Source organism: Bhargavaea ginsengi (genome assembly GCF_900109165.1).
In the GTDB taxonomy this organism is placed as follows: Bacteria; Bacillota; Bacilli; order Bacillales_A; family Planococcaceae; genus Bhargavaea; species Bhargavaea ginsengi.
Genome location: NZ_FNZF01000004.1, coordinates 57,332 through 115,002, shown reverse-complemented (window position 1 = coordinate 115,002; position 57,671 = coordinate 57,332). Strand labels below are relative to the sequence as shown.

Annotated in this window: 47 protein-coding genes (2 of these 47 running past the window's edge); 38 read left to right on the top strand and 9 right to left on the bottom strand. The window is 51.1% G+C overall.

What is annotated here, in order from left to right; genetic code table 11:
- The 9 genes from BMX91_RS11625 to BMX91_RS11585 form a co-directional block, all read left to right on the top strand.
- On the top strand, window positions 1-944 hold the end of the coding sequence (locus BMX91_RS11625) for an S-layer homology domain-containing protein (protein WP_092054383.1). Its footprint begins 1,381 nt before the window's first position; 944 of the gene's 2,325 nt are visible here — the last part of the coding sequence; the start codon falls outside the window, past its left edge; its stop codon occupies window positions 942-944.
- A 112-nt stretch (window positions 945-1,056) separates the two neighbouring features.
- Window positions 1,057-1,767, top strand: a complete 711-nt coding sequence (locus tag BMX91_RS11620) for an S-layer homology domain-containing protein (protein WP_092054380.1) — start codon at window positions 1,057-1,059, stop codon at window positions 1,765-1,767.
- A gap of 189 nt (window positions 1,768-1,956) precedes the next feature.
- Complete coding sequence (locus BMX91_RS11615; RefSeq protein ID WP_177168370.1) at window positions 1,957-3,045, top strand: S-layer homology domain-containing protein; 1,089 nt, start codon at window positions 1,957-1,959, stop codon at window positions 3,043-3,045.
- A gap of 139 nt (window positions 3,046-3,184) precedes the next feature.
- The gene (locus tag BMX91_RS11610; RefSeq protein WP_177168369.1) at window positions 3,185-5,143 is read left to right on the top strand and encodes an S-layer homology domain-containing protein; all 1,959 of its coding nucleotides are present in this window, start codon (window positions 3,185-3,187) and stop codon (window positions 5,141-5,143) included.
- Between the two features lie 297 nt (window positions 5,144-5,440).
- Entirely contained in the window at window positions 5,441-6,172 is a 732-nt protein-coding gene (locus BMX91_RS11605) for a glycosyltransferase family 2 protein (RefSeq protein ID WP_092054368.1), read from the top strand.
- A gap of 1 nt (window position 6,173) precedes the next feature.
- Window positions 6,174-6,518 carry a DUF2304 domain-containing protein gene (locus tag BMX91_RS11600; RefSeq protein WP_092054364.1) on the top strand — a complete coding sequence of 115 codons (345 nt, stop codon included), beginning with the start codon at window positions 6,174-6,176 and terminating at the stop codon, window positions 6,516-6,518.
- The gene (locus BMX91_RS11595; protein WP_092054361.1) at window positions 6,518-6,859 is read left to right on the top strand and encodes an EamA family transporter; all 342 of its coding nucleotides are present in this window, start codon (window positions 6,518-6,520) and stop codon (window positions 6,857-6,859) included. The genes BMX91_RS11600 and BMX91_RS11595 overlap by 1 nt, the downstream gene beginning before the upstream one ends.
- A 9-nt stretch (window positions 6,860-6,868) precedes the next feature.
- Window positions 6,869-8,173 carry a phospholipid carrier-dependent glycosyltransferase gene (locus BMX91_RS11590; protein WP_092054359.1) on the top strand — a complete coding sequence of 435 codons (1,305 nt, stop codon included), beginning with the start codon at window positions 6,869-6,871 and terminating at the stop codon, window positions 8,171-8,173.
- Between the two features lie 91 nt (window positions 8,174-8,264).
- A complete protein-coding gene (locus BMX91_RS11585; protein ID WP_177168368.1) occupies window positions 8,265-10,136 on the top strand; it encodes an LTA synthase family protein in 1,872 nt (623 codons plus the stop codon).
- Window positions 10,137-10,180: 44 nt separating this feature from the next.
- Here BMX91_RS11585 and BMX91_RS11580 read toward each other — a convergent pair whose 3' ends face one another.
- Window positions 10,181-11,272, bottom strand: coding sequence for a C40 family peptidase (locus BMX91_RS11580; protein WP_245744421.1), 1,092 nt, complete (start codon window positions 11,270-11,272; stop codon window positions 10,181-10,183).
- A 273-nt stretch (window positions 11,273-11,545) separates the two neighbouring features.
- On the opposite strand from BMX91_RS11580, the gene BMX91_RS11575 reads away from it, so the two are divergent.
- Entirely contained in the window at window positions 11,546-13,708 is a 2,163-nt protein-coding gene (locus BMX91_RS11575; protein WP_092054347.1) for a 5'-nucleotidase C-terminal domain-containing protein, read from the top strand.
- Between the two features lie 105 nt (window positions 13,709-13,813).
- On the opposite strand, the gene BMX91_RS11570 is transcribed toward BMX91_RS11575, so the two are convergent.
- Entirely contained in the window at window positions 13,814-15,688 is a 1,875-nt protein-coding gene (locus BMX91_RS11570; protein WP_177168367.1) for an N-acetylmuramoyl-L-alanine amidase, read from the bottom strand.
- 148 nt (window positions 15,689-15,836) lie between these two features.
- Window positions 15,837-16,787: a C40 family peptidase gene (locus tag BMX91_RS11565; RefSeq protein WP_092054341.1), complete on the bottom strand. Its 951-nt coding sequence runs from the start codon at window positions 16,785-16,787 to the stop codon at window positions 15,837-15,839.
- A gap of 317 nt (window positions 16,788-17,104) precedes the next feature.
- Here BMX91_RS11565 and BMX91_RS11560 point away from each other — a divergent pair, with 317 nt between their 5' ends.
- The 10 genes from BMX91_RS11560 (at window position 17,105) to BMX91_RS11515 (ending at window position 33,107) form a co-directional block, all read left to right on the top strand.
- Window positions 17,105-19,597: a phosphodiester glycosidase family protein gene (locus tag BMX91_RS11560; RefSeq protein ID WP_092054339.1), complete on the top strand. Its 2,493-nt coding sequence runs from the start codon at window positions 17,105-17,107 to the stop codon at window positions 19,595-19,597.
- A gap of 117 nt (window positions 19,598-19,714) precedes the next feature.
- Window positions 19,715-20,800, top strand: a complete 1,086-nt coding sequence (locus BMX91_RS11555; RefSeq protein ID WP_177168366.1) for an acyltransferase — start codon at window positions 19,715-19,717, stop codon at window positions 20,798-20,800.
- A 251-nt stretch (window positions 20,801-21,051) separates the two neighbouring features.
- Window positions 21,052-22,209 carry a polysaccharide pyruvyl transferase family protein gene (locus BMX91_RS11550; RefSeq protein ID WP_092054335.1) on the top strand — a complete coding sequence of 386 codons (1,158 nt, stop codon included), beginning with the start codon at window positions 21,052-21,054 and terminating at the stop codon, window positions 22,207-22,209.
- A complete protein-coding gene (locus BMX91_RS11545; RefSeq protein ID WP_092054333.1) occupies window positions 22,206-23,294 on the top strand; it encodes a glycosyltransferase in 1,089 nt (362 codons plus the stop codon). The genes BMX91_RS11550 and BMX91_RS11545 overlap by 4 nt, the downstream gene beginning before the upstream one ends.
- Window positions 23,291-24,796 (top strand): murein biosynthesis integral membrane protein MurJ, encoded by a 1,506-nt coding sequence (murJ, locus tag BMX91_RS11540; RefSeq protein WP_092054329.1) that lies wholly within the window; start codon window positions 23,291-23,293, stop codon window positions 24,794-24,796. The genes BMX91_RS11545 and murJ overlap by 4 nt, the downstream gene beginning before the upstream one ends.
- A 201-nt stretch (window positions 24,797-24,997) precedes the next feature.
- Window positions 24,998-28,789, top strand: a complete 3,792-nt coding sequence (locus BMX91_RS11535; protein ID WP_245744436.1) for a S8 family serine peptidase — start codon at window positions 24,998-25,000, stop codon at window positions 28,787-28,789.
- 205 nt (window positions 28,790-28,994) lie between these two features.
- Complete coding sequence (locus tag BMX91_RS11530; RefSeq protein WP_092054322.1) at window positions 28,995-30,026, top strand: SEC-C domain-containing protein; 1,032 nt, start codon at window positions 28,995-28,997, stop codon at window positions 30,024-30,026.
- A gap of 113 nt (window positions 30,027-30,139) precedes the next feature.
- Complete coding sequence (locus tag BMX91_RS11525; RefSeq protein WP_092054319.1) at window positions 30,140-30,820, top strand: hypothetical protein; 681 nt, start codon at window positions 30,140-30,142, stop codon at window positions 30,818-30,820.
- Between the two features lie 215 nt (window positions 30,821-31,035).
- A complete protein-coding gene (locus tag BMX91_RS11520) occupies window positions 31,036-32,355 on the top strand; it encodes an NAD-dependent malic enzyme (protein ID WP_092054315.1) in 1,320 nt (439 codons plus the stop codon).
- 41 nt (window positions 32,356-32,396) lie between these two features.
- Window positions 32,397-33,107 carry a glucosamine-6-phosphate deaminase gene (locus BMX91_RS11515; protein ID WP_092054311.1) on the top strand — a complete coding sequence of 237 codons (711 nt, stop codon included), beginning with the start codon at window positions 32,397-32,399 and terminating at the stop codon, window positions 33,105-33,107.
- Window positions 33,108-33,159: 52 nt separating this feature from the next.
- On the opposite strand, the gene BMX91_RS11510 is transcribed toward BMX91_RS11515, so the two are convergent.
- From BMX91_RS11510 to secA2, 3 genes are all read right to left on the bottom strand, one after another.
- Window positions 33,160-33,714, bottom strand: coding sequence for a hypothetical protein (locus tag BMX91_RS11510; protein ID WP_092054306.1), 555 nt, complete (start codon window positions 33,712-33,714; stop codon window positions 33,160-33,162).
- Between the two features lie 119 nt (window positions 33,715-33,833).
- Complete coding sequence (locus BMX91_RS11505; RefSeq protein WP_092054303.1) at window positions 33,834-34,727, bottom strand: accessory Sec system S-layer assembly protein; 894 nt, start codon at window positions 34,725-34,727, stop codon at window positions 33,834-33,836.
- A complete protein-coding gene (gene secA2 / locus BMX91_RS11500; RefSeq protein WP_092054298.1) occupies window positions 34,724-37,081 on the bottom strand; it encodes an accessory Sec system translocase SecA2 in 2,358 nt (785 codons plus the stop codon). Before secA2 ends, BMX91_RS11505 begins: the two co-directional genes overlap by 4 nt.
- Window positions 37,082-37,334: 253 nt before the next feature.
- On the opposite strand from secA2, the gene BMX91_RS11495 reads away from it, so the two are divergent.
- Window positions 37,335-38,378 carry a glycosyltransferase family 4 protein gene (locus tag BMX91_RS11495; RefSeq protein WP_092054294.1) on the top strand — a complete coding sequence of 348 codons (1,044 nt, stop codon included), beginning with the start codon at window positions 37,335-37,337 and terminating at the stop codon, window positions 38,376-38,378.
- Window positions 38,379-38,683: 305 nt separating this feature from the next.
- Here BMX91_RS11495 and BMX91_RS11490 read toward each other — a convergent pair whose 3' ends face one another.
- The 3 genes from BMX91_RS11490 to BMX91_RS11480 form a co-directional block, all read right to left on the bottom strand.
- Window positions 38,684-39,724 carry an LCP family protein gene (locus tag BMX91_RS11490; protein WP_092054290.1) on the bottom strand — a complete coding sequence of 347 codons (1,041 nt, stop codon included), beginning with the start codon at window positions 39,722-39,724 and terminating at the stop codon, window positions 38,684-38,686.
- Window positions 39,721-40,743: an LCP family protein gene (locus BMX91_RS11485; RefSeq protein ID WP_092054285.1), complete on the bottom strand. Its 1,023-nt coding sequence runs from the start codon at window positions 40,741-40,743 to the stop codon at window positions 39,721-39,723. The genes BMX91_RS11490 and BMX91_RS11485 overlap by 4 nt, the downstream gene beginning before the upstream one ends.
- A 148-nt stretch (window positions 40,744-40,891) precedes the next feature.
- Window positions 40,892-41,524 carry a YigZ family protein gene (locus tag BMX91_RS11480; protein ID WP_092054281.1) on the bottom strand — a complete coding sequence of 211 codons (633 nt, stop codon included), beginning with the start codon at window positions 41,522-41,524 and terminating at the stop codon, window positions 40,892-40,894.
- Between the two features lie 123 nt (window positions 41,525-41,647).
- Here BMX91_RS11480 and BMX91_RS11475 point away from each other — a divergent pair, with 123 nt between their 5' ends.
- From BMX91_RS11475 to BMX91_RS11395, 17 genes are all read left to right on the top strand, one after another.
- Window positions 41,648-42,067 (top strand): hypothetical protein, encoded by a 420-nt coding sequence (locus BMX91_RS11475; protein WP_092054277.1) that lies wholly within the window; start codon window positions 41,648-41,650, stop codon window positions 42,065-42,067.
- A 28-nt stretch (window positions 42,068-42,095) separates the two neighbouring features.
- On the top strand, window positions 42,096-42,887 hold the full coding sequence (locus BMX91_RS11470) for a sensor histidine kinase (protein ID WP_092054273.1): 792 nt from the start codon (window positions 42,096-42,098) through the stop codon (window positions 42,885-42,887).
- Window positions 42,884-43,558, top strand: a complete 675-nt coding sequence (locus tag BMX91_RS11465; protein WP_092054269.1) for a response regulator — start codon at window positions 42,884-42,886, stop codon at window positions 43,556-43,558. The genes BMX91_RS11470 and BMX91_RS11465 overlap by 4 nt, the downstream gene beginning before the upstream one ends.
- Window positions 43,559-43,735: 177 nt before the next feature.
- Window positions 43,736-44,317: a YybH family protein gene (locus BMX91_RS11460; protein WP_177168365.1), complete on the top strand. Its 582-nt coding sequence runs from the start codon at window positions 43,736-43,738 to the stop codon at window positions 44,315-44,317.
- 95 nt (window positions 44,318-44,412) lie between these two features.
- Window positions 44,413-45,252: a DegV family protein gene (locus tag BMX91_RS11455; protein ID WP_092054263.1), complete on the top strand. Its 840-nt coding sequence runs from the start codon at window positions 44,413-44,415 to the stop codon at window positions 45,250-45,252.
- 84 nt (window positions 45,253-45,336) lie between these two features.
- Window positions 45,337-46,710 carry a DEAD/DEAH box helicase gene (locus BMX91_RS11450; protein ID WP_245744419.1) on the top strand — a complete coding sequence of 458 codons (1,374 nt, stop codon included), beginning with the start codon at window positions 45,337-45,339 and terminating at the stop codon, window positions 46,708-46,710.
- A 145-nt stretch (window positions 46,711-46,855) separates the two neighbouring features.
- Complete coding sequence (locus BMX91_RS11445) at window positions 46,856-47,320, top strand: ComF family protein (RefSeq protein ID WP_092054256.1); 465 nt, start codon at window positions 46,856-46,858, stop codon at window positions 47,318-47,320.
- A gap of 97 nt (window positions 47,321-47,417) precedes the next feature.
- Window positions 47,418-47,987: a ribosome hibernation-promoting factor, HPF/YfiA family gene (gene hpf / locus BMX91_RS11440; protein ID WP_092054252.1), complete on the top strand. Its 570-nt coding sequence runs from the start codon at window positions 47,418-47,420 to the stop codon at window positions 47,985-47,987.
- Window positions 47,988-48,189: 202 nt separating this feature from the next.
- A complete protein-coding gene (gene secA, locus BMX91_RS11435; RefSeq protein ID WP_092054249.1) occupies window positions 48,190-50,700 on the top strand; it encodes a preprotein translocase subunit SecA in 2,511 nt (836 codons plus the stop codon).
- Window positions 50,701-50,769: 69 nt separating this feature from the next.
- A protein-coding gene (gene prfB / locus BMX91_RS11430) for a peptide chain release factor 2 (protein ID WP_143059383.1) occupies window positions 50,770-51,871 on the top strand; the annotation gives its coding sequence in 2 pieces (ribosomal slippage) (window positions 50,770-50,841 and window positions 50,843-51,871; 1,101 coding nt in all).
- A 254-nt stretch (window positions 51,872-52,125) separates the two neighbouring features.
- Complete coding sequence (gene cccB, locus BMX91_RS11425) at window positions 52,126-52,491, top strand: cytochrome c551 (RefSeq protein ID WP_092054245.1); 366 nt, start codon at window positions 52,126-52,128, stop codon at window positions 52,489-52,491.
- A gap of 276 nt (window positions 52,492-52,767) precedes the next feature.
- Window positions 52,768-53,457 (top strand): cell division ATP-binding protein FtsE, encoded by a 690-nt coding sequence (gene ftsE / locus BMX91_RS11420; RefSeq protein ID WP_092054242.1) that lies wholly within the window; start codon window positions 52,768-52,770, stop codon window positions 53,455-53,457.
- Window positions 53,447-54,331 carry a permease-like cell division protein FtsX gene (gene ftsX, locus BMX91_RS11415; RefSeq protein ID WP_092054239.1) on the top strand — a complete coding sequence of 295 codons (885 nt, stop codon included), beginning with the start codon at window positions 53,447-53,449 and terminating at the stop codon, window positions 54,329-54,331. Before ftsE ends, ftsX begins: the two co-directional genes overlap by 11 nt.
- Window positions 54,332-54,393: 62 nt before the next feature.
- Window positions 54,394-55,740 (top strand): murein hydrolase activator EnvC family protein, encoded by a 1,347-nt coding sequence (locus BMX91_RS11410; RefSeq protein ID WP_092054236.1) that lies wholly within the window; start codon window positions 54,394-54,396, stop codon window positions 55,738-55,740.
- 158 nt (window positions 55,741-55,898) lie between these two features.
- Window positions 55,899-56,516 carry a hypothetical protein gene (locus BMX91_RS11405; RefSeq protein WP_092054232.1) on the top strand — a complete coding sequence of 206 codons (618 nt, stop codon included), beginning with the start codon at window positions 55,899-55,901 and terminating at the stop codon, window positions 56,514-56,516.
- A complete protein-coding gene (locus BMX91_RS11400) occupies window positions 56,509-57,135 on the top strand; it encodes a redoxin domain-containing protein (protein ID WP_092054228.1) in 627 nt (208 codons plus the stop codon). The genes BMX91_RS11405 and BMX91_RS11400 overlap by 8 nt, the downstream gene beginning before the upstream one ends.
- Before the next feature lie 96 nt (window positions 57,136-57,231).
- Window positions 57,232-57,671 carry the 5' portion of a S41 family peptidase gene (locus BMX91_RS11395; RefSeq protein WP_245744432.1) on the top strand. Its footprint extends 988 nt past the window's final position, so only the first 440 of its 1,428 coding nucleotides appear in the window; it begins with the start codon at window positions 57,232-57,234; the stop codon falls past the right edge of the window.

Sequence of the window (57,671 nt, the reverse complement as noted above, 5' to 3'; positions counted from 1 at the left end):
TGCCATACGAGTCCTACGAGCCAGGAGAAATCACTGTTACTAATGGGGAAGAAGAAACCATTGCTACCGTTAATGTAACAGGTGGAGACAAGGGCGAATATATTGCAACCGTAACTGCATCTGCAGTCGAAGAGGATGCAGAGGGAGATATCATCCTATTGGATGACGATACAGAACTCCTCAGCATCCCACTGGAAGTAGGAGCCGACACGGAAGCAGCTTCACATCGACTCGAACTCGCGAACGGTGTAGCAGATTCTACACTCGATCTCAACCCGCTTGAAGGAGATCAGACACTGGAACTGATTGTCAGTGCCTACAACAAGGATGGGCATTACATTGGAGCAACGGAACAGGATAACTTCACCGTTCAATCAAATAATGAAAATGTCTCAGCAGAGGCTAATGGAGATGGAACTTTCACAGTTACCGCGAACAGTGCTGGTGATTCAACTCTTACATTAAAAGAAGGAACTATCAGCCGTAATAGTGTGGATGTAACTGTTCAGGACACGACACCAACGATTTCTTCTGTTACCTACTCAAATAAAGAAGTGGAAGGATTCCCGGTCGCATTGACCGACCTGGTGACCATCAATCTCACTTCCAATGACAATATTCAATTTGAGGTTCCTGCAACAGAAGAAAACTCGAAATCTAAAGTGGTGGCCTATGTCGAAGGGACCGTTGCAAATTCAGATGGTTCAGATGAAACGGTTAGAATCAATCTCGCAACCCTTGATACGGTCTCTACAAATATTCTTGGACTGAAATTTGAAGATGCTGTTACCGGGGAAGGGACAGATGAAGAAACAACGGTTCAATTGAATACTACAGATACAATTCAAGCTGGAGACTCCTTTAACCTTCGTGTAGCGGAAGAAGGTGAGGAAGGAGCCATTACCTCTTCTGTCTTTAAAGTAAAACCAGCTACAGCTGAGTAAACATATGATGTTTACGGGAGTGGCCGACAGGCCCTCCTTTTATTTTGCATTCGTTTCAATCGGTATGATTTAAAGCTATAATAATAGAAAAGGTACTGAAGGGAGCAGCGGGATGAGAAAGAGATGGATTTACACTGGACTGGCAGCTTTCATTCTCGCTGGATCAATTGCTCTATTCACTAACGAACAGGCACTGGGGGACGAGCAGACCAATCAGAGCCTGTATGCTGATGTTCCGATCGAAAGCAGCCATTTCCAGAACATCACGGAAGCCAGGACACTCGGGCTCATGACCGGCTATCCGGACAATACATTTAAGCCGAATGTGAAGCTGAACCGTGCAAACGTGGTGAAGGCGTTCGGTAAGTATATTGAACAGACGAGAGGCAAGTCTGTGGACGAGTTTGATCTTTCCGGAACTGAACCGTTTGCTGACGTGCAGCCGGATGCCCGGGATCAGGAGTTGTACAAGTATTCTCTTCTCGTAAAGCAGGAAGGCGTCTTCAAAGGCAGTAATAACCGTCTGTTGCCATCTGGAGAGATGACAAGACGCCAGATGGCGATGGTTATTGCAAGGGCGTTTGATCTTCAAGATCTGCCTGGCGTTGAATCAAAAGTAACTGATATAGACCCCGCATTTGGAGAGGAAGACAAAAAGGCAATCCGTTTACTTTCCGAGCACAATATCACGACTGTTACGGAGTTCCGGCCACGGGAAACTACCAGCCGCGGACAGTTCGCCTCATTTTTAGTCGCTTCCTATCATGCGGTACATGATGAATTTTCGCCGCCTGAAGTAGAAAATATCGAAATCGGGGAGTAGGCCTTAATCCCTGCTGTGTGGCTATCTTTATGCGGTCAATCTTAGGCTTTTCGTACGATTGAACCGAATCTATCAAATATCGACAATATCAGTTGAGTTAGTTGTAGCGGAATGCTACAATATCTATGAATTTCAAATTATTTCTACATCATGAGAAGCTTAACTATTTTAATGGATGGAGGGAATGTAATGCGTAAACAAACGAAGAAAAAAATGATTGGTGCCGCTTTGACAGTTTCTTTGGCGGCGGGTACATTCTTTGCCGGTCCGGTTCCGATGGCGACCTATGCGGCAGAACAGAAAGCACCGGTATTCAGTGACCTGGATCCAACTGGTGATGACTACGCACATATCCTTGCACTGGCTGCAGAAGGAATTGTAAAAGGCTTCCCGGACGGTACATACAAGCCGGGCAAGGACATTACTCGCCAGCAGGCGGCCAAGATCATCGCAGGCACGCTTAATCTTGACACAAAGAATGCTCCAGACCCGGGATACACAGATGTCAATAAAAACAGTGAGTACTACGGTTACATTGCTGCATTGACTAACGCTGGTGTGGTCAGCGGTTCCGTAGTAAATGGCAAGAAAGTCTTTAAGCCGGCTGAGACCTTGTCCCGTGCTCAAATGTCCAAAATTATTGCAGAGGCTTATGAACTTCCTACTAACAAGGCATACACAGCTCCATTCAGCGATGTAACAGCTGATGAGTGGCATGCCAAGTACGTTCAGGCTATCTATGATGCTGATGTAACAAAAGGCCAAGGTAACGGTCTCTTCGGAGAAAACAATGCTGTTAAACGCGGTCAGATGGCATCGTTCATTCATCGTGCACAAGAGCAGGACGAGGGCCGCCGTGAAGCAATTACTCAAGCACGCGACCGGATCTTCACAGAACTTGAGAACGACAAGTTCCATGACACTAACGGTTCAGCTAGCGTAAGCACCAGCTTTAACCGTGAAACGGGTGCGTTTAACGTGACAGTCTACAACCCTGAAGGAGCAGTTACTGATATCCAGAACACAGGCTTCTTCTCCAACAAGATGCCGGAACTGGGTGTGACAGCGATCAAGATTGCTGACAATGCGGCTGTTGATATCACTGAAAACCCAGCTGAAGCTAAAGCAACACTGATCGAGCAGGCATTTGCTGAGATGGAAGTTTCCGGAACTGCATTCCGTGCAAGCGACCTGCCTATCACACTGACAGTTGAAAATGGCGGATACGAGTTTGAGCAGCCGTTCAAACTGAATGTTTCCACTCACTCTCCAAAATAATATGAACAGATAAAAAGGGTGGTCTGGCAAAGCCGATTTTTGGCATGCCGGTTCACCCTTTTTGTTATTTCTTACTCTATTAATCTTCAATTAAGATATGGTACGATGAATTTATTCAATTGACGAAGGAGTTGGAATGGTGGGGAAACGACTCAAATTTTCGGCTGCTTGGCTGCTTGTCCTTTCTATTCTATTTACTTCAGGACAATCCGTCTCTGCAACGGATGACATAACCGGCCATTGGGCGGAAGAAGATATGCGCTTTTTGATTGATCGGGGTATTTTGAAAGGGGATGCCAACGGTTACCATCCGAACGATGTCATCACTCGCGGCCAATTCGCCGTACTGCTGGCCCGCGCTCTTGAGCTTGAACCGTCTTCAGGCGGCATTGCGTTCACTGATGTGGACAACCGGAGCGGTTATCTCGCAGAGCTGCTGGCTGCGGCTGACGCAGGGATTATCACAGGTTATCCGGACGGTACCTTTCGGCCGAGTGTTCAGATTAAACGGCAGCATATGGCCGTCATGATGAAGCGCACGCTGGATTACCTGAAGATCGAGGGTAAGGACCCAGGCTATCGTTTTGCGGACGAACAGGAGATTCTGGCATCCTATCGTGCAGATCTTTATGAATTAGCGGGTGCAGGCATTTTTAAAGGCTCAAAGCAACCGGATGGCAGTTATCTGTTCCGTCCGATGAACCAGGCACACCGCTGGGAAGCGGCGACTGTTATTACGCGTCTGATTAAGCTGGCAGAAGAAGTCGAATCAGAAGTACCAAGTCCTGAGCCGGAAATGTTCTATGCTACGGCAAATGTCAATGCCGACGGGACTACAAAAGTTGTTAAAAAATACAATACCTTTGAAGAAGCTGCGGCAGCCATGGGTAACGAGCAGGTCGTCGTATACGGAGACACAGTGGTGAAGATGCAGTACGGTGTTGTCATTACAAAGCCGACTCTCTCAGGATCCTCGCTGACAAACGTCTACGAAAAGCCGGACATGAAAACAGCGTTTACGTATGTGACGAGAGATAGTGAACTGGAGTATCTGGAGTCAACTGCAGACTATGTAAAAGTGAAAATAGCCGGTAAAACTGGCTACATCAAACATGAGAATGCGGTATTGAAAACATGGAGCATGCTGAATGGACGTTCATATTACACGGTAAACAGTGCCGAGGAACTCATTCACAATGTCTATTCCAACCAGACTGGGAAGTATCAGAGCTACACCACTGGCAAAGCGCCTGACAGTCTTCAGGTAGGGCAGAAGTATCTGTCATGGAACCAGATAAACTTTACGGATTGGAACGGCAAAGCGGTCCAGACATTCTATAACTACTTCCAGTTCCTCCCGGCACGGACCGAAACCATTTATACCGCCGCAGAACTGGATCGTTATATCATGGATGAATTAAAGCGCTTGGAAGCAACCGGTAGTGCCACTTACAAGGATGCTACTACAAAAAGTAAGCTGATTGGAATCGGAAGTACATTGAAGAAAATCGAAAAGGACAAGAATATCAATGCCCTCATGGTTCTTGCGCTTGCTCAACATGAGAGTGCCTATGGGATGAGTACGAAAGCCCAGCAATACAACAACCTATTCGGACTGGCCATCTATGATGATGCCGCAGCGGATCATCCATTCCATAAATACGAGACGGTTGAAGAGAACATCTATACACTTGCTGATCAGTACTGGAACAAAAACTATATTCCGCCCAATGCAAGTTATGCAAATGGAGCCGCATTTGGTACTAAAGCAGTCGGATTTAATATGAAATACGCCTCTGATCCTTATTGGGGGGCAAAAGCTGCTGGTCATGCATACCGGATCGATAAGGCTCTCGGCAAACGTGATTTTGGCCGGTATAAAATTGGAATTACAAAGAACAGCATGAATGCAAGAACATCGCCGAGGGTTGGAGATAATCTCGCATTCAGGTATGAAAAAACGGGACTGCCTGTTGCGGTAATCGGTTCAGAATACAACGCCGCCGAAAAACGCACCTGGTACCAGGTTCTCTCAGACGACCCGGAACATGAAACCGTGTGGCTTGCCGGAGAGTACCTGCAAATCGTATTTGAATAAGAAATCAGAGAAGATAGTTTCTTGGCTCGGAGTATAACGAGTCCGACAATCAGGTGTGGTATCAGGTTTTGTCTGATGATCCGAACCATGAAACCGTATGGACCAACGCGGAATACCTGCAGACTGTATCTGAATAATCAAAGGAGAAGACACCGCTTCGGACGGTGTCTTCTCCTTTTAGAGTTAAAAAACTGCTCTCTTCCTGAGTATAGAACCCGGTCTGCATTTCCGATGTTTGTTGTCCGCTGCCTGACATTCATGTATGATTACAGTAGGGATTTTTGGAGGTTACTGTTAATGAAACATACACAATTATCGGATCCTTCCGTCCTGATAATCGTTCCTGCTTATAATGAAGAGGAAGCGATCAGCGGAACGATCATGAAACTGACTCAGTTTAAGAAGCAAATGCCTAATCTGGATATCTGCGTTATCAATGATGGCTCGAAGGACAACACCGCGGAAATCGTCCGTGGCTTTCCTGAAGTCATCCTGTTGGATCTGCCGAATAACTTGGGAATCGGTGGTGCAGTTCAGACAGGTTATAAGTATGCGGATCAGGCCGGTTATGATATCGCGGTTCAGTTTGATGCTGACGGTCAGCATAACGTCGATGATTTGCATACTATCATTGGCCCGGTAGCCGCAGGGGAATGCGATATGTGCATCGGCTCCCGGTTCGTCGAAAAGACGGAGTACTCGGGAAGTCCATTCCGCAGAGCCGGTATTTTCTATTTTGAGCGTTTGATCCATCTGCTTTCCGGACAGAAGGTCACGGATCCGACCTCCGGTTTCCGTGCAGTGAACCGGGATGTCATCGAACTGTTTTCCATCAACTATCCAAGTGACTATCCGGAACCGGAAGTGATTATCTATCTCCGGAGAAAGAAAAAGCGTATCGAAGAGCGGACAGTACTCATGCACTCGAGGCAGGGTGGAGAATCCTCGATTACACCGTTTAAGTCGGTATACTATATGGCGAAGGTGACTCTATCTATCGTCATGCAGCGCCTTGTCGGAGGTGCCTGAATTGGAAGTCACGTATTTTTCATTTATCCTGGTCGTCATTTTGTTTATCGTAGTTATCGAATCGGTCAGACGGGGGATTCTGGAAACGAAGTATTCTCTTCTCTGGATCATCGTCTGTCTGTTCATGGGCTTTTTCAGTATCAGCGAGCGGTTCATCAATAAACTTGGTGAATTTCTCGGCGTATTTTATCCGCCGTCGCTTCTGTTCCTTTTCGGGCTCCTGTTCATTATCGTGCTTGTCTTTGACCTCACGAGACGCATTTCGAAACTGAACAAGGCATTGACCAACCTGACCCAGGAGTACGCCATCATGAAGAAAAAATTCGAAGAGAAGGATACTGATTAATGGTTTATCTGGTTTTGATCGCCAACATTTTGCTGTTGGTCACCGGACAGGTGCTCTGGAAAATGGCCGTGTCCAATATTGATGCGTGGAGCCTTCAGGCTGCATTGCGCCTAGTCCTGTCTCCTCTATTTATAGGTGGAGCGGCACTATATGTCGTAGCGACTGGCCTTTGGCTATATGTGCTCAGCAAACTGCCTCTCAGTGTCGCTTATCCGAGCCAGAGTATGAGCTACATCCTCGCAGCCGTACTGGCACTGGTGTTGTTCAGAGAAACTGTCCAGCCGATGCAGTGGGTAGGGATGCTGGTCATCATGTTCGGCGTTTATCTCGTCGCAAAATAGGAGTTCATCATGTCCAAGATTGTAACAATGTTAAAAAAACATCTGATTTTTATTGTGTTCCTGTCAGTGTACGCAATCGTCAACCTCTTTTTCCTAAATATACACCCGGGTTCGATCTACAATGAACCGGAACGGTTCGGGGAAGGGATTTCGACCTATGGTTCACGTGATGCAGCGCTCTATTCAAAGATGGCTTGGCAGCTTATCAATGAAGGCGTCTATGGATACGAACACGGTCCGGATGCACAGGGGTCGAACGCTTACGTTACATACGGCCAACCGTTTTATCTGACTGCGATTTTCAAAACAGCAGAACTGTTTAATACGAATCATCTTATGCTTTACAGACTGGCTAACATGTTCTTGAGTCTTGGAATCGCAATTCTGATTTACACAATTTCTTATAAGCTGTTTTCTAATCGATGGATCTCGAATATTGCAGCAATCCTTTATATGTCTCATATTGCACCGTTACATTATTTTCGTGCAGCGCTCACAGAAATTCCAAGTATGTTCCTTCTGCTTTTGTCTATTTTGTTCTTCATCGTTGCCTTGCGCAGAAAAGATTGGAAGTGGCATGTCGCGTTCGGAATCATCGCATCACTCATGCTGATGTTCCGTGCGACACCGGCACCGATGCTGCTATTCGGCTGGTTTATTGTCGTCGCACGTTACGGTTGGAAAGACGGCATTAAAACCGGATTCATCTGGTGCATTGGGCCGTTGCTCGTCATGGCTCCATGGGTTGCGCGTAATCTGATCCAATTCGGTGAGGCCTATCTGTTTTCATCCCATGCGGGAGGGCCTCTCCTGGCAGGAGCCAACCCGTTTAATTTCCAGCCGCATTCAGAACTGATGGCAGGGGCCAGCGAAGCCGGTATGACTCAGGAAGAGTATGCGCAACATCTGATTGCCGAGGGGTTCAGCACCAACTTCCCTCTTTGGTTCAGCTGGTTCACGGTCGGCAAGACATTTTGGCTGTTCTTCGACCAGAATATGAATCCGGACGGACTCGGACCTTATGCACAGACCTTCACTGATTTCTGGAAAGGTTTCTTCAAGTGGCAGAATATTTTGCTGGTCTTTACGGGTCTCATTTCCGCATTTCTTTGTCGGAAACATAAGCCGGTCTTATTTCTCAGTGTTCTGATACTAATTTATATTGTTTCGTCCAATATCTTTTTGGCGATTCCGAGATATGGACTGCTGGTCATGCCGATCCTGACGATAATTGCAGCCTACGGACTGGTTACGTTCGTCGGTTTCCTGACAGGGAAATGGCGGACAAGAAAGATGAATGAAACAATAAGTTAAACTTTTGGATGACCGAGCCTGGCCGGCTCGGTTTTTCTCTACCTCAAGGTAGGGTAGAATGGAGATACCTTTTTGGAATGAGGGTTATGCGATGAATCGTACTGTCAAAAATTCCTTGGTGTTGATCGCCACGGTTATATATTTAGCTTTCATACTTTTTTTTATCGAAGCCAGGCTTCATGAAGGCATAGAGGAAAGGCTGGAATGGATTAGGACGACCGGGACGACAGCGTTCATTTTAAATGTTCTGGTTGTCTTTATGCTCTTCTTGATCCTTCTCGGTATTACGAACAGGTATATGGTTAGCTTTGTCACAACAAATCTCGTGATCTTGTTCCTGGCAATTATGTCGTATTATAAATTCGAATTTCTTGCGGAGTACCTATATCCATGGGATTTGTTCCTGTACAACAATGTGATTAATCTCCTGCCGAACTTATATGAAGAGATCGATGTCACCAGACTGATTGTACTGTCAGGGATTATTCTTGCCATCCTTGTTGCAGTGATTGTTTTTATCCGACTGAGAAAGCCGCCACGGCTTGTAAGGTTTTCTAAATGGTCAAGAGCCGGAATGGTGGTTGCCGGACTTCTCGTCCTTTCCGCATTTGTCTTCTATCGGAGTTTCCCGGTAATTGATGAGGCATTTGAGAAGAGGTTCGGAGTATTTAACCAGCCATGGAATCAGAACAATAACTATAAAGTCAACGGATTCTTCGTAACTTTTCTCTTTAATACGCAAAGTGCGATTGTCATCCCGCCTCAAGGTTACGGAGAAAAGAAAATCAACAGGATTGCAGATGAGATTATGGGAGCTCAGACAGCAGAAGAGTCTGGAGACAATTCACAAACAGAACAGCCGAATATCATTATGATCATGAATGAGGCGTTCTGGGATCCGACGTTACTCAGTGAGGACATCACTTTCTCACAAGACCCGATGCCAGCTGTACGGAAAGAACAAAGTGGCTGGTTATTATCTCCTGAATTTGGGGGAGGGACGGCAAACGTCGAGTTTGAGGTGCTGACCGGCTTCACCAATACTTTCATCCCATCTGGTTCAGTTCCATATCAGCAATACATTACTCAAGATCTCCCGGCCCTTCCGGCCTATCTGAAGGGTATCGGTTATAAAACACTCGCTGTCCATCCTTATCCGAAGTGGTTCTGGAACCGTGAATTGGTTTACGGGCACTTAGGTTTCGATGATTTCATTGATATTGACCGTTTCGACAATCCAGAGTACACAGGGCCATACGTATCTGACGCGGAAGTTACGCAGGAGATCATCCGAAACATCGAATCGACAGATGAGCCGCTCTTCACTTATGCTATTACGATGCAGAATCATACTTCTTATAATGCAGGACGCTATGAGGAAGAGAAGATTAGCTCACAAGGCGGCAACTTATCAGATAGAATGAGAAATATTCTGGATGTATATACACAGGGGGTTCTTGATGCAGACGCTGCATTTGCCGAACTTACAGCTTATCTGGAAAATTCGGAGGAGCCTACAATAGTTGTCTTTTTCGGTGATCATATGCCCACACTTGGTTTAGACTATCAGGTCTATAAAGAAGCTGGTTACGTGCCAAGTGGTAGTGGGGAAGCCGGATGGGAACTTGAGGACACCTTCAACATGAGGCGAACACCGCTCGTCTTCTGGAATAACTTCGGCGCAGCCCAACCCGAGATTGAGACACTTAGTGCATCATTTGTTGCACATCATGCGCTGGATATGGCTGGCATTAAGAAGCCACCTTTCTACTCATTCCTTAAACAGATGGAAGGCGTTATGCCTGGATTTACGTCTGACGTCAAGTCCGCACCGGATGGTAGCCTCTACCTCGTCACACCGGACGACGTCGATCCGCTACGTGAACAATATATGCAAATCCAATATGATATCCTGTTTGGTGATCAATACTCAAGAGAGAAGTTGTTTGGAGTCACCAAATAGGAAAAAGCCGGAGAGCGAGTGCTCCCGGCTTTTGCACTTTAAATTTAATAAAAACGCTTAAAGCTATCGAATTTCGTCTTCCAGTATGAGTCGTTGACATTAGAAATGACAACCCCCTGTGAAGAGCTAGCGTGGATGAAGTTGCCGTTCCCCAGGTAAATACCTAGATGTGAGATTCCGGACTTGTATGTGTTCTTAAAGAATACAAGATCGCCCGGCTGTGGGTTGTCCACATAATACGAACGGTTAAAGTAGCCGTCCGCATTGGTCCTCGCAACATCTTGACCAGCCGTTTTGAATGCATACCAGATGAAACCGCTGCAGTCGAATCCGGAAGGGGTAGTACCGGCCCACTTATACGGTGTGCCGATTACAGACTTGGCAACGTCAATCACTGAACCTGAGCTTTTAGCCTGTTCCTTTGGCAGGACGGCTGTTTCCTTCTTTGGAGAAGAGGCCTGGACAATGGTTCCTTTAGTTTGACTGCCATTCACAGTCAACTTTTGCCCTACATAAATCAGATGCGAAGTGAGCCCATTCAATTTCATCAAGTGGTCGACAGAAGTGCCGTATTTCACACTGATCGCTCCGAGTGTATCGCCGCTCTTTACTATATATGTCCCGGAAGCAACAGGGGTTGCCGATTGCTTTTGTGAATTGTTCGGTTTGGCCTCTGTTTGAGTTTTTTGCGGTTGTACAGCGGTACCGTTGATATTAAGATTTTGTCCGACGAGGATCAGATCCCCTGACAAGTTATTCAGCTCTTTCAAACGGTTTACGGTTGTTTTATGTATAGCTGCGATTTTGCTCAGGCTGTCTCCGCTTTTGACCGTGTAGATGCCATTTCCTGATGGTGCAACTGAAGGGGCTGGAGTTGCAGAGGCTGGCTGTTTCTGGCTCTGTCCCGTTTCGGGCAACCCGATCGATAGCTTTTGTCCCGGATAGATAACATCGGTTGTAAGCTGATTCCAAGATTTCAATTGTGCTACAGAGACTTGATGCTGTGTTGCGATCTTCCAGAGAGAATCACCAGATTGTACCGCGTAAGTGTCCGAAGAGGCTTCCGCTTCACCTGGTGCCGCCAAGATTGCGACTAGAGCGGACGTTGTCAGGACCGAAAATGCGATCTTTTTCATCATTTGATCCCCTTTACTGTCAAATTCACCTATGACCCATTGTAGCCGAAACAATATTCAGGTAGATTACAATTACGTTACAAATAGATTTCAAAGGTGTTAAATCGGTAGAGTTGCAGCATGAATAGGAGGAAGTACCCTAATTAAACAGAAACTTAACAAAAGAATAAGAGAATTCTCGTATTCTGTTCATTTGGTAAATGGTAGAATAGTTTCGGAGTCATTGCTTTCGTATGAGAGCGATAGATTAATAACAGAATAGGATGGTGTAGAATGAACGGGAAATGGGTTAAGGCATCCGCCTCCGCTGCACTGGCGCTCGCGCTGTTCAGCATTCAGGCTCCTGACAACGCCAAAGCTGCAGAAGGTGACTTTGAGCTGACAGTCCTGCACACAAATGACACACACGCGAGTCTGAAAGATGCACCAAAACGTGCGACGCTGGTTAAGCAGATCCGTGCGGAGAATGAAAATGCCCTGCTCCTTGATGCAGGGGATGTATTCTCGGGAACACTCTACTTTAACGCATTTGCAGGTCAGGCAGATTTGGAAATGATGAATTCCATGCAGTATGATGCGATGACATTCGGCAACCATGAATTCGACCTGGGAGCATCGGAAGAAGGGCATCAGGCACTGGCAGACTTTATCAAAGGGGCAGAATTCCCGCTGGTCAGTGCGAACATCGATTTTTCGAATGATGAAAAGTTCGAAGGCCTTCAAAATAAGGAATACACTGCCGAGTATGAAGATGGCAAAATTTATAATGGCATTGTCAAAGAGATTGAAGGCGAGAAAGTCGGGATTTTCGGTTTGACGACTGAAGAAACACCGACCATCTCGAGTACAGGTGATGTGGAGTTCTCTGAATACGTAGAAGCGGCAGAGGAAGCTGTAGCTGCTTTCGAAGAACAGGGCGTCAATAAAATCATCGCGCTGACACACATCGGTTATGATGATAGTCTGGCGTGGGACAATGACCTCGAACTTGCCGAAACGGTGGAAGGCATCGACATCATCGTTGGGGGACATACCCACACAGCTTTGGATGAACCCGTGGTTGTGGAAGGCGGGGAAGAGCCGACAGTGATCGTCCAGACCGGCGGCAACAATAGCTCCCTCGGCCAGCTGAATGTCACATTTGATGAAAATGGGGCCGTCACGTCCCATGAAGGAGAGCTTCTTGCATATGATGAAGTAGAAGCTGACGAAGGGGCTGCGGAACTTCTGGCACCTTACACCGCGAAGGTTGAAGAGATGTCCAAAGAAAGCATCGGGGTCTCTACCGAAGTGGCATTGAACGGTGAGCGCGAGTTCGTCCGTACCGGCGAGACCAACCTTGGTAACCTGATCACGGATGGTATGGTTGCGACCGCTCAAAAGATCAACCCGGATGTCACGATGGCTGTGACGAACGGGGGGGGAATCCGTGCTTCCATCGACGAAGGTGACATTACGCTTGGTGAAGTACAGACCGTTATGCCATTCGGCAATGCACTTGCAATTATGGAGCTAACTGGAGCAGAAATCCGTGAAGCACTTGAAACAAGTGTCTCCGCGTATCCGACAGCTTCCGGTGGTTTCCTTCATGTCTCGGGCCTGAAGTTCAATTTTGATCCTCAAGCTGAAGCAGGCGATCGTGTCCGCGACATCCTTGCTGAAACAGAAGATGGCTTCACACCAATCGATGAAGAAGCGACATACTACGTGGCCTCTAATACATTCACAGCAAAAGGCGGAGACGGCTACGATGTCTTCAAAGCAGCCTACGAAGATGGGCGTGTAAGCGAACCGGGGAACGTCGACTACGAAATGTTCATCGATTATCTAACAGGTTTCGAATCGATCAATCCTGAGTTAGAAGGCCGTATTCTGACGACTAATCCGTTCACGGATATCGATGCGGATAACGAGTTTACACCGTTTATCCAGAATGTTTACGACGTTGGTCTTGTGAAAGGTACGACACCTACCACTTACTCGCCAAATAAGATTCTATCCCGTACACAGGCTGTAAGTATGATCGTCCGTGCACTTGGCCTTGAGACGGAAGGGAAGACTTCTTCGTTCAAGGATCTGGGCAATATGGCAGAAGAAACAAAGGCTGAAGTCGCAGCTGCCGAAGAAGCAGGCATCGTCATTGGCAGCAACGGCAACTTCATGCCGAACGAACAGGTGAAGCGCGCCCAGCTAGCGCTGATGCTGAAGCGTGTCTATGAACTGCAGGAAGAAGCGGAATATGACGGCGATGCTGCAGACCTGCCATTCACCGACATCTCCGGATCTGACGAAGAGACAATCGATGCTATCGCATTCCTCTATGAGCAGGACATTGCAGACGGTTCCGAAAACGGCACCAAATTCCGTCCTCTTGATGGCACAAGCCGTGCACAAGCGGCAAAAATCTACTCTAATTTCCTGAAAGTTATTAAGTAAGGAACATAATAAGCCTAGGGGCTATTGCCCTTAGGTTTTTTTGATTTAGGAATCAATGAACAATATTTAATAAACCCGCCACCTTTCCAGGTGGCGGGTTTTGCATCACTTGTTATAGTAGTCGACGATTCCATTGTAGATAGCGGTCGCATACCGTTCAAGGTAGGCATCGCTTGTCAGTTTGGAAAAGTCATTCGGATTGGTAATGAAACCAAGCTCTACTAGGACTGCAGGGATATGCTGGTTGCGGAGTACGTAGAAGGCAGTATCCTTGGCACCGCGGTCGTACATGCCGACATCTTTGACCAGACGGCTCTGGATCGTCTTAGCCAGTTCACGGCTTTCAGTACCGTTCATATTGACAGATGTATCGAAGAATACTTCAGCACCTCTGGCAGAGCTGGAGCCTGCCGCGTTTACATGGATGCTGACGAAGTTCTCTGCATACTTCTGCGCTGCATAGTCGACGCGGTTTTGTAGAGTCGGATAGGTATCACCGACCCTTGTCATGTAGACGGTGGCGCCTGCTGCTTTCAGCTTCTGCTCAACTTTCTGAGACACTTTAAGGACGATCGCTTTTTCGGTTACACCGGCTCTTGAGGTTCCGGGGTCACGTCCGCCGTGGCCAGCATCCACGACGATAATCCGGTCTTTCAGAACGGAGCCGCTCGAGTTCTTGAGTTTTAGGAAGGACTTGTGAACGTAAGCAGTTCGACCATTGTAGTCGATCGTGGCCCACCAACCGGTTATGCCTTTGACTGTAACCTTAGCTCCTTTGCCGAGGCTGCCCAGCCTTGCACTGGAATCCGAGGCGCTCTGGCGGACGTTCAGGCTGCTTACTGTCACTTCCCCTACAAGGTTGCCTGAGGGAGAAGTGATCGGAGCTTCAATCTTATCGGTATACGCAGATTGGATATAGCCCGGGAGGCCGTTATGGATGATTAGATGCCAATCACCTTTGCCTCCGTACACCTGAACGACATCTCCATTTTTCAGCTGGCCGATTGCCGTAGACGTAGCGGAAGGTGCAGACCGGACATTCAGGGTCGGGTCGTTAGGCAGGCGTGTGTTGACCTTGACCGAGTGTGTGGCAGAACCGATTTCGTTTTTGTCATGATCCAGATAAGTGACGTAAGAGCTGTTCGCATTCACATAAGCAGGGCCTTTTTCGTAACGGATCTGGACCCAATCAGACTTCAGCAAAGAATCATTTTTCACAACTGTGAAGAGGGTGCCTGGTTTCATCTGTCCGATGACGTCGCCGCCAGTAGATGGCGTGCTCCGGATATTCAGGTGGTTGAATCCGGTCTTCACTTTACCTGTAGCAATAGCGGTATTATTTAGTGCAGGTACTTTGAGGCGGAACTGTGGGTCCATGGCCCGCGCCAGGAACATGGCAAACTGGGCTCTGGATAGTTCGCTGCCTGTGTTGAAGCGGCCATTGGAACCGCGTGCGATTCCGTTGTAGTAAAGGCCGTTTAATTTGGTGGCATTTTCATAGCGGGTATCCACGTCAGAGAACATTAGCGGCTTGTCCGTCGTGATTTTCTGATCCACTTTAAATGCATTTGCAATGACTTTGATCATCTGGCCACGCTTGAGTGTGGCATTTGGCTTGAACGTTCCATCCGGATAGCCTGAAAAGAATCCGAGCTTTGCGGCAATCTGGATGTAATGCTTCTCTTCGCCATTCACATCCTTAAAGTTGTAGCCGGCAGGATCAACATGTTCATTGCCTGTTGCAATGACAAGCATCTTGGCAGCCTGAAAACGGGTGACCGGCTGGTTCGGTTTGTACAGGGTCTTGCCATTTTCTGTGTATCCCTTGATGATCCCGCGCTCTGCAATGTACTTTACATGCGGTTCAAATTCGGCTCCTCCAATATCGGAAAAGGCGACAGCGGCCTCTGACTGGATCGGGACACTCAGGAACAGAAGAACTGACAAGAAGGGCAGCAGAAACCGTCGTTTAATGTCCATCATTTTCCTCCTCGAAATGATTCAATACGACATCATCATAACAAATCCAAAACTATGAATCTATATAACTTCGGTTATTTTTTCAATTCTTAACAGAAAAGACCAAAGACCTCTTATTGAGGTCTTTGGTCTTTTTAAAAATTGTGTATCAGTTGACTCGGTCCATGAACTTGCCGAGCTGTGTACGTGTGACGTTTTCATTGAGGCCATAAGTTCCTGCTTTGGCGCCTTCAGTATAGCCAGTCGTTACACCATTGTGATAGAGGGTGTAGATATATGGAGCTGCCCAGCTATCGGCAGGGACATCTTTAAAGTTAGGGTTTGTGGAACCGCTCAGGTTAAAGGATTCAACAAGAATCTTTGCCATTTGGGCACGACTCAGATTGTTTTCCGCATTGAAGTTCCCTTTGGAGCCGGTAAAGATGCCTGCTTCATAGACAGCATTGATCACGGCAATTTTCGGGTGGTTCGCCGGAATATCGCGGAAGTAGGAAGTGTTTGTGTGCTTCGGCTTTAATCCGAGCTCCTTTACGAGAGCTTCAGCTGCATCAAGGCGGGAAATAGGCTTCGCTGCATTGGCATATGGGTTCTCTGCGGCTGCTTGTACAACTTCAGCAACTTCCGCTTGTGCTTTAGCAGGGAAGTCGACAATGCGGCGAGCAGTGACATATTTGCTGCCCCAGTAATATGGATCGCTGAGAGATGTGACGGTAACGCCGCGGCTCGATGATGCATGGATGAAGTTGTTGTTGCCTGCGTAGATGCCTGCGTGGGAGATTCCTCGTCCACTTGTATTAAAGAAGACAAGGTCGCCAATCTGCAGATTTGATTTGGAGACTGCAGTTCCTGTGGCAGCCATCTGTGAAGTAGTGCGCGGCACACTTACGCCGGCTTTCTTGAATACATATTGGATGTAACCGGAGCAGTCAAAGCCAGAAGTTGTTGTTCCGCCCCATTTATATGGTACTCCCATATAGTCATCTGCAATGTTCATTAGCTGAGATTCTGTTGTTTTAACGGAAGCCGCTTCAGCCTCGATCTGCGGCGAGAAGGCAGTAATTGTCGCAACAGCTGCGAGTGAGCAAAGGAAACGTTTCATGTTCTTCTCTTTTTCCCCTTTCAGACTATCAGATCGTATCTATGTGGTGGTAAATCTATCTATTTTTAATCACAAAACGAGTTTAGCATAGACTGATAGGGGGTATGGTTACAGTTGGATTACAAAGAGATTACAAGTTTCGAGTCTATTGACCTAAAAGATACATTGACGGATAGGCCCGAAGTGGCCTGTTTTTTCATGTCGAGAAATCGAGAACAGTTAATTAATAGCTCGAACTTATGAAAATAGTTCTTGCCATTCCTCTGGAAGTTTAATAAAGTTATTGCGATTAAACAGGAAGATGGAGTGGATACATAATGAAAAAAATAAAGGCGGTCTTTTCTTCGGCATTGGCTTCTGTCATGTTTTTATCGGTGACAGCGGCCCCGACAGAAGCTGCACAGGTGACTGTGACGCCTGGCGTCGAACATATAACAGGGGCTTCACAAGGAAGTAACATTAACAGACTGTCAGTTGATATGACACGACCGGGCGTGTCAGTCGAGGCTCTGACCAATGATCCGATGGATAAATTGTTGGCGACATCCGTTTTGTCACGCAGCCATTCCCGGGAGGGCCACACAGTGGTCGGCAGTATCAACGGTTCATTCTTCCATATGGGATCGGTAAATCCGCTGAATTATAAAATGCCTGCTTATCTTTTGATGAGAGACGGCTTGGTCAATACATATGGCGTGATTGAAAATGATCCAAACGAATACATGAATGTCCCTTCCGCTTTTGCAGTTACAAAAGACCGTCGCGGACATATTGGGGAATTCGGTTATGATGCAACGGTGATGGCCGGAGGGAAAGTGCATCCGATCACATCTGTAAACAAGCGGATGCGGGAAGCCGATGAAGTCGTGCTTTATACCGACTCCTACAGCTACCGGCAGACCAGGCAAAATGAATTTGGAATGGAAATTGTTTTGACCAACTTCAATAATCCAATCGAAGAGGACTACCGGTTGGGACGGACAGTCGAGGCAACTGTCAGCGGAATCTACCATAAGGAAAAAGGAGTGGAGATTCCTGAAGGCGGAGCTGTTCTGTCGATTCACGGACCAGGGAACATTCTGGACTTCGGCGGTGTCAAAATTGGTGATAAGCTGGCTTTGAATGTTGGGCTCACTGCTCCGTGGAATGAAGCAGAGTTTGTTCTCGCCAGTGGCCCTCTGCTTGTCCAGGACGGTCAGGTGGACATTGAGATGAAGTCAACGAGCGATCGTTTCCGAACACGGTCTCCGAGAACTGCTGTTGCAACTAACCGTGACGGAAGCGAAGTCTTCCTCGTAACAGTCGATGGACGCAATGCAGGCGGCAGCCAAGGAATGACAATGTCCGAATTCGCACAATACCTAAAATCGATAGGCGCCTATAATGCGTTGAACCTGGATGGCGGCGGCTCTACGACAATGGCTGTCAGGCCGCGGGGATATCAGTATCCGGTTGTCGTCAATCGGCCATCGGATGGTGCGGAACGGGCTGTATCCACAATCCTGAGCGCCATTTCCTATGAATCGACCGGTGCGCCCGCACATATGAGTGCTTCTATCTCCAGTACTGCCGTTCCGAAAGGCGGCCGTGCCAAAGTGACAGTTGACTATATAACAGACATTAATTTCCACCCAGTCAAAGTGGATGCATCCAAGCTCGCTTACTCCGTTGAAGGGGATATTGGAACAGTGTCTTCGGACGGCACGTTTACAGCAACGGCTCTGGGCAAAGGATCCGTTACAGTAAGAATGGGGAATGCATCCAAGTCGTTCCAGGTAGAGGTAACTGCGTTGCCGGGTAATGCAATGATTCATGGATTCAATGATGCATCCGTCTGGAAGGCTGAATCAGCGCGTGCGAAAACTACTCTTCGTTTTGATGGGGCCAAGGCTCCGAAAAAAGAAGGGGCCAATGCGCTCAGCCTCCAGTATGACTTTACCGGCACGAGTGGAACATCTGCTTCTTATGCAGTAACAGATTCCATCAAAATGAGTGTCCGTCCGGATCGCCTCGGGCTATGGGTATACGGCGATGGCGCCAAGCACTGGCTTCGTGGAACGATACAGGACGGTACGGGCAAAGAATATACCATCGACTTTACTGAACAGGGCGGGCTGGATTGGACAGGTTGGCGTTACCGGACTGTAGAGATTCCGGCTGCGGCTGTCAGCCCGATTTCAGTAAAGAAACTGTATATCGCCGAAACATTGGACACTAATAAGAACAAGGGCACCATCTATTTTGATCGGCTGATCGCCGACTACAATGGCAATCACATAGAACCACCATTTAATGATGTACCTCTTTCCCATTGGCATCTCGGTGAGATTAAGATGGCGGTGGAAAACGGATGGATTAACGGTTATCCGGACGGCAATTATAAGCCGGCGGACTTTATCAGCCGTGCCCACGCAGCGGTATTGATCAGCCGTGCGCTAGGCGGGAGTGTAAGTCCTCTTACAGAAGATCCACATAAGGATGTACCGAAAGAATACGGCTACGCGAAAGAAATTGCGCTCATGAAGGAACTTGGAATCATGAACGGTGACTCAAATGGGAACTTCAACCCGCAATCCAATTTGTCCCGTGCCCAGATGGCTGCAATTCTCCAGCGTACGTATAAGTTGCAGATGAAGCAGCCTGTTCCTGAAATCAGGGATGTAGCGAAAGATAACTGGTCGTATGAACCAATTGCGACAATTGCAAGTCATGGCCTCACGGTCCTTAGCGAGGGCAACTACCGACCTAACAGTTATGTTTCGAGGTCCCAGTTTGCTGCTTTCCTCTCACGTGCTGAATCAATGGATTAAACGATAAAACGACAATGGGGCGCTGGAGTGCCCCATTGTCGTTTTTTAATGATTCTTGTCTGGTTCGACATCAGGTTTGTGTATAATGGAAGGCAATTACTTAAATCAGAGGTTGTCATGAAGAAAGAGCGAATTGAATCTATTAAATATATGCGCGTGGTGGCGATGTCCCTCGTCGTGCTGATCCATACGACGGCTATCGCGTTTTCTCATGTGCCTACAGACAGTCCGCTTTATCAGTTTTATCTGCTGATGAACCGGTTCACGCGTTTTGAAGGGCCGGTGTTTGTCTTCCTTAGCGGCATGGTACTGTTCTACAATTACGATGATAGACCGTTTACTCTGAAGACCTGGCTAGTTTTCTATAGAAAGAGATTCTTATATATTCTCGGGCCTTATTTGGTTTGGTCATTGTTCTACGAAGCGTTCTCCCACTTTAGGGGGATCCGGGAATATGCAGGTATCAGGCAAGTTCTTCAGAATTTGCTTGACGGAGGGGCGAATTATCAGCTTTATTTCATTATGATTCTGGTCCAGCTATACTTCCTCATGCCGGTGTTTGTTTTCCTGATCAAACGTTTTCCGCTGATCCGGCAACACTTATTTGTATTCGGTTTCGTTGCGGAATTCATTTATCAGGTTTTGAATCACGTGTATGGCTGGATCGATTTTCCGTTTTTCATGGTGTACCTTGGAAGCTTCCTCCTGGGAGGCTGGGTAGGTATCCATTATCAAAAGGTGAAACAGCCATGGACAACCGGAAAATCACTGGCAGTGTCTCTGTGTACAGTTCTGTTGGGTATCCTCTATATGGAACTGTACTTTAAACACAATATTCTCAGTCAGCCCGTCATGCCTTATGCGCCATTTAAACTGATTGCGATGTCATATTATGTTCTTGCTACGTATGTGCTTTTCAAACTGTGCATCCGGCTGGAGGAGGTTGCCTCCGGTCCAGTAAGAGATGCTGCGGAGCAGTTGCGGATCTACTCATTCGGATTTTATCTGGTCCATCCGTTTATCCTCCACCTATGGGAGGGCTGGCTGCAAGCCGATTCAGGCTGGCAATTCCATTTATTGATCGGCATCCGCTATGTTCTGGTAATGGCCAGCTGCTATCTTTTCATCCGTACCCTGCACTTAATATTCCCGAAAGCCTGGTTCCTCTTTGGAAAGCTTCCGGCGCCATCTAATTCAAAATAACCAAGAGCTGCATCCAAATGGGATGCAGTCTTTTATTGCATTGGCTAATGGCCAGATAAGATGATTGCATTTGTTATATGGGCATACTGGCTTCAGGATGGTGACCCGGCAGAATGGGCCCTGTGGTTTATCATTGGAGGTTGCATGAACTTTTCGGGAACCTTCACAGTGTAGTTCCGTCATTTCAACTGTGTTATAGTTAACAGATAGGATAGAACCGTGAACGAAACATGTATAAAAGGAAGAACAGAATGAGAATCGGCATTGTAGGGAACTACGGCAATAACAATAATGGAGACGAAGCGATCCTCGCCGGGATTATCGAACAGGTGAAGGACTTCTATAAGATCGGGAACGAAGAGATCACCGTCTTCAGCAATAATCCGCCGCAGACTTCAAACCGCTACGGGGTGAAGGCGGCACCGCTGTACTATAAACGCTCGTCGGCGACGATGACGTTCATGGAGACGGTGAAGAAAAATTCGCCGCTTATCCGTGAACTGGATCTGCTCATCATCGGAGGCGGCGGTATTCTGATGGATTTCTACAACCGCGAGGCACAGCTGTTCGGTTCCTACGGTCTGATGGCCAAGTGGAACAAGGTGCCTTACATCATCTATGCATGCGGAGCGGGGCCGATCAATTCCTCGGTCGGCAAGTGGTTTATCCGAAAGCTGGTGAATGGTGCCGAAAGTGCGTCGGTTCGGGATCCGAAGTCGAAGAAACTGCTGCAGTCAATCGGCGTGACAGCAGAACTCGACATCATCGGCGACCCGTCATTTGCACTGGAAGCGTCGGATCGCAGGCCTTATGGCGGCAGAATCCGCCGGGTCGGCGTGACAGTCGTTCCGTACTACAGTCTGGCATACTGGCCGGAGGCGAATGACGTCAAATACGAAAGCTATGTAAAAGGGATGGCAGATAACCTGGACCGTCTGCTTGAGGGCCGTGATATCCGCCTGACGTTCTTTTCCACAAAGTATCCGCATGATGTCGATGTTTCCGTCGAGATCTGGAACCGGATGAAGCAAAAGGATAAGGTGGATGTCATCGAGGACAATCTGATGCCGGCGGACATCCTCCGCATCAGCGGGCAGCAGGATCTCGTGATTGGCACCCGTCTGCACTCCGTTTACTTGTCACTTAACGCAGGAACGCCGGTCGTCGGTATTGCTTATCACCATAAGGTAAAGGATTTCTTGGATATGGTGAACCTTTCGGACCGCTGCCATAAAATCGATGAACTGGCGAAGGACGACGGTATCCTCCTCCGTGAATTCGAGTCACTCGACAGTGACTGGGATCAGATTGTCGAAGATACACGTGAGCTCAAAAAGAACCTGAAGGCAAGTGCCGACCTTGGCCGAAAGCAATTTACCCAGGTCGGCATGAAGGAGACGGTGAAATGAAGATTCTCGTACTCAGCAACATGTACCCGACACCGGAACATCCGACATACGGCATCTTCGTCCGCAATCAGGTGGACCTTCTGAGAGAAAACGGCTTTGAGGTGGACGTAGCTGCAATTACGGATCCCGGCAAGGGAAAGGCGGCTGCACTCCGGAAATACGGGGCTTGGGCCCTGCAGTCCTCAAGCCGGCTCTTCCGGAATCGTAAGGCTTATACCGTCTCCCATGCCCACTATGCATTTCCGACCGGCCTCTTGTCGCTTCTCGGCAAGAGGCTGTTCGGCGTTCCGTATGTGGTGACCGTCCACGGCGGAGACCTGGACCAGATGGCAAGAAAAAATGCGAAAATCCGTGACCTGACCAAGACCATCCTCCGGGAGGCTGCCCATGTGATCACGGTAGGTGACAGGCTATACAGAGAAGTGACCGATACATATGGGATTCAGGCGGAGCGGGTCACGGTGCTCAGCATGGGTGTGGACACAGATGTGTTCAAGCCGACTCCGAAACAGGAAGCAAGGGAGAAGCTGGGGATTGAACCCGAAGGCCGTGCGGTCCTGTTTGTCGGGAATATCATCCGGGCAAAAGGCACGTTGGAACTGGCGGAGGCGATGGCTGATCTCGCCGGAGAAGGAGTTTCGCTCTATTACGTCGGTTCGCGTAAAGACAGTGGATATTTCGAAGAACTTAGGCAGCGTATTTCGGAACTGGGTCTGGAAAATATCCACTTTATCGATCCGCAGCCGCAGGATCGCCTGTCGCTCTGGATGAGTGCCTGTGACGTTTTGGCGCTTCCGTCCTATCATGAAGGCTTCGGGCTTGTGGCTCTGGAAGGAATGGCAAGCGGGATCCGGGTCGTCGGCAGTGATGTCGGTGGTCTTTCGGCGCTTCTCGCTGATGGGCGCGGCATTGCCGTCCCGGCGAAAGACCCGCGGGCCCTTGCCGAAGGGATCAGAGAAGCCCTCAACTCGGGCAGCGACCGCTTTGACCATGAATCGATCCGCCAGGAAGTGGACCATCATTCCAAAAAACGCATCTTGGAAAAGCTGACAGACATCTACCGGGAGGCGGCAGGCAACAGATGAACCGGATTCTAAAGATTATCGGTGCTGTCGCCGTCATCAATATTGTCGCCCGCCTGTTCGGCTTCGCCCGCGAAGTGCTGATCGGGCATCAGTTCGGCACCGGGGCCATTGCGGACAGCATCATCACGGCCTACACGGTGCCGAATTTCATTTATCTGATCGCCGGAGGCGCGCTGACGACTGCATTCATTTCCGTGTACCACCGGTCCGAGCAGGAGAAGGGGTCACTGGTCAGGGAGACATTTACCGGAATCAGTGTCTTCATCCTCCTGGTCACTGCGCTTCTCACCGTGTTTGCCGGTCCGGTGCTCCGACTTTTGTTCGGCGGCATGGAAGAGGAAGGGTACGCGCTTGCTCATGAGCTTTATCTATGGATGATGCCGTCCGCTTTCTTCCTTGTGTTGTCGACTTGGCTGAGCGGGCTGCTGAATGTCAATGACCGCTTCCAAATGTCGAGCTTCGCGGTGCTCTTGTATAATTTCCTGTTTTTCGCTATCCCGTTTGCCTTCACCGGGGTATTTGGGGCGGAGTCCTACGGGTACGGAGCACTCATCGCAGCTGTCCTGATGGCCGGGTTCCTGTTCTGGGGTGTCAGCAGGCTCAAGATGTATTCGTTCCGGGTAAAGTGGCCTTTGGGCGGCAGCCAGGGCGCGCTGTGGAAGATGGCTCTTCCAATCATGCTGGGCGGGGCGACCCTCCAGTTTTACTTCCTCATTCATCGGATTTATTCGGCCGGACTAGGGGAAGGGACAGTGTCTGCCGTGAACTACGCTTCAAAGCTGACACAGTTCCCGCAGGCCATTTTGATGACTGCAGTGACAACTGTCATTTATCCGCTACTCAGCAGGAAGATGGGGGAGGGGGATCATGCGGCCGTCAGTTCGGTTTACCGGAAGGGTATCCGTGCACTTACGCTGCTCGTCATCCCGGCAGCCATCTTCATCTGGTTTTTCGCCGAACCGATGACGCGGCTTGTTTTCGGGCATGGCAGCTTCACTGAAGAATCACTTGCCCTTACAGCGCCGTATGTCCAATTGTTCGGCCTGTCGATCTTCTTCATCTCCTTGAATACATATATCACCCGGTTTTACTATGCGGCCGGTAATTCTTTAATTCCGGTCCTGTTTTCGGTGCTCGGCGTGTTTCTTGTCAACATCGCCGTGATCCGGCTGACCATCGGGGAAATCGGCGGTGCGGCGATTGCATGGGGCACCATTGCGGGATCCGCCTTGAATGCGGGACTTCTCATGGGTTATGCTGCCGGCAAGCTGAATCTGTCGGTAAAGGAAGGCAATGGCGCGGGGTGGAAACTCCCGATCATCCTTCTTCTGCTGATCCCTTCAGCAGCAATGATCCGCTGGCTTTCTGACGAAGCGACCGGCGGTGCTTTCTCTGAGGCAGCCGGCGGCGCACTGATTTTTGGCCTGATCTATCTTGTGCTTCTGATAGTGTTCAGGTTACCAGAAAGTAAACAATTGATATTGATGCTGAAAAGAAAATAGGAATGAGAAAAGCCTGATAGTCCTTCGTAGAACGAAAGACCGTCGGGCTTTTTTTATGTGTGTAAATTTACCTACTCCAAAATCTTCTAATAGATTCTTCCGGCATATTCCTGATTTTTGAATATAATGATAAATTCATAATTGCCACTCATTTCATTGGGTGAAATTATGAATTCTTAAGGGGGAAATGGCTTGAAAACGATGAAGCGGGCATTGCTTTTGGCACTCGCGTTCGTCCTTTCGTTCAGCACGGCTGCCTTCGCGGCGGTTCCGACAGTTGGAAACGTACCGTCTTCGGGCAAGCTGGCGCTTGAAAAGCCAGCACCGAAGCTGCCTGAACGGTTGGCAGATCCGGAAAAGCCGGAAGAAGAGGTGCGGGTTATTGTCGAGCTGAATGAAAAGCCGGCAATCGAGGAAGCGACGAACAAAGGGATTCTTTATAAGGACCTCTCCAAGTTCCAGAAAGAAAGTACACAACAGAAAATCAAACAGGCACAGCAAAATGTGCTGAAGAATGCAAAGGCAAATGCGCCGAGCATGAAAGTGAAGAACCAGTTCACAACGGTCTTCAACGGCTTCTCGGCCAATATGAAGGCGAAAGAAGTGAAGGCGCTTTCTTCTCTGAACGGCGTCAAAGCTGTTTATGAAGCGGCTGAATACGAACGTCCGGCGGAAAAGCCTGAAATGATTTCTTCCAAGGATCTTGTACAGGCCCAGCGTTTCTGGGAAGAGTACGGATTCAAGGGTGAAGGCATGATCGTCGGCGTTATCGACACCGGCATGGATCCGGATCACCGGGATATGGTTCTTACAGATCCGTCCACAGGTGAGCTGACGAAAGCGGAAGTGCAGAAGGAGCTGGCTGCAGGTACCCTGCAGGGCGGGAAATACTATACCCCAAAAGTTCCGTTCGGCTACAACTATATGGATGAAAACGACATCATCGGTGACATCGCTCCTGATGCTTCCATGCACGGTATGCACGTGGCCGGCACGGTGGGGGCCAACGGTGACGAAGAAAACGGCGGAGTGAAAGGGGTCGCACCTGAAGCCCAGATCCTCGCGCTGAAAGTATTCGGCAACGATCCAAACTATCCGTCGACTTACGGAGATGTATACGTCAAGGCGATGGATGATGCGATCCAGCTCGGTGCCGATGTTCTGAACCTGAGCCTAGGTGCCACGGCAGGCTACGTCGATGAGACAAGCCCTGAACAGCAGGCAGTCTCCCGTGCTGTCGAGAACGGGATCCTTGTCGCCATCTCCGCAGGAAACTCTGCGCTATACGGAGACGGTTACTTCTATAACTATGTGGAAAATCAGGACTACGGCGTAACCGGGTCTCCGAGTGTCTCGAAGGATTCCCTAGGGGTTGCATCGTTCGAGAACGACATGGTCCGTTCGATGAGCTTCAGCTATACAATCGGCGGCGGTGAGGAACAGCGGAGCGGCTATATGCTCGCGAACGATGTGGACCCGCTGGCCCAAGAACAAAAAACATTTGAAATCGTGGATGCCGGCTTCGGATATCCTGAAGATTTTGAAGGCAAGGACTTCACGGGCAAATACGCCCTTATCTCACGCGGTGATATTGCATTTACGGAAAAAGGACTGAACGCGCAGGCGGCAGGAGCCGCGGGCGCCATTATCTACAACAATGCGCCGGGTACAATCAATATGGCCTCTGATCCGGCGATCCGCATTCCGTACATGTCGATCCTCCAATCGGATGGTCTGGCAATGTCTGAGGCGGCAAAGGCCGGCGAAACCGTGACGGTCACGTTCGACGGTGAGTATGCTGACACACCAAATGCCAATGCAGGACAGATGAGCGACTTCACGTCCTGGGGTCCGACTCCAAACCTGGACTTCAAACCTGAAATCACCGCTCCTGGCGGCAACATCTTCTCCACACTTGAAAACGACCAGTACGGCATCATGAGCGGTACATCGATGGCGGCGCCACACGTGGCGGGCGGAGCGGCGCTCCTGTTCGAACGTGTGGATGAGGAGTTCGGCCTCACGGGCCGCGACCGCTCTGAATTCGCCAAGAAACTCCTCATGAACACGGCCAATCCGGTCGTCTTCGATGAAGAAAACGGTGACTATGTTTCGCCGCGCCGTCAGGGTGCAGGGCTGATGCAGCTGGCCAACGCGCTCCATACGGATGTTGTCGTCACTGACTCGGCAACAGACGAAGCGAAAGTGGCACTGAAGGAAATCAAGAACAACTCGATCACGCTGTCACTGACAGCAGAGAACTTCTCTGAGGAAGAAAAGACGTACAATGTCTCCACTGCAGTCCAGGCGGACCAGCCGGTCAATGCGGGTGGTACGCTCGTGACGGCATCCAATCTCATGGGCTCGATGGTCCTGACGAATGAAGTGGCAATCAATGCCCCAGAAACCGTAACGGTTCCGGCCGGCGGCACAGCATCTATCGAAGTCACAATCGACCTTTCAAATGTGGACGATCTGAAGACGATCTTCACGAACGGATACTTCGTGGACGGATTTGTCTTCCTGGAAGACCCGAATGAAGAAATCTCCGGCAATGTCCCGCTTTCTGTGCCATTCTTTGGTTTCAACGGTGGCTGGGATGACGCTCCGATCTTCGATTACTTTGCTTGGGACGAGCGTACTTACTGGGGCTATACCGCCCTTGCGGATGAGCAGGGCGAGTTTGTCGACGGCGGCGGAAACTTCGATACAGACCGCTTCGGATTCTCTCCGAACGGCGATGGCCTCCGTGACCAGGTAACTCCGGTCTACTCGCTGTTCCGGAATGCCAAGCAGATGGAAGTGAATGTCCTTGATGCGGACGGCAAGAAAGTCCGCACGATCCGGACAGCTGCCGACCTCCGCAAGCACTACATCAGTTCCGCTACGGCACTGCCGTACACGTACAGCATGAACTATGCATGGGACGGCAAGATCAACGGCCAGCCTGCTGAAGACGGCCAGTACTTCATCGAACTCAAGGCGGTCATCGACTATGAAGGCGCTGAATGGCAGTCGATCAAGTTCCCTGTTAAGGTGGACACCGCAGCCCCTGAAGCCGAGTTCTCCTACAATCCGGAAACCGATGTCGTCACTGCCGGCAACTTTACGGATGAAGGAACAGGCGCAGATGTCTGGGAAGTCATCCTGAACGGCGAGAAAGTCGAGACGCTTCCGGTCAGTGAAACCACATTCGAGATTGCAGCGGATGAGGATGATGAACTGAAAGCACGTGTCTATGACGCGGCAAAGAACGTAACTGAGTATGATATTTCTGCGGAGCCTGCGGAAAAGAACCCGCCGGTCATCTATATCGAAGACCCGACCAACTTCTCGGTATACGATACGAATGAAGTGACGGTAAGCGGTCATGTGGAAGATGAATCCGCAGTGTCTTCCGTTACGGTGAACGGGGAAGCGGTATCTGAATTCGACGGCACGAACTTCTCCCACACAATCACGCTGGAAGACGGATTCCAAACAGTTAAGGTGGGCGCGACGGACGAACACGGCAACGAAATGTCCATCGCCCGCAGATTCTTCGTTGATGCGACAGCTGCACAGCTCTCCATCAAGTCGAAGCTTCCTAAAAAGACCGAAGAAGAATCTGTCACTGTCCAGGTACAAGTGAAAGACAACTTCGATGACATCCGACTCTATGTGAATGACAGCGAAGTCTTCGCCAATGATTTGAGCGAGCCTTATGGCAGCAAGAACTTCGACCAGACAATCGAAGTGGAAGTTCCACTCGTAGAAGGCAAGTTTGACTACACGTTCAAAGTAGTCGACCTCGGCGGACATGAAACCACTGAGACGGTCACTATCGAACGGAAACCGGCAAAAGGTGAAACGCCGGGACCGGGCAAGCCTGACAAACCAGGAAAGCCGGGTAAACCGGGCAAGCCTGAAAAGCCAGGCAAACCAGGCAAACCAGGCAAACCGGAACACCCAGGCAAGCCGAGCCAGCCGGGAAAACCAGTACTCCACTATTAATTTAAAAGCGGGCAATCTCTCATCATGAGAGATTGTCTGCTTTTTATTACAAGATGACAGGAATCACTCAGATAAAGAAATAATTGAGAAAAAAATGAAAAATATATCAACAATGCATATGGTACAATGAGGATTAACAAAGACTGACAAAGTGTTCATTTGGTATACAAATATATGATACAATCTTCATGAATGAGGTGAAGAAATGGCAGAACAGATCAGACGCAACGACCCATGTCCGTGCGGCAGCGGGAAGAAGTACAAAAAATGCCACGGTCTTCTTAACCAGACGAACATCAATCAGCTGATCGATGAAGAGCTTGAACAAGTGATTGGCCGATTTTATTCATTGGTTCCTGTACCGGGCCATGTGAAGCAAAATGCTCAATTATTTGTTGAGTGGGAGCGCAGATTATCCCCGTATTATGACCGGGAGACCATACATAGCCAGGCAGTCGATTATATGTATCTGATTCAAGAGCCGGAATTTTGGAGTATGCATGTCCGGAACAGTTCTGAGAAAACCGTACGACCGGGAGTACAGGACGTCTTGTCCGGATGGGAACATCCTGTCAGTCTTTTCGGCGTAGTCGAGTCGATTAATGAAAGCGCTGCCCGGCTTCGGGATGTCTTCGGAAGTGGGTCCTATACACTGGATATTCCAAAAGACATGGAACTGTCTGTTGGAGAAGCCCTGTTTGGCCATTTCTTGAAGGACAACAGAAAGGAAGACCGGGTCATGCTGATGAATGGCCTCGCATTCCTGGAATCCGGAAATCCGGACGTCCTTCATGCAGTGGAACAGCTCAGGAAAAAGAAGCTCCATCTGGATCAAAGAGAATTTCTCAAGCTCTATTCGTTGGATATTTATGAGATGATCGGCCGTGACGAAGCCGTGCTTCCTCTGATTTCTGACGAAGAGAAGGGACGGACAGACAGCGTCAAGGAAGGATCGGATGTTCTGTCGCTAGTCGGCCAGTTCCTCTCTGAAAATGAAGTGGAATCAACTGGCCTTGAGGAAAAAACCGGCCACTTCCTGGAACAGGTAAACCCGAAAGCCCGTAAACCGGAAGGTGTTGCAGCCGGAGCGATCCGCTTTGGACAGATGGCCGGATTGCTCGAAGACTTGGATTTACCGAAGACCAGGATTGCAGAGCATTTTGATGTATCGCCTTCCACTGTACAGAAGTATGCGGATGACATGCTGAAATTCCATCGTGTAAAAGCGGAAGCGTAACATCCCATCATGCCCGGCCGGGCTTAAGAACCGGCCGGGCGTTTTGCTTTGCTGTTTCGGCATTTCGGATATCGGGTACTTTTAAGGTACGACCCGAATAGGAGGGAACCGATATGAACCGAGAATCTGATCCAAACAAACGCCCGCTTGAAGACGCCCATTTTGCGGGGCAGCCGGAAGCTGCAGGCCCATTCATGGAAACGGGCCGCACCGACCCGCCGTCACCTGAGCTGGATGGGGAATTGACAAGTGCGACGATGCCTTCAGATGCGCTGCTGGAAGATAATCTCCATCCGTCCGAGCAACGCGGTTTCTATAACGCGGAAGACCGTGAGGAAGCCATTAGGAATGGCAGGCTTGAAGAAGACGGGCAGATCGGAGATGCACAGCCGGAGGAAAGCATTGCCGTGACCGGCGGCGACCGCGATGTTTATGACACGTTCAGGGACTCGGATAACGGGGACAGTGAGGTCGTCGGGATAGAAGACGGCACTGTGAATGCCAGAGGGGCTGACCGTGAACCGGATGAAGGATCTGTCAGCATTGGACCGGACGCAAGGGAGTTCAAGGAAGAACACCTGAACAGGAGCGGCAGCAATGCTGCAACTGATGGAAGGATTCCCGCCGAATTGGTGGATGAAAATTTCTATGACGGGGGAGTGCCTTCGCCGGGCGCGGATCCTAATCTTGGGCCTGCACCGTTTGGCGAGGAAGTGGAACCGGTCATCGACAACTACGAGTCAAATATCACGCGTGACCGGATTGATGACCGGCACCGAGAGCGATTCCTTTAAGGAAATGGAAGGCGGCTGCCTGATCCGGCAGCCGCTTTTTTGCATAAATTCAAGCTGATCAGATACATATCATTCCATTGAAGCAGGGAATCGGTTGCTGCGAAACTGAAAGGCAGGTTGTGGCAATGAACTGCCTGTGATGGTTTCGGGTTTACGTTGCGGAGACACAATAGTAAAATGAGTAGGCACTGTCGACCGCAGGAGGGAAAACAACAATGGAATATAGCATCATAAGAAATCTCATCATCGAAATCCCGCAAGTACCGGGGAATTTTGCAAAAGTCGTATCGGTTATCGGTTCTGAACAGGCCGATCTCGGCGATATTGAAACTTTGAAAATTGGAACCAATTCAACCATCCGGGACATTTCCGTCCAGTTTGAGGATGAAGCACATATTGAACGGGTCGTGGAAAAAATCCGTGAGCTTGGCGAGGGGATTACGGTACATGCCGTCTCGGACGATGTATTGAAGGCGCATGAAGGCGGAAAGATTCATATGGGCAGCCGCAAGGAGATCCGTTCCCTGGGCGATTTGCGCCGTGTCTATACACCGGGAGTAGCCAACGTCTGCAAGGCGATCGAGAAAGATCCTGAACAGGCCAACTACTTTACAAGCATCGGCAACAGCATCGCCATCGTGACGGATGGCACAGCGATTCTTGGCCTGGGCAATATCGGGCCTGTTGCCGGAATGCCGGTCATGGAAGGGAAAGCCGTCCTGTTCGACCAGTTCGTCGGCATCAGCGGGATACCGATTCTGCTGGACACAAGCGACCCGGATGAAGTGGTCGAGACGATCAAGCACATCCATAAGGGATACGGCGGTATCCTTCTGGAAGACATCGGCTCCCCGCATTGCTTTGAGATCGAGGACCGGCTGAAGGCCGAGCTTGACATCCCGGTCATGCATGACGATCAGCATGGCACAGCCGTCGTTACGCTTGCAGCCATCCTGTCCGCCTGCCGCACTGCCGGTGTTGATCTCGCGAAGGCAAAAGTCGGCCAAATCGGCCTTGGCGCTGCGGGACTTGCCATCTGCCGGATGCTCATGGCCTACGGTGTGGAAGAAATGTACGGCAGCGACTTGAATGAAGATGCAAAAGAGCGCCTTACAAAAAGCGGCGGGACAGTCGTTGCCTCAGTGGACGAAATCATGGAGAAAAGCGATATCGTCGTCGCGACGACGGGTGTCCAGGGTCTCATCAAGAAAGAACAGGTCAGGAAAGGACAGATCATTCTTGCACTGTCCAATCCTCACCCGGAAATCAAGCCTGATGAAGCGCTTGATGCAGGGGCGGCATTCGCTGCGGATGGCCGTCTTGTAAATAATGTGCTTGGCTTCCCGGGGATTTTCCGGGGTGCGCTGAACGCAAAGGCGAAGGAGATCAGCTATCCGATGCTGATTGCGGCAGCACAGGCTATCGTGGACAGTACACGCGAGGGCGATCTTGTCCCGCATCCGCTTGACCCGAATGTGCACGTAGCTGTCACTGAGGCAGTCGAGCGCGCTGCGAACACTGCGCTTGAACAATGAAGATAATCATTTAATCAACTATTATCAAAGGGCGTGAATATATGGCAGACAATATCCGGTACATTAAAGTGGCGGACAAACAGGAAGCGGCATCCGTTGTTCTCGAGCGAATTCGGGCAGAACTGGCAGGCGGACTGAAAGTGCTCGGGCTGGCGACAGGGAGCACAATGGAACCGATCTATGCGGCATGGGCATCATCGGACCTGGACTTTTCGGAAGTGACTTCGTTTAATCTGGACGAATATGTCGGACTCCAAGCGGATAACCCCAACAGCTATGCATGGTTTATGGACCATCATCTGTTCAGCAAGAAGCCGTTCAAAGAAACGAACATCCCAGACGGAACTTCGGCCAACCTTGAGGAAGAGTGCAAGGAATATGAGGCTCAGCTGCGGGATGCTGGTATCGACGTGCAGTTCCTTGGAGTTGGGGAAAACGGCCATATCGCATTTAATGAACCGGGTACGCCATTCACTTCCATCACCCATGTGACAAAGTTGGCCGAATCAACGCTCGGCGTTAACAGCCAGTATTTCGAAGACCGGTCCGCTATCCCGGAAACGGCGCTGACAATGGGGATCTCTTCTATCCTTTCCGCGAAGAAAATCATTCTGATCGCATTTGGTGAGAAAAAGAGGTTTGCCCTTGAACAGCTTACTAAAGGTGAAGAGACAACCGAGTATCCGATTACTGCGTTGCTCGGCCACCGTGACGTGACCATCATCACAGACCTGAATGGCATCCAGCCGTAATCAAAAAGGATCCCAGAAGCAAAAGCTTCTGGGATCCTTTTGTCATTCAGTTTCAGTGACGCCTCTGTTCCGGTCCTTCGGTGTCATCCAGGAAATCGTCGAGCGGTTCCTGTTCATCATAGCGGGCCTGGCGTTCTTCATCACTCAGCATATTCACTTCACTGCCGTCGTAGCGTCCGGTAGGGTCGCCGTATACGGCTTCTGTGCATAAGTCTGCGCGGGTGCCTTCAGTGACGTCTTCAACTGCCGGTTCTCCTCCCACGGCTCCCAGCTCCGTAAAGTCGTTGACCGGCTGCTGTTCCGAGTAGCGGGAAGCCCACTCTGCAGTGTCTTTCCGGTCGCTGGCAGACTCCTGTCCAATATCGGGCACTGCATCAAGCTGTGCGCCGTTCTGATACTGGTTACGTGTCTGGTATTCGAATTCACCAGCTGCATGTTTCCGTTCCCGGTTGTTCCAGTCAGCACTGTCATGATCGTACTGTGATTGATCTTCCATTTTAGCTTCCCGGCGATCTTTCACATCACCAAAAATCTCCTTTGTCTTGCCGGCTAGTTCTTCCAGGGATTCTTTCGCTTTGTTGACAAACTCGTTGTTGTCCTGTCCCATCCGGAATGCCTCCCTTTTGATTTTAATGGTCTTTTATAGAATTCCCGCATCTCGGCAATCGTAAACAATCAGGCCAGAAGGACAAAAAAACGGCCGGTTACCCGGCCGGGAAAATCAGATTATCTTGGGACGCGTGCTGTCCAGCGAGACAGGTCAGCATCCGGTTTTTTTACGGAATCCGCGGGGAAGATGAACGTCCATGGCGTGGTCGTGTTGGCATCGACTTCAAGCGGCGGCAGCTGGAACGTCCCTTTGGCGACCAGGTCTCCGGCACCGTCGATCACTTCCAGCGGCAGCTGTTCCAGGTTGATGCGGCGTGAGTAGCCGTTGCGGATCAATAGGGCCACAGCCATTTTGCCGTCTTCCTGGATGATCGCCTGGAAACCTGTCATGTTCAGCTCCTGCGGCTTCAGCTTTGGAAGGGAATCGACGACTTGTTGTAGGGCTTCCTTTTGGGTGTCGCTGAGACTCTGCTCCCATTCCGGCTTAAGGACGAGGCGGTGAGGCATGAGCGACTGAACGTTAAAGTTCAGGGTCCAGGCCGATTCCGGCGCTTCTTTCAGGAACTGCTCATTCTTGTTGAAAACGAACACCCAAGGCCGAGCGCTTGCCGGCCCGATCTCACCGAGCTCACGCATATCAAATTCTTTGGATGCTGCAAGCTTGCCGTCTTCGGTGACAAGAAGCAATTCCACCGGGCCCATCTGAACCGGCTGGCTGACCGAGGAGCGGAAAAATGCCTTGACGAGCCAGTCGCCGCTCCGCTCATCAACATCAATGTCGATTCCGGCGAGGGACAGCTGGTTAGGCTTAAGCGGATCGAGGTCATTGGCCAAGAACCGCAGGACATATTCCTGTTCCTGAGGCACATTCCATTCCGGATGCAGGCTGAGTGCAGTATCGACAAGTTCGCCTGCTTCACCGGAAGGTTGGATGTCCGTCAATTCTTCGGATGAGACAGAACTGTCCGCACCTTTTCTTTCTGTTCGTCTGAATCGGGAAAAGAGATTCATCTGATCGCCTCCTGTAGTTGTTTAAGGAGCCGGTTCATGTCCCTCAGGACGATCCGGCGCATTTCCTGGAAGTGTTTCGCGAATAAGTGAAGCCCTTCGCGCTGGTAAATCCGCATCGGATCCTCCTGCTGGTAGCGTCGGAGACCGATTCCTTCTTTCATGCGGGTCATGGCTTCAAGATGCCGGACCCACATCGTGTCCACCCGTGACAGGATCAGCCGCTTGGCGGCTGTTGCGTACTGCTCGTCCTGCAGCAATTCATTCAGCCGTTCTTTCGCATCGGTGACCGCATCATCAAGCGATGAGCGCAACTCTTTCTGCCTGGAAATCTCAGGATCGATGGCAGGGGAGGCGGGGAGAAGGGAGGCGAGGACACTCTCCAATTGCTTCAAGTTCCAATCGCCCGAAGCTCCCTGTTGCGGCGCATGTTCTTCGATTTCAAAGTCAATGGTGTCGTCAATAAGCTTGTCCAGCAGTTCCGGCAATCCGTTTCCGTCCAGCGCCTGGTTGCGGAAACCGAAAACAACTTTTCGCTGGTCGTTGATCACATCATCCAGCTTCAGGTTGTACTCGCGTTGCGAGAAGTGAGCTCCTTCGACGATTCGTTGCGTCCGCTCGGTCAATTCATGAACATTATTGTTCAAAATGAGTCCGACATCATCGGCCTTGATGTTCTTCTTGAACTTTTCGGTGTCATCTTTTGCAAATCGGCGGTACATATCGTCCTCCAGAGAAATGAAGAAACGGCTTTCGCCCGGATCTCCCTGGCGGCCGGATCGGCCCCGGAGCTGGTTGTCGATCCGGCGGCTTTCATGTTTTTCCGTACCGATTACATAAAGCCCTCCGGCTTCCGCGGATCCTTCACCGAGCTGGATGTCCGTGCCGCGTCCTGCCATATTCGTCGCTACTGTGATAGTACCGTACCGGCCGGCATCAGCAATCAGCTGGATTTCCTGCTCGACGGATTTGGCGTTAAGCAAATGATAGGGGAGATTATGTTTGTCGAGGTATTCCGCGACCGCCTCGGACTGCAGGATGGATGTCGTCCCGACAAGAATCGGTTGCCCTGTAGCATGGCGTTCCTTGACCTCGCGCGCGACCGCCTCATATTTGTCATGAGTGGTCATGTAGACCCGGTCAGGCTGGTCGATCCGCTGTTTTGGCCGGTTGGTCGGCACCTGGACCACTTCCATGCCGTAAACACTGCGGAACTCCTTTTCCTGTGTTTTCGCCGTGCCGGTCATCCCGCAAAGGCCCGGATACATCCGGAAGTAGTTCTGGATGGTGATCTGGGACTGGGCCTTGTTCTCTTCGGTGATCTCGACGCCTTCTTTCGCCTCGATCGCCTGGTGGAGACCGTCTGACAGGGAACGGCCTTCCATGATGCGCCCCGTGAACATGTCGACAAGCGCAATTTTTCCATCTTCGGTAATGATGTAGTCAACGTCCTTCTTGAAGATGACATGCGCGCGAACTGCCTGAATCACATAGTGATACAGCGTCTGGTGGTCCATTTCGTACAGATTGTCGATGCCGAATGCTTTTTCCACCTTAGAGATGCCGGCATCGGTCAGTGTGACAGCTTTTGTTTCCGGATCGAAGTCATAGTCGATGTCCATTTCAAACCGCTTCATAAGAAGTGCGGCAATTCGGTGCAGCTCGGCTGCCGGCTCCATCTTGCCTGCAATGATAAGAGGGGTTTTCGCTTCATCGATCAGGACACTGTCCACTTCATCGATGATCGCGAAATGGTAGGGGCGCTGGACTTTCTGATTCGGCTCGGCTACAAGGTTGTCACGCAGGTAGTCAAAACCAAATTCCGTTCCGACACCGTAAGTGATATCTGCCTGATAGGCGGCTTTTTTCGCCTCTGGGTCCATCATCGGCACATTAAGCCCGGTATCAAGTCCCAGGAATTGATGGATCTGACCGATCTGTTCAAAGTCGCGGCGTGCAAGGTAATCATTGACGGTAATGACGTGGACGCCTTTTCCCGACAGCGCCCTGACATAGGAAGGGAGGGAGGCGACAAGTGTCTTTCCCTCACCTGTGGCCATCTCTGCGATATTGCCTTCGGCCATAACCAGGCCGCCGATCATCTGGACATCAAAATGGCGCATGCCGAGCACACGCTTTGATGCCTCCCGGACAACCGCGAACGCTTCCGGTGTAATGGACACAAGCTTTTCGCCATCGGCAATCCGCTCGCGGAAGCGGGTGGTCATGGATCTTAGTTCATCATCGGACATTTTTTCATAGACGGCTTCCAGCTGGTTGATTTGATTAACGGTTTTATTGTATTTTTTTAGCTGCCTGGATGTCGTGGCAGCCGGCTTTTTAAACAGTGATAACATGATGGATGCTCCTTTAGATGAAGTCCTTATGCGGACACTGCTTCATTTTAGCAAAAAGGCAGGCAAAAGACTACTTCAGCTGAAACTTCCCTGTAGCTTGAACGTCCCATATTCAGGACCGTTTGACTTACGGTTTTCAGGGAATGGATAAGTAAAAAAGCTCTGTTCTGCGGCAAGTAGTGTTTTTCACTATTAATCATGCTATAATACTGAGGATCAAAATAGATGGATTCATCGTTTTGGGAGGATCAATATGACTATCCTGCTGACAATGATTGCTGCCTTTGTCGCTGCAATCCTTTTGACACCGCTTGTAAAACGGCTGGCGATCCGCCTCGGCGCGACCGACAAGCCAAATCATAGAAAAGTACACGCAAAAATCATGCCGCGGATGGGCGGTCTGGCGATTTACGGGGCCTTCGTCCTCGGCTATGTCCTCCTGAGGCCTGAAAGCGAATATGCCGCAGCCATTATGATCGGCGCGACCATCATTGTGCTGACCGGACTGCTGGATGACTTTCTGGAAATCACCGCAAAGGCGAAGATGGCAGGCCAGCTGCTTGCTGCCGGAATCGTCGTCTTCTACGGCGGACTTGACATCGACTTCATCAATCTCCCGTTCGGGGGGACGATCGACTTCGGTTACCTCAGCATTCCTCTGACCATCCTTTGGATCATCGGAATCACGAACGCCATCAACCTGATTGACGGCCTCGACGGCCTGGCTGCCGGTGTATCGACGATCGCTCTTATCACGCTTGCTGTGATGGCCGGGTTCATGGACAATATTTTCGTTGTGGCGGTTGCGGCGATTCTGGCCGCATCGTGCGCCGGATTCCTCGTGTTCAACTTCCACCCCGCGAAGATTTTCATGGGAGACACAGGTTCACTGTTCCTGGGCTTCATGATTTCGGTGCTCGCACTGACCGGATTCAAGAACGTCACGGTCATCTCTCTCGTCATCCCAATCATCATTCTTGGGGTTCCGATCTCAGATACTTTCTTCGCGATCGTCCGCAGGATCCGGATGAAGCAGCCGATTTCCGCTCCTGACAAATCGCACCTGCACCACTGCCTGCTACGGGCTGGCTTCTCGCACCGGCAGACGGTTCTGATCATCTACTCGTTCGCTGCACTGTTCGGCCTGGCGGCCATCCTGTTCTCACAGGCCACGGTATGGGGCGCATTCCTGATCCTGGGAATCATGCTTCTGGTCATCGAGCTGTTCGTCGAAGTCATCGGCCTCGCCGGTCAGAACTATTATCCGCTGCTGAAGCTGGTCAAAGTGAAGAAATGAAGAAATCCGCATGCTTTATGGCATGCGGATTTTTTGATGCAAAAGGGGAGTGACAATAGGAGAATTATGCTAATACAATAATTTTGAATTGAAGTGGAAGGCGGCGACTTCTGCGGGACAAGCATGAGCCGAAGACCCCGAGGGATGCCGCGCAACGTTTCGCTTATGCACGCAGACGCCAGTCTTCGTACTGGGGCCGGCTAAGGCCATGCCCGCGGAAAGCGTCCGCCTGGAGCGGATATTATGAAATTCATTCAAATACTAAAAGCCCATCCGCGAAAATTGCGGATGGGCTTTTGTGTGTCTTATTCCGGCTGGCCGCCGGTGGCGTATTCATCGTCGCTATCGCTGCCGTCTGTCAGGCGTGTGGAGCCGGTTTTAAGGCCCAGGTGGACCTGGAGGTTATCCTTGACATCAGCCAGGCTGCCTTCATCCAGAATCCAGTAGTAGGTGCCAGTACTCATATCGTCTGTGCCGGCGAGTTGGACCGGATCGATCTCCGGCATGCCGTTCTTGAGGTAAGCCGCAAGAGACATCATTTCATTCATTTTCATGTTCGTCTTCATGTTCTTGCCGAGGGCGTCCAAAACATCACCATACTTGGTCAGTGACTTGACGTCGGTCGCCTTGTCTGCAAGAGCCTCGAGAATCATCTGTTGGCGCTTGCCGCGCTCGATATCGTTATCGAGCATCCGGGTGCGCGCCAGGGCCAGTGCGTGCCGTCCGTCAAGCTCCTGGAGGCCGGGCTCCAGCTGGATGGTGTACTGGTCGTTTTCGTCTTTTTCGAGCCGCTCGTAGGGGACATCCACTTCTATTCCGCCGAGTGCGTCAACCACATCGATGAAAGCGTGGAAGTTCATCTCCACGTAGTAGTCGATCGGGATATCCAGCAGTTCCTCGACCGATTCCATGGACGCCTTTGTACCGCCGTAGGCATGGGCGTGGGTGATTTTATCCTTGTAGCCTACTTCCGGGATGTAGACAAGGGAATCCCGGGGAATGCTCAGCAGACTGACCGACTTGTCTTCGTTGTTCAGTGTAGCAACAAGCAGGGCGTCGGACAGGCTGCTGTCCATCCCCTTGCCGCGCACTTCACTGTCATCGACCCCTACAAACAGAATCGAGACGTTGTCAGTAAGCGGCTCGACTCGCTCTTCCCGAAGGGTCGACTGATCACGGCCGATTGATTCGTACGCTTCGTCAGCTGCACTTTCCGCTTTCTGCATCAGATGTACGGCATAAGCCGCCACGCAAAGCACTGCGCAGAGAGAGGTGATGATCAGGCCTTTCAGGATCGGCCTTCTCCTGGCTTTGCGCCGTTCTTTCCGATAATCTTTCCGTTTCATGTCGATGCCCCTCCGGCTTCGGAGCCGTCCTCGCCGTCCGTATCCGGGCCTTCTGATTCAAGGCCAAGATGGGAGCGGAGAAGGCCGGATGTCTCCTCCAATTTTTCCTCGTCCAGTCGCCAGTAGTAGGCGCCTGTGGTCATATCATCATAACCCTGCAGCGTGATCGCTTCGATAGCTGGTTTTCCGTCCTTCATGTAGGCGGCTAATGCCTTCATGTCATCAAATGCCAGGTCAGTCGCCATATTGTCGCCGATTGCCTTGATGACGTCTCCGTACCTGGAGACGGTAGAGACCGAACTCGCCTTGTCCATAATCGCTTCCAGAATCATCTGCTGGCGCTTTCCGCGTTCCACGTCATTATCTAGCATGCGTGTCCGGGCGAGGGCGAGGGCATGGCGGCCGTCGAGTTTTTGGACTCCTGGTTCAAGTTGGATGGTGTATTGGTCGTCTTCATCCTTTTCCAGCCTCTCATATGGAACATCAACGGTGATGCCGCCCAGCGCATCCACAACATCGATGAAGGCATGGAAATTCATCTTGACGTAATAATCGACCGGAACGTCCAGCAGTTCTTCAACGGTATCGATCGTTGCTTGCGGACCGCCGAATGCATGGGCATGAGTGATCTTGTCCTGATATCCGACTTCCGGAATATACACGAGCGAGTCTCGCGGGATGCTGACCAATTTAACCGACTTATCATCGTTGTTCAGTGTAGCGAGCATGACGGCATCCGATCGGCTGTGCGATTCATTCCGCACTTCACTGTCGTCTACGCCGATAAACAGGATGGACACATTGTCCTCATAGGGCTCGACTTTTTCTTCCCGGAGCTTCGACCCTTCGCGGTCAATGGACTCGAATGCTCCGTCAGCGGCAATTTGGGCCTGCCGGTACAAATAAACTGCATAGGTCCCGGCAAGGATCAGGGCAGCGACGACAATCACTCCGAGAACTTTGAATATTGTCTTTTTCCTGGAGGCCGATTGTTTTTTTCGATATTCAGATCTTTTCATTTTGTCGCTCCTCCGTACAGGGTCGGGGCGGATTCCGCGTCCGGATATTCAAGACGCTTTTGCTTACGAATGGTTCCGACATTCCCGCCTGACGCCAATCCCATATATTATACTACCTGTACAACTCTGAGTAAATCGGGAAAGCGCTTTATGCGTCGAACTCGAGGAATTCCTTTCTTTCCAATCCGACATCCGCCTGGCCGTTTGTCAGATTGGCGGTCCATTCGCGGAATTTGTCTTCTTCTGCGGCCGGCACGTAGACAAAAGCCGATACGGTTTCGGCATAATCCAGCCGGTCGATCGGATAGGGCGACAGATGCAGCTCGTTTTCGACTTTTCCGAGCCACGTGTAGTCAATTGTCATTTTCATGAGGTGGTGCAGGCGCCTTTCGACAATTCCGGTATTGCCCAACACATCAGAGACAGCACTGCCGTAGGCGCGGATCAGTCCGCCTCCACCAAGCTTGATGCCGCCAAAGTAGCGGGTCACGACCACTACAGTATCTTTCAGATTCTGCTTTTTCAGCACTTCCAGCATTGGGACGCCGGCTGTACCGCTGGGCTCGCCGTCGTCATTGGCCTTCTGGATCTGGTCGTGTTCGCCAATCAGGTAGGCGGAGCAGTTATGGGTGGCCGAATGATGGGCCTGCTTGATTTTGGCAATGAACGCCATTGCCTCTTCTTCGGTTTCGGCACGTGCCGCATGGCCGATGAAACGGGACTTTTTGATAACGATTTCGCTTTCGCCTGTGCCCTTAACTGTGCGGTAGTCATCTCTCATTACATCAGCCTCCTTGCTGTAATGTAATTTTAATATATTTCAATCGCTGTAATGCTATAATAAACACAGTCTAAACTCAAATGCCGGAAATTACCGGTTCCGGATGATGAGGGGATAGAAGAAATGCCTGTAGATAAAGTAGACATACATGCGCTTGATGCCATCTTCAGCTCAATGGTCCGTTCGTTGGACCAGTCCAAAAGCGATATTTTCATCATTAATGAAGAAAGCCGCCGTCAGCTTGAAGAGCTGCGGGAGGATCTTAGACGGACCGACGAAGAGATTTCCCGGGCAATAACCGAAGGGGAAAAGCTTTCTGCCGCTTCGATCGAGGCCCGGGAAAAACTTCAGCACGTCTCTGTCCATTTTGCCGACTATACGAAGGACGAAGTGCGTGAAGCGTATGATTCCGCACATGAAGTCCAGTTGGAATTCATGCTGAACAGTACCAAGGTCCGCCAGCTGAATGATCTGAAGATTCATCCGGGGGCAACCCAATCACCGATTACCGCAAGGAACGGCTTCTCGAAGCGATCGGCTTGAGAACCGCATCAGGACGTATCAGGACTCAATGGACCGGGCGGACCATCTTGCAGGCCACGTCAATATCGTGACAAAGTACCTGACTTCAGATCTGAAGGACGTCGGTCCGGCACTGGAATCAGCCAAGATGCGGAAGCATTTCAGCATGAAAGTACTTGAGGCGCAGGAGGAAGAGCGAAAGCGTCTTTCCCGTGAGATTCATGACGGCCCTGCCCAGATGATGGCAAACCTGGTGATGCAGCTGGGGCTCGTCGAACGTGTCTTTAATGACAAGGGTATGGATGCCGGGCTGGGCCAGCTTAGTTTTACGAAGGAACTCGCACGGAGTACACTGTCTGAAATCCGGCGGATCATCTACGATCTCCGGCCGATGGTGCTTGACGATTTCGGGCTTGTGCCCGCACTCAGCAAGTATATGGAAAAGATGCAGGATTACCATCCGGACATCCGTTTTACATTCGAATCAAAAGGCATCATGGCGAGGATTCCGCAAAGTACTGAAGTGGCGGTGTTCCGCCTTGTCCAAGAAGCCGTCACAAATGCCATCAAGCACAGTGGTGCGAAGGTGATCGATGTCCGGATCGAGATCTGTCAAAACTGGATCCGGGCCACGGTCACCGACGATGGCAAAGGGTTTGACCCTTCAAAGACCGGGGAATCGTCATTTGGTCTCCAGGGAATGACCGAGCGTGTGGCGCTTCTGAAAGGTGAGTTTGACATCAGGACAGAGGAAGGGAAAGGGAAAGGGACCGAAGTGATCCTGACCCTTCCGCATGATCAGCACGCAACAGATAAAGACGCAGGGGGGAAATCAGGTTGACAAACATTATTATCATCGATGATCACCAGCTCTTCCGCGAAGGCGTGAAGCGTATCCTGGACTTTGAAGAAACATTCAATGTAGTGGCGGAAGGATCCGACGGGGAAGAAGTCATGGGGCTGTATGAACAGCACCATCCGGATGTCGTCCTGATGGACATCAACATGCCGGGCAAAAGCGGGATTGAAGCGACCGGCGAGCTGATGGCTGCCCATCCGGAAGCGAAAATTATCATTCTCTCGATTCACGATGACGAATCTTACGTGACTCATGCGATGAAGACAGGCGCGCTTGGCTACATGCTGAAGGAGATGGATGCGGATGCCATCGTCCAGGCCATCAAAGTGGTTGCGGCGGGGGGATCGTACCTCCACCCGAAAGTCACGAAAAATCTGGTGGCCGAGTTCCGCCGCCTCAGTGCAAAAGAACATCTTGGTTCGTTCCACCAGGCAGAGATCCGCCGCCCGTATCATCTGCTGACGAAGCGGGAGTGTGAAGTTCTCCAGCTTCTGACGGACGGGCAGAGCAACCGCGCCATCGGTGAATCACTGTATATCTCCGAGAAGACGGTCAAAAACCACGTTTCCAGCATTCTCCAGAAAATGAATGTCAACGACCGTACACAGGCCGTTGTCACCGCCATCAAGAACGGTTGGGTCGAAGTGCGCTGACCCGGCCGGATGGGGCCTGCCCGGACTTGTCCGGGTTTTTTTTGTGTGCGGAGATAACGGAAGGGACGTGGAACGCGTGCCGAACCTTTCCGTTCACCGCTTCGTCAAGTTAGCGGATAGTCAATCCGTTGCATCGGAATGTGTTCCTGTGCCAAACTATCCGAGGAGGGAATCGACATGACAAATCTGAAATGGCTCCTCGCTCCCGCGGCTGCGGTCCTGATTTTAACGGGCTGCGGCGGGGATGAAGGAGAAAATACAAATTCCGCCGATGAAGGCAATGCGCCTTCCGGGCAGCAATCGGCCATCGGTCACGGAACCGAAGATGGTGCGATCGGTTTCGAGATGGCAAATGACGGCTCGATCGAAGAAGCGTCCGGTGTCCCCAAAGACGAAAAAGCGGCCATCCTGGAGTCGTTCGATCGTTACATCGAAACATTCAACACCGGCGACATCGATGGCTATCTGGCCATTCTCGCAACAGGAGAAGGAGCATACGATCCTGAACAGGAGCGCGTGGCACTGGAGCAGATGTCAGGGCAATTCGACAAAGTCGAGCGCAATCCGTCGGACATGACGGTCGTCTCCTTCGAAGGGAACGAGGCGCAGCTGTTCGCGAATATGGAAACGACAATCGTTGGGAAAGAGAACAGCGATGAAGTAACTGAAAAAGGTCGCCAGGTCACTGTTTTTACGAAACAGGATGGCGAATGGAAAGTAAAAGAAGTCTATTACGTCGGCAATATGCCGGGTGCCTGACTTCCAATGCACCCCGGGCGGTTCCGTCCGGGTTTTATTTTTAATTCCGTTTTCCTGTCAGATTTAGTAGAATGGGGACAACGGGGGTAGATAGAATGAAAACGGCCATTGTGACCGACAGCACCGCTTATCTGCCAGGACCGGAAAGGGACCGGCTCGGCATCCGGATGATCCCGCTCAGCGTCACTATCGAGGGGATAACCTATGAGGAAGAAGTCGACCTCAAAGCGGATCAATTCTATGATCTCGTAAGGGAAGGTGAACTTCCTAAAACCTCCCAGCCTCCGATCGGCAAGTTTGCAGACTGTTTTGAGAAGCTCAGAGAACAAGGATATGGATCGGCGGTCGTCGTGACCCTTTCAAGCGGCATCAGCGGTACGTACAATTCTGCGGGACAGGCCGGTGAACTCGTGGAGGGCCTGGATGTCCATGTGTTCGATTCAGAAATCGCCTGCATGCCTCAAGGGTTCTATGTGCTGAGGGCGGCAAAGATGGCTCAGGACGGCGCCTCTCCGGAAGAGATCATGGCAGAGCTGGCTGACATGAAAAAAACATTGCGTGCCTACTTTATGGCGGATGATCTCGAACACTTGCAGCGAGGAGGCAGGCTGTCCGGAGCGCAGGCATTGATCGGCGGCCTCTTGCAGGTAAAACCTCTGCTGCATTTCAAGGAAAGGGTGATCGTGCCGTTTGAGAAGGTGCGTACCAGAAAGAAAGCGTTAAACCGCATTGCAGAACTGCTTGCGCAAGATGCGGGGGACGGCCCGCTTGAAGCTTCGATCATCCACGCCAATCGTCCGGAAGACGCAGAAGCCTGGCGTGAAGAGCTGAGCAGGAAATTCCCTGAAGTTGAATTTGTCATCAGCTATTTCGGCCCGGTGATCGGCACCCATCTGGGGGAAGGATCAATGGGGCTCGGTTGGGTAAAAAAGTGACCGTTTCAGACGGTCATTTTTTATAAATATATAGTTCAGAAAATTCTATAAAGGAGAGGGGTTGCAATCAGCAATCGGGATGAATTGCAGGAATTCCTGCAGGGACGGCTATGGCTCAGGGATCTGCTGCCGGCCGATCAAAAAGTTGTCGGTGACCTGATCAAAGAGGAGCTGATCGGCACCATCCCAGGTATGGAAACGGTGAAGAGGTGGCATGGAGGGAACGCCTGGCGATGCAACCGCTGTCTGACAGAGGACACCCGTGATTTCCATGTATTTAATTGCCGCAGGTGCGGGCGGAATTGCCGGTATTGCCGACACTGCCTGAGCATGGGGCGTATCGCTTCCTGCGATAAACTGTGCTATTGGCGCGGGCAGGATCGGCCGCCGCAAGGGAAGGCCGAGCTGGTCTGGGAAGGCCGGCTCACTCCCCTTCAGCAACGGGCGTCGGGCGAGCTGGAGGAAAGCCTGCTTGCAGGCAGGCCACACCTGCTCCATGCAGTCTGCGGAGCGGGCAAGACGGAAATCCTTTTCGGCCCGGTCCATCGTATTTTGGCTGAAGGCAAACGGGTATGCATTGCGACACCAAGGACCGATGTGGTCCTGGAGCTTTTGCCGAGATTCAAGAAAGCGATCGGCGGTACGGTCATCCATGGTCTGTACGGCGGTTCGGGACATGGAGAGGGGATAGCAGGCCTTGTCATTGCGACGACGCACCAGCTATACAGGTTCAGGGAGGCGTTCGACGCTGTGATCGTCGATGAGGCAGACGCCTTTCCGTACACGTATGACCGGACTCTCCGGCTGGCAGTGCGGAAGGCACTTAAACCCGGCGGGGTGCAGGCGGTCGTCACTGCGACACCTTCACCGGCCATCCTGTCGGAGATCGGAAGGGCGGGCAGGAAGTCAGTCATCCCGGTAAGATTCCACGGCCATCCGCTGCCGGTGCCCCGGAATGTGCCGCTTTTTGGCTACCGCAAGCGGATGGCGGCGGGAAAGCTTCCTGTCCGGCTGAAAGCATGGACGGAAGAACGATTAAGGCGGGAAGAGCCATTTCTTATTTTCTTCCCTTCTGTCCTGCTCATGGAACAGTGTCTGCCGCTTTTTTCGGAACTTGACGGAAATATCGGTGCCGTGCACGCCTCGCATGCCGACAGGCGGGAGCTGGTCATGGCGCTTCGTGAAATGCGTATACCCGGTCTGCTGACGACGACGATTCTGGAGCGTGGGATAACGATCCCGAATCTTCAGGTCGCGATTGTCGGCGCGGAAGGCCCGGTGTTCGACCGCTCCGCCATTATTCAGATCAGCGGCAGGGCCGGCAGGTCTCCGGATCATCCGGACGGTGATGTCGTCCTTTTCCATCACGGCATCACACCCGAGATGGATGCGGCAGTCCGTGAAATCCGAAAACTGAACAGGGAAGGGGGAAAGGCAACTGGAATGCCTGCTTTGTGACGGACCGGTTTCCCGCCCTCCGACTTGGGCGGCGCTGTTCATCGGACAACGCAGGAGTGGCCTCTGCGAACGGTGCGAAACTGCGTTTGTTCCGGCTTCAGGCAGTCCGCCGGCCGGAGACTGGAACGGTACGCCTTACGAGGGGGTGCTGGATGCTGCCGTTTCACTTTATGCCTATAACGAAGCGATGAAAGCTTATCTCCGCCAATACAAATTCCTGAAAGATGCAGCTCTTGCTTCCGTTTTTTCGGATGCTATCCGGAGGGCGGACATCCTGAACGGGCGGACCGCGGTGCCGATCCCCATGCATCCTGAACGTCTTAGGGAACGCACATTCCCCCAGGTGGAGGAACTGCTCGTGCAGGCTGGTATCCAATACGTCCAACTGCTTGAAAAAACGACGGTAAAGAACTTGGGCGGAATGGGCAGAAAAGAACGGATGACGTCGGATCCTTTATTCCGCTTGTCGGATGGCGCCAAAGTCAGCCCTGTCGATTATGTGCTTGTCGATGATCTGTACACGACGGGCACGACACTCCATCATGCAGCCCTTCTCCTGAAAAAATCCGGAGCCCGCTCAGTCGCCGCCCTGACACTGATACGCGCCTGACCGACATCCATTCGACACATCCGGCGTGGTTTTTTAAAGGGATATCGAGGGAAGATGAAGAATAGAACATATATAGCCTGACAAAGGAGGAGTTCATATGTTGAATTTCAATATCCGCGGGGAGAACATCGAGGTCACACCTGCCATCCGTGAGTATACGGAGAAGAAAATCCAGAAACTCGAGCGCTATTTTACGGATGAGGTGAACGCGACGGCCCATGTGAACATGAAGGTGTACAATGACCGTCAGACAAAGGTCGAAGTGACGATCCCGATGAAGAACCTGACCCTCCGGGCGGAAGAGCGGAACTCCGATCTGTATGCGGCAATCGATCTGATCTCCGATAAGCTGGAGCGGCAGATCCGGAAATATAAAACAAGGGTAAACCGCAAGTTCCGCGAGCGGGAAGGCGTGGCATCTTACTTTGCGGCGGTGGCGGAAGAAAACGAGACGGCCGCCGCACAGGAGGATAACGAAAATGAATTCGAGGTTGTCCGCACCAAGCAGTTCAACCTGAAGCCGATGGACCAGGAAGAGGCCATCCTCCAGATGAATATGCTGGGACACTCGTTCTACATCTTCACAGATGCCGATTCGGACGGCACAAACATCGTATATAAGCGGAAAGACGGAAAATACGGCCTCATCGAAACCGAGGTCGAGTAACTGCCGCAACCTGCAAGGCCCGCCCTGGGAGGCGGGCCTTATTTGTTGATGTCCAAGGCCGGGAAGCTCCCGCCCGGCCGCAAGCCACCGCTAAATCTGCAGAAAACTGCTTTCTTTCAGCTGCCGACCAATTTCCGTATGTTTGCAAGGCGTGCATGGCGGGTGGTAAAATGAACTTTGAGACTAGTTAGGAAGTGACGACATGCTAGGCGTTTTAAATAAGATGTTCGACCCGAATAAGCGGGATGTCAAAAAGCTGGAAAAGATTGCTGATACTGTTGAAGCCCGTGCATCTGAAATGGAAAAACTCTCTGATGCCGAACTTCAGGCGAAAACAGAAGAATTCCGAAGCCGGATCGCATCCGGCGAGTCGCTTGATAAGATCCAGCCGGAGGCGTTCGCCGTTGTCCGGGAAGCGGCTCGGCGTGTCACCGGCATGTTCCCGTTCCGCGTCCAGATCATGGGGGCTGCGGCACTGCATGACGGAAACATTGCAGAAATGAAGACCGGTGAAGGGAAGACCCTCACCTCGACCATGGCCATTTACCTGAACGCGCTGGAAGGCAAGGGCGCGCACGTCGTCACGGTGAACGAATACCTCGCCAGCCGTGACGCAGCCGAAATGGGACAGATCTACGAGTTTCTCGGACTTTCTGTCGGCCTGAACCTGAACAGCATGGACAAGGATGAGAAGCGTGAGGCTTATCAGGCGGATATTACGTACAGCACGAATAACGAGCTTGGCTTCGATTACCTGCGCGACAACATGGTGCTCTACAAGGAAGAGCGTGTACAGCGGCCGCTCCATTATGCGGTTATCGATGAAGTCGACTCCATTCTGATCGATGAGGCAAGGACACCGCTGATCATCTCCGGCCAGGCCGAGAAAAACGCGATGCTCTATATCCAGACCAACGCATTTGTCCGCACGCTCAAAAAGGAAGAAGACTATTCGTATGATGAGCAGACCAAAGGCGTCTCGCTTACAGAATCCGGAATTGAGAAGGCGGAAAAAGCCTTCCAGATCGACAACCTTTTCGACCTGACACACGTGCGCCTGAACCATGCGATCAACCAGTCGCTTAAGGCGCATGCGAGCATGCACAAGGATGTCGATTATGTCGTAGAGGAAGGCAAGGTCGTCATTGTAGACTCGTTCACCGGGCGTCTCATGAAAGGCCGCCGCTACAGCGATGGCCTGCATCAGGCGATCGAAGCGAAGGAAGCCCTTGAAATCCAGAACGAATCGATGACGATGGCGACGATCACGTTCCAGAACTTCTTCCGGATGTACGATAAGCTGTCCGGGATGACCGGTACGGCCAAGACGGAGGAAGAGGAATTCCGCAACATCTATAACATGAACGTCATTGTCATCCCGACAAACAAGCCAATCCTCCGGGACGACCGTCCCGACCTGATCTATGCGACAACCGAAGGAAAGTACAAGGCAGTTGCGGAAGAGATCAAGGAACGGCACGAAAAGGGCCAGCCCGTCCTGGTCGGCACAGTTGCGATCGAGACGTCGGAAATCATATCCGCTTATCTTCGCAAATACGGGATTCCCCACAACGTGCTGAACGCGAAAAACCACGAACGGGAAGCCGAAATCATCACGGAAGCCGGCAAGCGCGGCGCGGTCACGATCGCGACAAACATGGCCGGCCGGGGAACCGACATCAAGCTCGGCGAAGGCGTCCGTGATGCCGGAGGCCTTGCAGTCATCGGTACGGAGCGGCACGAATCACGCCGGATCGATAATCAGCTCCGCGGTCGTTCCGGCCGTCAGGGAGATCCGGGCATCACCCAGTTCTATCTGTCACTGGAAGATGACCTGATGCGACGCTTCGGCTCCGACAACATGAAAAACATGATGTCCCGACTCGGCATGGACGACAACCAGCCGATCCAGTCGAAGATGGTCTCACGTGCGGTTGAATCTGCCCAAAAACGGGTAGAGGGCAACAACTTCGATGCGCGTAAGCGCCTGCTCCAGTATGACGATGTCCTGCGCCAGCAGCGTGAGATCATCTACAAAGAGCGGAATGATGTCCTTGAAACCGACAATATGAGGGGACTTGTCGAATCGATGATCCAAGACGTCATCGAGCGTGTGGTCCCGGCGTATACTGCTGAAGAAAACAGCGAAAACTGGAACCTGAAAGCCCTGGAAGACTTCCTGGCTGCAAATCTTCTTCCTGAAGGCACTTTGACCGTTTCCGCCATGGAAGGCAAATCGCAGTCCGAAATTATGGACATGATCAAAGACGAGGTCCAAAAACGCTATGACGAAAAAGAAGAGGAAATGACTCCCGAACGCATGCGGGAATTCGAAAAAGTCGTTTTGCTCCGCTCAATCGATTCCAAGTGGATCGACCACATCGATGCGATGGACCAGCTGCGGCAGGGGATCCACCTGCGGGCTTACGGACAAAACGACCCTCTTCGCGAATATCAGAGCGAAGGCTTCAGGATGTTCGAAGAAATGGTCGATGCAGTCCGTGACGACGTCGCCAAATATGCGATGAAGGCGGAAATTCGCCAGAATCTCCAGCGGGAGGAAGTCGCCAAAGGCGAGGCTGTCAACCCGAAAGAGGGCGGCGGCGAAGTGAAAAAGAAGCCGATACGCAGAAAAGTGATCGTCGGCCGCAACGATCCGTGCCCTTGCGGCAGCGGCAAGAAATTCAAGAACTGCCACGGCACCACCGAGTGATGCCCGGGCGTCGCGCCGCGTACCCGCATGAACTGAACACAGTCCGAATTACAGGAGGAAACTAATATGATGGAACTTGCAGATGCAAGAAATCAGCTAGACACTACAGCCGGGAAACTGGCGGGCTTCAGGGGGTCTCTTTGACTTAGAAAACAAAGAGGCAAGGATCCAGGAACTCGACGAGCGGATGCTCGAACCGGGTTTCTGGGATAATCAGGATGAAGCCCAGAAAGTCATCTCCGAGGCAAATGGCCTGAAGGATGTCGTGAACGAGTACCGGCGTCTCGAGGAAAACCAGGAAAACCTTGAAATGACCCTGGAACTGCTCCGGGAAGAGGACGATCCGGATCTGCATGCCGAACTTTCGGATGAGCTCAAGTCGTTCAGCAGCGACCTTGAGGCGTTCGAACTTGGCATGCTGCTTAGCGAGGAACACGATAAAAACAATGCGATTCTCGAGCTGCACTCGGGCGCGGGCGGCACGGAATCCCAGGATTGGGCCTCGATGCTGCTCCGTATGTATACCCGCTGGGGAGAAAAGCGCGGCTTCAAGGTGGAGACCATCGATTACCTGGCCGGTGATGAGGCGGGCGTCAAGTCGGTCACGATCAGCATCAAGGGACACAATGCCTATGGCTACCTGAAAGCTGAAAAGGGCGTACACCGGCTTGTCCGGATTTCTCCGTTCGATTCGTCCGGCCGCCGCCATACTTCATTTGTTTCATGCGAGGTCATGCCGGAGTTCGACAACGAAATCGAGCTGGATATCCGTACGGAAGACCTGAAAATCGACACGTACCGCTCGAGTGGAGCGGGCGGACAGCACGTCAATACGACGGACTCCGCCGTCCGGATCACGCACTTGCCGACCAATACGGTCGTCACATGCCAGTCCGAACGTTCCCAGATCAAAAACCGCGATCAGGCAATGAAACTTCTGAAGGCAAAACTCTATCAGCTGAAAATCGAGGAACAGGAAAAAGAATTGCTTGAAATCCGTGGCGAACAAAAGGAAATCGGCTGGGGAAGCCAGATCCGTTCCTATGTGTTCCACCCATACTCGATGGTCAAAGACCACCGCACAGATACGGAAACTGGCAACGTCCAGAATGTGATGGACGGTGACATCGACCTGTTCATCAATGCTTACCTGCGCTCCCGAATCTCCTAAGAATAAATTAGTCGGAACCGACACAGCTTACGTGCCGGTTCCGACTGTTTTTATTTTTTCCGTAAAAGGGAGCATCCATCTGTCAATATGGAAGTCTTTCTTTATACCCAATCGATCTATAAAAACACAATTATTTCCTTCCAGCTTCATACCTTCGTCACGAAAACCTCTGCAGATCCGGCGTTTCATGTTTGAAATCAGGACGGTTTGGTATACTAATGGGGAACACATGTCGAAACTGGAGGGATCAGAGAATGAAAAAGAAACTCTTGGCGATGCTGTTCGGCTCTGCACTCATTCTGGGCGCCTGTGGCGGCGGGGATGATACAGCCGATGACGCTGCCGATACCGGCAATGACGACGCAGCGACGGAAGAATCTGCAGGCGAAAGCGCATCCGGCGTAGATGCTGAAAAGGTTGTCCAACAAAAATGTATTTCCTGCCACGGTGAAAACCTTGAAGGTCAGGGGAACTTCCCCGCGCTGAATGATGTCGGGTCCCGTTTGTCGGAAGATGAGATCCACGATATCATCGAAAATGGTAAAGGCGCCATGCCTGGCGGTCTTGTTGAAGGCGAAGAATTGGATGCAGTCGCCCAATGGCTTTCCGAAAAGAAATAATACCCAGCCGTTTTCCCGGTTCCAATTCCGGGAGACGGTCTTTTTTTGTCATTAATCTGATTATTATCTTTCCTCCGGAATCCTCTTAATCCTCCGACTATTACAGGACTTTTCAAAACCCTCCACCCTTCATTGTCAAGCGACAAGAATCCAGATATATCAACGTTTTCTGTAGTCAAAATGAAATATACTTGTAATAAAATACGAGTTTTATAGTGTTATAATGAGCGTGCCGGAAAATTTTAGCCCGGATTTAGGGCGTAAGGTGATTTTTTAATGATTAATATGAAAGACGTTTATAAGAAATATGCAAATGGTGTCGTAGCAGCGAACGGACTGAATGTCAAAATTGCGCCAGGAGAGTTCGTTTATGTCGTCGGACCAAGCGGCGCGGGTAAATCGACATTCATCAAAATGATGTACCGTGAGGAAAAACCGACATCTGGAGAAATATATGTCGACGGGACCAACCTGGTCACACTGAAAAACAGGGAGGTCCCGTTCGTCCGGAGAAAAATCGGCGTCGTCTTCCAGGACTTTAAACTGTTGCCAAAGCTGACAGTCTATGAAAATGTCGCTTTTGCGATGGAAGTCATCGAGGCGCCGTCCGATTCAATCCGTGACCGGGTGACCGAAGTACTCGACCTGGTCGGTTTAAAGTCAAAGGCGCGGATGCTCCCGACGGAACTGTCGGGAGGCGAGCAGCAGCGGGTTTCCATTGCACGCTCGATCGTCAACCGGCCCAAAGTCGTCATCGCGGATGAACCGACCGGAAACCTGGATCCGGAAACATCCTGGGGCATCATGAATGTTTTTAAGGACATCAACGAGCAGTTGGGTACGACCATCGTCATGGCCACCCACAACAAAGATATCGTCAACCGGATCAGGCACCGGGTCATCGCCATTGAGGGCGGGCTGATCGTCCGTGACGAAGCGGAAGGGGTTTACGGCTATGAAATTTAGAACCATCCGCCGCCACTTCCGTGAAAGCTTCAAGACCCTTGGCCGAAATGGCTGGATGACATTTGCATCTGTCAGCGCGGTCACGGTCACGCTGCTCCTTGTCGGCGTGTTCGTGGCCATCATGCTGAACCTGAACAAGGTCGCCGATGATCTTGAACATGATGTTGAAATGAAAGTATACGTCGAACTTGCTGCTGATGAGGCTTCGACAACAGCACTCGAAGATCAGATCAGGGAAACACCTGGCGTGGCTGAAGTCATTTATTCGAGCCGTGACCATGAGCTGGAGCAGATGATCAGCGACTTCGGGGATGACCTGAAGCTTTATGAACAGAGCAACCCGCTCCGCGAGGCCTTCTATGTCAAAGCGGCGAACCCGCAGCAGACGGCCAAAGTTGCACAGACCATCGATGAGTACCCGAATACTTATGAGGTGGTCTACGGGGAAGGGAAAGTCGAAAAACTGTTTGACTTCCTGAACTTCGGCCGGACCGCCGGGCTGGTCCTCATTCTCGCCCTGCTGTTCACGGCAATGTTCCTGATCTCAAACACGATCCGCATTACGATCGTCGCAAGAAAGAACGAAATCGGCATCATGAAGCTGGTCGGTGCGTCAAACAGCTTTGTAAGAGTCCCGTTTGTTCTTGAAGGAATCTGGATGGGGATCCTCGGATCCATCATTCCTATCCTGGCCGTCGTATTCGGTTATATCGAATTCTATGACTATGCTGAGCCAAGGCTCCGTGGCGAGATGATCCAAATCCTGCCTCCTGTACCGTTCCTTTATATCGTGAGCGGCCTCCTGTTCTTCATGGGCATCTTCATCGGTATTTGGGGAAGCTTCATGTCGGTACGCAAGTTCCTGAAAGTATAAAACACAAATGACAGCAAGATCAGACAGATAGAACGCAGTGTCCTGAAAGGGGAAATGAAAAGTTGAAGCAGTCGAAGCCACTGATTGCCACCGTGGCCGCCACGATGGCACTGAGCTTTGGGCTCGGCACGACCGGCGTGTCGGCCAGCAAGCTCAATGATCTTCAGAATCAGCAACAACAGATCGAACAAAAGAAAAACGAGCTGAATAGGGGTATCCAGGAGAAAGCCTCCAACATCAAGGCAAACTCCGAGAAGATGGACAAGCTTCTTGCCCAGATCAAGGACCTGCACGGGAAGATTGAGACGAAGCAAAATGAAATCGCCCAGCTCGAGCAAGAGATCGAGGTGACCAAAGCCGAGATCGAAGCGCTCCGTGCCTCCATCAAAGAGCTCGAACAGAAAATTGCTGACCGGGATGCACTCCTTCGTGACCGGATCCGCGCCATGCAGGTCACTGGCGGCTCCACGAGCTATATCGATGTCCTTCTAGGGGCAAGCAGCTTCTCCGACTTTATCGACCGGGTATCGGCCGTCAACACGCTCAGGGAAGCGGATCGCCAGATCATCGCCGAGCAAAAGGCGGACAAAGCAACGCTTGAAGACCAGAAAAAACAGGTCGAGGACAAGCTTGCCAGCCAAGAAGAAAACAAGAAAAAGCTTGAAGCGGCAAAAGCAGAGCTCGACCGCCAGAAGCAAGAACTGGACGGGCTCATCAGTCAGCTTGAAGCAGAGCAGCAACGCCTGGAGAAAGAGCAGTCCAGTCTGCAGGCCGAGTATTCCGAAGCCCATGAAATGAGCTCGGAGCTCACCCAGCAGATTGTTGCAGAGCAAGAGCGCCTGGCTGAAATTGCCCGCAAGGCTGAAGAAGAGCGCAAACGCAAAGAAGCGGAAGCGCGCAAGCAGGCCGCAGCGGCTGCAGCATCGAAACAGGCAGAGTCGAACCGTAAAGCAGCAGCTTCCTCCGGCAGCTCTGTAGGCTATACGAGCGCACCTGCTCCGGCAGTATCGGGCGGCACTTGGACACGACCTGCTTCCGGACGGATCACATCCACGTTCGGCTACCGTAACCTGAGCTGGGCATCGTCCAACCACCAGGGTGTAGACATCGCCAATGCAACAGGCACGACGATCGTTGCCGCAGGAAACGGCATTGTTTCCTCCACAGGCAGCCACAGGACGCTCGGAAACTACATCATGATCACCCATTCTGTGAACGGACAGACGATGACCACGGTTTACGGCCACCTTTCTTCGATCAACACAAGCAAAGGTGCACAGGTCAGCAAAGGACAGATGATCGGCCGGATGGGTTCCACAGGACGCTCCAGCGGACCGCACCTTCACTTTGAAGTGCATATCGGCACTTATGGCAATCCGGTCAATCCGATGCGCTACGTACCACTATAAAAATAAATGTGACTCCCGCCTTGCAAGAGGCGGGATTTTTCTTTTTTCTTGTCATAGAATGGACAAGATTCTGATCTGCTTGCATGCTGGAGGATGGACGGACGGCACGTCCATCCTCTACTCTTGAAGTTGATCATACCCGGCCGGAGGCGTAGTTGATGCAAGTGACCGAAGTTATCACCATCTTTAAGTTATCCGTGCCGTCATCCCATCTGTCGGCACTTGCCGCGCTCGTTGCGGCCTATGTCCTTATCCGGCTCCGGTACGGGAACCGTCCGGCCGGACTATACGCGGATGCTGCATTTTATTTTGTCCTGATCTGGAAGGGAAGCTACGTGCTGACCGATTTCGGAAGCTTTCTGAAGGCACCTCTCTCACTTCTTTACTACAATGGCGGTATGGCAGGGGCACTGGCTGGTCTTCTGGCAGCCCTTTACTTCCTCTGGCGCAAAGGCCTGGCCGCATCGCCCGCCGTCCTGACCGGTGCGGTGGCTGTCCAGAGCGTCTATCAGATGATGATGGTGCTGTTGAATGACAACGGCTTCCTGGAGGAAACAGCGACGGTGATGTTGTTCGGCCCCCTGCTTTTCCTGACGCTTCTCAAGGCTGGCAGCACGCATCTTTGGCAAAAACAGCTGACGGTGATTTTTCCGGCTGCCCACCTGATGGCAGCTGCCGTACAGCCTGACGGATTCGGCGGTCTGTCATTTGTTTCGACCCTTATTATTAGTGTTTATCATTACAATCGGCTGGTTGGAGGCGTGAAGAATGAATAAAAAATGGTTCGGTTCCATCATTGCCCTGGCTGTCATTGCGGCGATGATCGGCATTATGCTGAAAAACACAGCGGATGACGGTCTCAGCGGGCAGAAAAAGCAGCTTGAGCGTGAGCTCGCCCAATCGGAGGAAGTCCAGGCGGGAGCAGAGGGGGATGCGGAAGTCCAAGAAGGGATCGCCAAGGGAGAGTCCGCCCCCGACTTCACCCTCGGGACACTGGACGGCGGAGAACTAAAGCTGTCGGACCTGCGGGGGGAGAAAGTGATCCTGAATTTCTGGGCATCGTGGTGCGGTCCTTGCCGTGCGGAAATGCCGCATATGCAGGATTTCCATGAGCAGGAGGCAGAAAAAGCTGGAGTCCGAGTAATCGCCGTAAACCTTTCCACATCCGAGCGGGGAGACAAGGACAAGGTGATGGAAAACATCCAGTCATTCGTTGAAGAGTTCGGTCTCACCTTCCCGATTCCGCTGGATATGGACGGTGAGCAGATGGATGCCTACCGGGTCATCACGATCCCTACCACTTACATTATTGATACATCCGGCGTTATCCGCCATGTGGTCAGGGGGCCGATGGATGAAGAAATGATGAGGGACCTGACTGCAAGTGTTGACTGAGTGATCCTTTGATTCCGGACATAAAAATCGGCCAAGCGTGTCGTATGCTTCCTGATCTGTTCATACAATTGGACGGAGGAGGGATGCAACGTGCGCATGAGCCGATTTTTGCTTTTCGTGGCGGTCTGCGCTGCTGCCGGCGGAATCTTCTACTTCGTCCAGAGCGGAAAAGGGGAGTCGGCGGAACCTGTCAGCGACAAGAAACCGATCGATGAGGCGTATGAACTGATTTTGGAAAAGGCCGTCCACCGTGTCGGCGGAAAAGATCTGGTCGAAGGGGCCGTCAGAGGTATGGCAGATGTGCTGAATGATCCGTACAGTACATACATGACGGAAGAGGAAGCGGCTGCCCATCAGGAATCACTGTCGGACGAGCGTGTCGGGATCGGGGCGGAAATCGCGGAATCCAGAGGGCGGTTCATCATCGTGGCACCGGTCCGAAACTCCCCTGCGGAAAAAGCCGGCATTCTCCCATACGATGAAATCGTCCGTGTAGACGGGGAGCGTGTGGACGGGAAAACGATGAAGGAACTGCT

Bases quoted from the DNA above. Each gene is read 5' to 3' on its own strand.
- BMX91_RS11480 (WP_092054281.1), bottom strand. From the start codon at position 41,524: ATGAGAGATGACTACCGCACAGTTAAGGGCACAGGCGAAAGCGAAATC.
- BMX91_RS11535 (WP_245744436.1), top strand. From the start codon at position 24,998: ATGAAGCGGGCATTGCTTTTGGCACTCGCGTTCGTCCTTTCGTTCAGC.
- BMX91_RS11590 (WP_092054359.1), top strand. From the start codon at position 6,869: ATGTCCAAGATTGTAACAATGTTAAAAAAACATCTGATTTTTATTGTG.
- BMX91_RS11585 (WP_177168368.1), top strand. From the start codon at position 8,265: ATGAATCGTACTGTCAAAAATTCCTTGGTGTTGATCGCCACGGTTATA.
- BMX91_RS11400 (WP_092054228.1), top strand. From the start codon at position 56,509: ATGAATAAAAAATGGTTCGGTTCCATCATTGCCCTGGCTGTCATTGCG.
- secA2 (WP_092054298.1), bottom strand. From the start codon at position 37,081: ATGTTATCACTGTTTAAAAAGCCGGCTGCCACGACATCCAGGCAGCTA.
- BMX91_RS11505 (WP_092054303.1), bottom strand. From the start codon at position 34,727: ATGAATCTCTTTTCCCGATTCAGACGAACAGAAAGAAAAGGTGCGGAC.
- BMX91_RS11580 (WP_245744421.1), bottom strand. From the start codon at position 11,272: ATGAAAAAGATCGCATTTTCGGTCCTGACAACGTCCGCTCTAGTCGCA.
- BMX91_RS11475 (WP_092054277.1), top strand. From the start codon at position 41,648: ATGCCTGTAGATAAAGTAGACATACATGCGCTTGATGCCATCTTCAGC.
- BMX91_RS11560 (WP_092054339.1), top strand. From the start codon at position 17,105: ATGAAAAAAATAAAGGCGGTCTTTTCTTCGGCATTGGCTTCTGTCATG.
- murJ (WP_092054329.1), top strand. From the start codon at position 23,291: ATGAACCGGATTCTAAAGATTATCGGTGCTGTCGCCGTCATCAATATT.
- BMX91_RS11565 (WP_092054341.1), bottom strand. From the start codon at position 16,787: ATGAAACGTTTCCTTTGCTCACTCGCAGCTGTTGCGACAATTACTGCC.
- BMX91_RS11495 (WP_092054294.1), top strand. From the start codon at position 37,335: ATGACTATCCTGCTGACAATGATTGCTGCCTTTGTCGCTGCAATCCTT.
- BMX91_RS11550 (WP_092054335.1), top strand. From the start codon at position 21,052: ATGAGAATCGGCATTGTAGGGAACTACGGCAATAACAATAATGGAGAC.
- hpf (WP_092054252.1), top strand. From the start codon at position 47,418: ATGTTGAATTTCAATATCCGCGGGGAGAACATCGAGGTCACACCTGCC.
- BMX91_RS11485 (WP_092054285.1), bottom strand. From the start codon at position 40,743: ATGAAAAGATCTGAATATCGAAAAAAACAATCGGCCTCCAGGAAAAAG.
- BMX91_RS11575 (WP_092054347.1), top strand. From the start codon at position 11,546: ATGAACGGGAAATGGGTTAAGGCATCCGCCTCCGCTGCACTGGCGCTC.
- BMX91_RS11515 (WP_092054311.1), top strand. From the start codon at position 32,397: ATGGCAGACAATATCCGGTACATTAAAGTGGCGGACAAACAGGAAGCG.
- cccB (WP_092054245.1), top strand. From the start codon at position 52,126: ATGAAAAAGAAACTCTTGGCGATGCTGTTCGGCTCTGCACTCATTCTG.
- BMX91_RS11570 (WP_177168367.1), bottom strand. From the start codon at position 15,688: ATGGACATTAAACGACGGTTTCTGCTGCCCTTCTTGTCAGTTCTTCTG.
- BMX91_RS11555 (WP_177168366.1), top strand. From the start codon at position 19,715: ATGAAGAAAGAGCGAATTGAATCTATTAAATATATGCGCGTGGTGGCG.
- BMX91_RS11490 (WP_092054290.1), bottom strand. From the start codon at position 39,724: ATGAAACGGAAAGATTATCGGAAAGAACGGCGCAAAGCCAGGAGAAGG.
- ftsX (WP_092054239.1), top strand. From the start codon at position 53,447: ATGAAATTTAGAACCATCCGCCGCCACTTCCGTGAAAGCTTCAAGACC.
- BMX91_RS11520 (WP_092054315.1), top strand. From the start codon at position 31,036: ATGGAATATAGCATCATAAGAAATCTCATCATCGAAATCCCGCAAGTA.
- BMX91_RS11615 (WP_177168370.1), top strand. From the start codon at position 1,957: ATGCGTAAACAAACGAAGAAAAAAATGATTGGTGCCGCTTTGACAGTT.
- BMX91_RS11530 (WP_092054322.1), top strand. From the start codon at position 28,995: ATGGCAGAACAGATCAGACGCAACGACCCATGTCCGTGCGGCAGCGGG.
- BMX91_RS11455 (WP_092054263.1), top strand. From the start codon at position 44,413: ATGAAAACGGCCATTGTGACCGACAGCACCGCTTATCTGCCAGGACCG.
- BMX91_RS11460 (WP_177168365.1), top strand. From the start codon at position 43,736: ATGACAAATCTGAAATGGCTCCTCGCTCCCGCGGCTGCGGTCCTGATT.
- BMX91_RS11405 (WP_092054232.1), top strand. From the start codon at position 55,899: ATGCAAGTGACCGAAGTTATCACCATCTTTAAGTTATCCGTGCCGTCA.
- BMX91_RS11470 (WP_092054273.1), top strand. From the start codon at position 42,096: ATGGACCGGGCGGACCATCTTGCAGGCCACGTCAATATCGTGACAAAG.
- BMX91_RS11525 (WP_092054319.1), top strand. From the start codon at position 30,140: ATGAACCGAGAATCTGATCCAAACAAACGCCCGCTTGAAGACGCCCAT.
- BMX91_RS11595 (WP_092054361.1), top strand. From the start codon at position 6,518: ATGGTTTATCTGGTTTTGATCGCCAACATTTTGCTGTTGGTCACCGGA.
- BMX91_RS11545 (WP_092054333.1), top strand. From the start codon at position 22,206: ATGAAGATTCTCGTACTCAGCAACATGTACCCGACACCGGAACATCCG.
- ftsE (WP_092054242.1), top strand. From the start codon at position 52,768: ATGATTAATATGAAAGACGTTTATAAGAAATATGCAAATGGTGTCGTA.
- secA (WP_092054249.1), top strand. From the start codon at position 48,190: ATGCTAGGCGTTTTAAATAAGATGTTCGACCCGAATAAGCGGGATGTC.
- BMX91_RS11510 (WP_092054306.1), bottom strand. From the start codon at position 33,714: ATGGGACAGGACAACAACGAGTTTGTCAACAAAGCGAAAGAATCCCTG.
- BMX91_RS11620 (WP_092054380.1), top strand. From the start codon at position 1,057: ATGAGAAAGAGATGGATTTACACTGGACTGGCAGCTTTCATTCTCGCT.
- BMX91_RS11605 (WP_092054368.1), top strand. From the start codon at position 5,441: ATGAAACATACACAATTATCGGATCCTTCCGTCCTGATAATCGTTCCT.